This window comes from Paenibacillus sp. Y660 (assembly GCF_057221575.1).
Genome location: NZ_JBXBBJ010000003.1, coordinates 1 through 57,671, shown reverse-complemented (window position 1 = coordinate 57,671; position 57,671 = coordinate 1). Strand labels below are relative to the sequence as shown.

The 57,671-nt window shown below is 48.1% G+C and carries 55 protein-coding genes and 2 pseudogenes (1 of these 57 running past the window's edge); 49 read left to right on the top strand and 8 right to left on the bottom strand.

Going from position 1 to position 57,671, the window contains the following annotated elements:
- From AC2TDN_RS05180 to cysI, 16 genes are all read left to right on the top strand, one after another.
- On the top strand, window positions 1-559 hold the 3' end of the coding sequence (locus AC2TDN_RS05180; protein ID WP_484687222.1) for a methyl-accepting chemotaxis protein. 1,460 nt of this gene lie to the left of the window's left edge; 559 of the gene's 2,019 nt are visible here — the last part of the coding sequence; its start codon lies beyond the left edge, outside the window; the stop codon is at window positions 557-559.
- 195 nt (window positions 560-754) lie between these two features.
- The gene (gene corA / locus AC2TDN_RS05175; protein WP_484687221.1) at window positions 755-1,705 is read left to right on the top strand and encodes a magnesium/cobalt transporter CorA; all 951 of its coding nucleotides are present in this window, start codon (window positions 755-757) and stop codon (window positions 1,703-1,705) included.
- 25 nt (window positions 1,706-1,730) lie between these two features.
- A complete protein-coding gene (locus tag AC2TDN_RS05170; RefSeq protein ID WP_482065422.1) occupies window positions 1,731-2,555 on the top strand; it encodes a hypothetical protein in 825 nt (274 codons plus the stop codon).
- A 27-nt stretch (window positions 2,556-2,582) separates the two neighbouring features.
- Window positions 2,583-5,120, top strand: coding sequence for an ATP-dependent helicase HrpB (gene hrpB / locus AC2TDN_RS05165; protein WP_484687220.1), 2,538 nt, complete (start codon window positions 2,583-2,585; stop codon window positions 5,118-5,120).
- Window positions 5,121-5,184: 64 nt separating this feature from the next.
- The gene (locus tag AC2TDN_RS05160; protein ID WP_484687219.1) at window positions 5,185-5,475 is read left to right on the top strand and encodes a DUF1294 domain-containing protein; all 291 of its coding nucleotides are present in this window, start codon (window positions 5,185-5,187) and stop codon (window positions 5,473-5,475) included.
- An 82-nt stretch (window positions 5,476-5,557) separates the two neighbouring features.
- On the top strand, window positions 5,558-7,642 hold the full coding sequence (locus tag AC2TDN_RS05155; protein ID WP_484687218.1) for a HelD family protein: 2,085 nt from the start codon (window positions 5,558-5,560) through the stop codon (window positions 7,640-7,642).
- A 48-nt stretch (window positions 7,643-7,690) separates the two neighbouring features.
- Window positions 7,691-8,353, top strand: a complete 663-nt coding sequence (modB, locus tag AC2TDN_RS05150) for a molybdate ABC transporter permease subunit (RefSeq protein ID WP_484687217.1) — start codon at window positions 7,691-7,693, stop codon at window positions 8,351-8,353.
- 65 nt (window positions 8,354-8,418) lie between these two features.
- The gene (locus AC2TDN_RS05145; RefSeq protein WP_484687216.1) at window positions 8,419-9,312 is read left to right on the top strand and encodes an EcsC family protein; all 894 of its coding nucleotides are present in this window, start codon (window positions 8,419-8,421) and stop codon (window positions 9,310-9,312) included.
- A complete protein-coding gene (locus AC2TDN_RS05140) occupies window positions 9,263-10,372 on the top strand; it encodes a nitric oxide synthase oxygenase (RefSeq protein WP_484687378.1) in 1,110 nt (369 codons plus the stop codon). The genes AC2TDN_RS05145 and AC2TDN_RS05140 overlap by 50 nt, the downstream gene beginning before the upstream one ends.
- Window positions 10,320-10,472: a DUF3221 domain-containing protein gene (locus AC2TDN_RS05135; RefSeq protein WP_484687215.1), complete on the top strand. Its 153-nt coding sequence runs from the start codon at window positions 10,320-10,322 to the stop codon at window positions 10,470-10,472. Before AC2TDN_RS05140 ends, AC2TDN_RS05135 begins: the two co-directional genes overlap by 53 nt.
- Window positions 10,473-10,817: 345 nt before the next feature.
- Window positions 10,818-11,966 (top strand): DUF3900 domain-containing protein, encoded by a 1,149-nt coding sequence (locus AC2TDN_RS05130; RefSeq protein WP_482065416.1) that lies wholly within the window; start codon window positions 10,818-10,820, stop codon window positions 11,964-11,966.
- Window positions 11,967-12,013: 47 nt separating this feature from the next.
- Window positions 12,014-12,373, top strand: coding sequence for a Lin0512 family protein (locus AC2TDN_RS05125; protein ID WP_484687214.1), 360 nt, complete (start codon window positions 12,014-12,016; stop codon window positions 12,371-12,373).
- A 32-nt stretch (window positions 12,374-12,405) separates the two neighbouring features.
- Window positions 12,406-13,719, top strand: coding sequence for a hemolysin family protein (locus AC2TDN_RS05120; RefSeq protein ID WP_482065415.1), 1,314 nt, complete (start codon window positions 12,406-12,408; stop codon window positions 13,717-13,719).
- Between the two features lie 48 nt (window positions 13,720-13,767).
- Window positions 13,768-14,556, top strand: a complete 789-nt coding sequence (locus AC2TDN_RS05115) for an undecaprenyl-diphosphate phosphatase (protein WP_484687213.1) — start codon at window positions 13,768-13,770, stop codon at window positions 14,554-14,556.
- A 312-nt stretch (window positions 14,557-14,868) separates the two neighbouring features.
- On the top strand, window positions 14,869-16,728 hold the full coding sequence (locus AC2TDN_RS05110) for an assimilatory sulfite reductase (NADPH) flavoprotein subunit (protein WP_484687377.1): 1,860 nt from the start codon (window positions 14,869-14,871) through the stop codon (window positions 16,726-16,728).
- Window positions 16,729-16,786: 58 nt separating this feature from the next.
- Complete coding sequence (gene cysI / locus AC2TDN_RS05105; RefSeq protein WP_482065413.1) at window positions 16,787-18,508, top strand: assimilatory sulfite reductase (NADPH) hemoprotein subunit; 1,722 nt, start codon at window positions 16,787-16,789, stop codon at window positions 18,506-18,508.
- Between the two features lie 65 nt (window positions 18,509-18,573).
- Here the strand turns inward: cysI and AC2TDN_RS05100 are convergent, their stop codons facing one another.
- Complete coding sequence (locus AC2TDN_RS05100; RefSeq protein ID WP_482065412.1) at window positions 18,574-18,867, bottom strand: DUF3817 domain-containing protein; 294 nt, start codon at window positions 18,865-18,867, stop codon at window positions 18,574-18,576.
- A gap of 15 nt (window positions 18,868-18,882) precedes the next feature.
- Window positions 18,883-19,509 carry a TetR/AcrR family transcriptional regulator gene (locus AC2TDN_RS05095; RefSeq protein WP_484687212.1) on the bottom strand — a complete coding sequence of 209 codons (627 nt, stop codon included), beginning with the start codon at window positions 19,507-19,509 and terminating at the stop codon, window positions 18,883-18,885.
- 134 nt (window positions 19,510-19,643) lie between these two features.
- Between AC2TDN_RS05095 and AC2TDN_RS05090 the strand changes: the two genes are divergently transcribed.
- Together AC2TDN_RS05090 and AC2TDN_RS05085 are read left to right on the top strand one after the other, a co-directional pair.
- Window positions 19,644-21,866, top strand: coding sequence for an MMPL family transporter (locus AC2TDN_RS05090; RefSeq protein WP_484687211.1), 2,223 nt, complete (start codon window positions 19,644-19,646; stop codon window positions 21,864-21,866).
- 938 nt (window positions 21,867-22,804) lie between these two features.
- Window positions 22,805-23,398: a hypothetical protein gene (locus AC2TDN_RS05085; protein ID WP_484687210.1), complete on the top strand. Its 594-nt coding sequence runs from the start codon at window positions 22,805-22,807 to the stop codon at window positions 23,396-23,398.
- Here the strand turns inward: AC2TDN_RS05085 and AC2TDN_RS05080 are convergent.
- Window positions 23,373-24,785 carry a hypothetical protein gene (locus AC2TDN_RS05080; RefSeq protein WP_482065408.1) on the bottom strand — a complete coding sequence of 471 codons (1,413 nt, stop codon included), beginning with the start codon at window positions 24,783-24,785 and terminating at the stop codon, window positions 23,373-23,375. The genes AC2TDN_RS05085 and AC2TDN_RS05080 overlap by 26 nt on opposite strands.
- A 122-nt stretch (window positions 24,786-24,907) precedes the next feature.
- Between AC2TDN_RS05080 and AC2TDN_RS05075 the strand changes: the two genes are divergently transcribed.
- Together AC2TDN_RS05075 and AC2TDN_RS05070 are read left to right on the top strand one after the other, a co-directional pair.
- Window positions 24,908-25,348 (top strand): DUF6376 family protein, encoded by a 441-nt coding sequence (locus AC2TDN_RS05075; protein ID WP_482065407.1) that lies wholly within the window; start codon window positions 24,908-24,910, stop codon window positions 25,346-25,348.
- A 26-nt stretch (window positions 25,349-25,374) separates the two neighbouring features.
- Entirely contained in the window at window positions 25,375-25,650 is a 276-nt protein-coding gene (locus tag AC2TDN_RS05070; protein WP_482065406.1) for a hypothetical protein, read from the top strand.
- A gap of 66 nt (window positions 25,651-25,716) precedes the next feature.
- Here AC2TDN_RS05070 and AC2TDN_RS05065 read toward each other — a convergent pair whose 3' ends face one another.
- Both AC2TDN_RS05065 and AC2TDN_RS05060 read right to left on the bottom strand, forming a co-directional pair.
- Window positions 25,717-27,168, bottom strand: coding sequence for a SulP family inorganic anion transporter (locus AC2TDN_RS05065; protein WP_484687209.1), 1,452 nt, complete (start codon window positions 27,166-27,168; stop codon window positions 25,717-25,719).
- A 284-nt stretch (window positions 27,169-27,452) separates the two neighbouring features.
- Window positions 27,453-28,070, bottom strand: coding sequence for a DedA family protein (locus AC2TDN_RS05060; protein ID WP_484687208.1), 618 nt, complete (start codon window positions 28,068-28,070; stop codon window positions 27,453-27,455).
- A gap of 204 nt (window positions 28,071-28,274) precedes the next feature.
- Between AC2TDN_RS05060 and AC2TDN_RS05055 the strand changes: the two genes are divergently transcribed.
- The 25 genes and pseudogenes from AC2TDN_RS05055 to fabI all read left to right on the top strand — a co-directional run bounded on the left by AC2TDN_RS05055 (window position 28,275) and on the right by fabI (window position 51,696).
- On the top strand, window positions 28,275-28,520 hold the full coding sequence (locus tag AC2TDN_RS05055) for a hypothetical protein (protein WP_482065403.1): 246 nt from the start codon (window positions 28,275-28,277) through the stop codon (window positions 28,518-28,520).
- Window positions 28,521-28,623: 103 nt separating this feature from the next.
- Window positions 28,624-30,024, top strand: coding sequence for an MDR family MFS transporter (locus tag AC2TDN_RS05050; RefSeq protein WP_484687207.1), 1,401 nt, complete (start codon window positions 28,624-28,626; stop codon window positions 30,022-30,024).
- A 17-nt stretch (window positions 30,025-30,041) separates the two neighbouring features.
- A complete protein-coding gene (locus tag AC2TDN_RS05045; protein ID WP_484687206.1) occupies window positions 30,042-30,974 on the top strand; it encodes a serine hydrolase domain-containing protein in 933 nt (310 codons plus the stop codon).
- Between the two features lie 422 nt (window positions 30,975-31,396).
- Window positions 31,397-32,722 (top strand): 5'-deoxyadenosine deaminase, encoded by a 1,326-nt coding sequence (locus AC2TDN_RS05040; RefSeq protein ID WP_484687205.1) that lies wholly within the window; start codon window positions 31,397-31,399, stop codon window positions 32,720-32,722.
- Window positions 32,723-32,791: 69 nt separating this feature from the next.
- Window positions 32,792-33,895 carry an XdhC family protein gene (locus AC2TDN_RS05035; RefSeq protein WP_484687204.1) on the top strand — a complete coding sequence of 368 codons (1,104 nt, stop codon included), beginning with the start codon at window positions 32,792-32,794 and terminating at the stop codon, window positions 33,893-33,895.
- Window positions 33,813-34,433, top strand: a complete 621-nt coding sequence (locus AC2TDN_RS05030; RefSeq protein ID WP_484687203.1) for a nucleotidyltransferase family protein — start codon at window positions 33,813-33,815, stop codon at window positions 34,431-34,433. The genes AC2TDN_RS05035 and AC2TDN_RS05030 overlap by 83 nt, the downstream gene beginning before the upstream one ends.
- A 294-nt stretch (window positions 34,434-34,727) precedes the next feature.
- Complete coding sequence (locus AC2TDN_RS05025) at window positions 34,728-35,885, top strand: BMP family ABC transporter substrate-binding protein (RefSeq protein ID WP_484687202.1); 1,158 nt, start codon at window positions 34,728-34,730, stop codon at window positions 35,883-35,885.
- Between the two features lie 274 nt (window positions 35,886-36,159).
- The gene (locus AC2TDN_RS05020; protein ID WP_484687201.1) at window positions 36,160-37,704 is read left to right on the top strand and encodes an ABC transporter ATP-binding protein; all 1,545 of its coding nucleotides are present in this window, start codon (window positions 36,160-36,162) and stop codon (window positions 37,702-37,704) included.
- Window positions 37,701-38,828, top strand: a complete 1,128-nt coding sequence (locus AC2TDN_RS05015; RefSeq protein WP_484687200.1) for an ABC transporter permease — start codon at window positions 37,701-37,703, stop codon at window positions 38,826-38,828. Before AC2TDN_RS05020 ends, AC2TDN_RS05015 begins: the two co-directional genes overlap by 4 nt.
- A gap of 17 nt (window positions 38,829-38,845) precedes the next feature.
- Complete coding sequence (locus AC2TDN_RS05010) at window positions 38,846-39,775, top strand: ABC transporter permease (protein WP_484687199.1); 930 nt, start codon at window positions 38,846-38,848, stop codon at window positions 39,773-39,775.
- A gap of 32 nt (window positions 39,776-39,807) precedes the next feature.
- Window positions 39,808-40,740, top strand: a complete 933-nt coding sequence (locus tag AC2TDN_RS05005; protein WP_484687198.1) for an FAD binding domain-containing protein — start codon at window positions 39,808-39,810, stop codon at window positions 40,738-40,740.
- 25 nt (window positions 40,741-40,765) lie between these two features.
- On the top strand, window positions 40,766-43,042 hold the full coding sequence (gene pucD, locus AC2TDN_RS05000) for a xanthine dehydrogenase subunit D (RefSeq protein WP_484687376.1): 2,277 nt from the start codon (window positions 40,766-40,768) through the stop codon (window positions 43,040-43,042).
- Between the two features lie 6 nt (window positions 43,043-43,048).
- A complete protein-coding gene (locus AC2TDN_RS04995) occupies window positions 43,049-43,549 on the top strand; it encodes a (2Fe-2S)-binding protein (protein WP_484687197.1) in 501 nt (166 codons plus the stop codon).
- Entirely contained in the window at window positions 43,546-44,031 is a 486-nt protein-coding gene (locus AC2TDN_RS04990) for a nucleoside deaminase (protein WP_484687196.1), read from the top strand. Before AC2TDN_RS04995 ends, AC2TDN_RS04990 begins: the two co-directional genes overlap by 4 nt.
- Window positions 44,028-44,528, top strand: a complete 501-nt coding sequence (gene uraD, locus AC2TDN_RS04985; protein ID WP_484687195.1) for a 2-oxo-4-hydroxy-4-carboxy-5-ureidoimidazoline decarboxylase — start codon at window positions 44,028-44,030, stop codon at window positions 44,526-44,528. Before AC2TDN_RS04990 ends, uraD begins: the two co-directional genes overlap by 4 nt.
- Before the next feature lie 16 nt (window positions 44,529-44,544).
- Window positions 44,545-45,504: a factor-independent urate hydroxylase gene (gene pucL, locus AC2TDN_RS04980; protein ID WP_484687194.1), complete on the top strand. Its 960-nt coding sequence runs from the start codon at window positions 44,545-44,547 to the stop codon at window positions 45,502-45,504.
- Window positions 45,501-45,896: a hydroxyisourate hydrolase gene (uraH, locus tag AC2TDN_RS04975; RefSeq protein WP_482065386.1), complete on the top strand. Its 396-nt coding sequence runs from the start codon at window positions 45,501-45,503 to the stop codon at window positions 45,894-45,896. Before pucL ends, uraH begins: the two co-directional genes overlap by 4 nt.
- A gap of 79 nt (window positions 45,897-45,975) precedes the next feature.
- Window positions 45,976-47,037 (top strand): adenosine deaminase, encoded by a 1,062-nt coding sequence (gene add, locus AC2TDN_RS04970; protein WP_482065385.1) that lies wholly within the window; start codon window positions 45,976-45,978, stop codon window positions 47,035-47,037.
- A gap of 383 nt (window positions 47,038-47,420) precedes the next feature.
- Complete coding sequence (locus AC2TDN_RS04965; RefSeq protein ID WP_482065384.1) at window positions 47,421-47,960, top strand: hypothetical protein; 540 nt, start codon at window positions 47,421-47,423, stop codon at window positions 47,958-47,960.
- A gap of 57 nt (window positions 47,961-48,017) precedes the next feature.
- The gene (locus AC2TDN_RS04960; protein WP_482065383.1) at window positions 48,018-48,293 is read left to right on the top strand and encodes a hypothetical protein; all 276 of its coding nucleotides are present in this window, start codon (window positions 48,018-48,020) and stop codon (window positions 48,291-48,293) included.
- A gap of 534 nt (window positions 48,294-48,827) precedes the next feature.
- Entirely contained in the window at window positions 48,828-49,292 is a 465-nt protein-coding gene (locus AC2TDN_RS04955; protein WP_482065382.1) for a GNAT family N-acetyltransferase, read from the top strand.
- Window positions 49,293-49,333: 41 nt separating this feature from the next.
- Window positions 49,334-49,771 (top strand): hypothetical protein, encoded by a 438-nt coding sequence (locus AC2TDN_RS04950; RefSeq protein ID WP_482065381.1) that lies wholly within the window; start codon window positions 49,334-49,336, stop codon window positions 49,769-49,771.
- A gap of 22 nt (window positions 49,772-49,793) precedes the next feature.
- Entirely contained in the window at window positions 49,794-50,648 is an 855-nt protein-coding gene (locus AC2TDN_RS04945; RefSeq protein WP_484687193.1) for a DinB family protein, read from the top strand.
- Between the two features lie 108 nt (window positions 50,649-50,756).
- Window positions 50,757-50,825: pseudogene (locus AC2TDN_RS04940) on the top strand (tunicamycin resistance protein); the annotation flags it as partial.
- A 94-nt stretch (window positions 50,826-50,919) separates the two neighbouring features.
- Complete coding sequence (fabI, locus tag AC2TDN_RS04935; RefSeq protein ID WP_484687192.1) at window positions 50,920-51,696, top strand: enoyl-ACP reductase FabI; 777 nt, start codon at window positions 50,920-50,922, stop codon at window positions 51,694-51,696.
- 205 nt (window positions 51,697-51,901) lie between these two features.
- Here fabI and AC2TDN_RS04930 read toward each other — a convergent pair whose 3' ends face one another.
- The gene (locus AC2TDN_RS04930; protein WP_482065378.1) at window positions 51,902-52,201 is read right to left on the bottom strand and encodes a hypothetical protein; all 300 of its coding nucleotides are present in this window, start codon (window positions 52,199-52,201) and stop codon (window positions 51,902-51,904) included.
- Window positions 52,202-52,447: 246 nt separating this feature from the next.
- On the opposite strand from AC2TDN_RS04930, the gene AC2TDN_RS04925 reads away from it, so the two are divergent.
- Window positions 52,448-52,981, top strand: coding sequence for a P-loop nucleotide/nucleoside kinase family protein (locus AC2TDN_RS04925; protein ID WP_484687191.1), 534 nt, complete (start codon window positions 52,448-52,450; stop codon window positions 52,979-52,981).
- 68 nt (window positions 52,982-53,049) lie between these two features.
- Here AC2TDN_RS04925 and nagZ read toward each other — a convergent pair whose 3' ends face one another.
- Complete coding sequence (gene nagZ, locus AC2TDN_RS04920; protein WP_484687190.1) at window positions 53,050-54,327, bottom strand: beta-N-acetylhexosaminidase; 1,278 nt, start codon at window positions 54,325-54,327, stop codon at window positions 53,050-53,052.
- A gap of 220 nt (window positions 54,328-54,547) precedes the next feature.
- Here nagZ and AC2TDN_RS04915 point away from each other — a divergent pair.
- The 3 genes and pseudogenes from AC2TDN_RS04915 to AC2TDN_RS04905 all read left to right on the top strand — a co-directional run.
- Window positions 54,548-55,446: pseudogene (locus AC2TDN_RS04915) on the top strand (cupin domain-containing protein); the annotation flags it as partial.
- Between the two features lie 6 nt (window positions 55,447-55,452).
- The gene (locus AC2TDN_RS04910) at window positions 55,453-55,935 is read left to right on the top strand and encodes a helicase C-terminal domain-containing protein (RefSeq protein WP_482065651.1); all 483 of its coding nucleotides are present in this window, start codon (window positions 55,453-55,455) and stop codon (window positions 55,933-55,935) included.
- A gap of 15 nt (window positions 55,936-55,950) precedes the next feature.
- The gene (locus AC2TDN_RS04905) at window positions 55,951-56,649 is read left to right on the top strand and encodes a metal-dependent hydrolase (RefSeq protein WP_482065375.1); all 699 of its coding nucleotides are present in this window, start codon (window positions 55,951-55,953) and stop codon (window positions 56,647-56,649) included.
- A gap of 389 nt (window positions 56,650-57,038) precedes the next feature.
- Here AC2TDN_RS04905 and AC2TDN_RS04900 read toward each other — a convergent pair whose 3' ends face one another.
- Window positions 57,039-57,533, bottom strand: a complete 495-nt coding sequence (locus tag AC2TDN_RS04900; protein ID WP_482065374.1) for a hypothetical protein — start codon at window positions 57,531-57,533, stop codon at window positions 57,039-57,041.
- Window positions 57,534-57,671 lie beyond the last annotated feature (138 nt).

The following is a 57,671-nucleotide window of genomic DNA, read 5'->3' as shown; positions in this document are numbered from 1 at the left end:
GTTTATTACGGATATTTCGAATCAAACGAACATCTTATCGTTGAATGCTTCGATTGAAGCTAGTCGCGCAGGCGAGCACGGGAAAGGCTTTCAGGTTATTGCTTCTGAAATTCGAAATCTGGCCATACAGTCCAAGGCATCATCAGATCGGATTTTAACGATGATTCAAGAAATACAATCTTATGTGGATATAGCGGTTTCTTCTATGACGGCAAACTCAAGCGATGTACAAGAAAGCGTAGAAGTCGTCAATCAAGTAGGTGAATCGCTTGGTAAAATTGTATTTGCCACTCAATCTGTCACGAGCCAAGCTGAAGATGTCTCTGCGACCGCTGAAGAGCTTTCCGCAAGCGTAGAGGAAGTAACTGCAACAGTTGATGATATGGCCTCCATTTCTGAGGAATCCGCCACACATATTCAATCTGCAGCATCAACCTATAAAGAGCAATTGCACGTAATGGAAGGAATCATGCAATCCGCAGACGATTTAAATGGTCTGGCTGAACGGCTTGAGGAAGAAATTCGAATGTTTAAGATTGACGAAAACGAAACGAAATAATTGCATTTTTTTAAAAAAATGATGAAATGCTGTCTCTCTTTATGGGGCAGCATTCTTTTTTTTAGGGAAATGAACAGCCCTAGATTCAAAAAAATAGTTGAATAACTATTAAACCAACGCTCATTTCATGTAAAATGGATAAGTTGAACAACCTATGATTAATTACTTAGTATGATGAATGGGAGGACGTATCCCGTGATACGGATTATTGGCTATACGAAACAAAAGGAATGGTTGACGGATTTGACGATGGAAGAGTTGAAGTCCGCTGATCTTGAATGGTATTGGGTAGATTTCAGCGATCCAAAGGAAGAGGAATGCAGGCTGCTCGATTCCTTTTTTCACTTCCATCCGCTGGCGATTGAGGATTGCTACCATTTGCTGCAGCGTCCCAAAATCGATCATTACGATGATGTGCATTTTTTCGTGCTGCATGAGGTTGAGCGGAAGACATTGACCGTAAACGAAATCAATATGTTCCTTGGTCCGCAATTTATTGTAACCTTTCATTATGAGCCATCCCCTGAAATTGACGAAGCAAGAACGAAGCTGATGTGCAGCTCAAAGATAGGTGATCACGGCCAGCTATATGCGGCATATTTAGTTATGGACAAGCTGGTGGATCAATATTTCCCTGCTGTTCATGAGCTGGAGGACCAACTGCTCGATATGGAAATAGGAGGCGACGAAATGCAAAGCAAGACGGCGATGAGCGATATTTTCAACATTCGTTCCCGCCTGCTCAGGCTTCGCAAAACAATCGTGCCGATGCGTGATTTGCTGTACCGAGTGACAAATTCGGAGCGTATTGAAGGGCTGGGCCAATACCTCGCCTTTTATCATGATATTTATGACCATCTGCTGAAGCTGTCCGAAATGATGGATTCAAGCAGAGAGATGACGGCTGATCTGCGGGACAGCTACATCTCGTTTAATTCGAACCGGATGAATGCGATTATGAAGACTCTTACCGTTATTACGACGATATTTATGCCGCTTACGTTTTTGGCAGGCATTTATGGCATGAATTTTCATAATATGCCTGAGCTCGAATGGGAATGGGGGTATTTTGCCGTCATTACGGTCATGCTCGTCATTGGCGTAGGCATGTATGCATGGTTCCGCAAAAAGGGTTGGTTTAAATGATAATAGGCAAGGAGAATTACGAGAAATGGAAATGAAAGAGCCTGCTCGGATGAGCAAAAAACAGCTGCTTGCGGTTATCGGCATATTGGTCGGGATCGTAGCTTTACTTGGAATTATGCTTTATTTCATGATAATGGCTCTTGGCAACAAAACGGCTGCTGATCCGTTAGCTGCGGAGAAAAACCTGCATTATACCTATCTTTCAGAGACGTCCGCTAATGGGATAAAGCTTCATGTGTTGAAGACGAAACCTGCGTTCGTAACGCTGGAGACGATCAATAATAACGTTACGCTTGCGGGTAAGGTAGGCATTAACGGCGGATTTTTTTATGGCAATCAGCTGCTTAGCATAGGCATGGTAGACAGTCTGCCGGTTAACAAGGAGATTGGCAATTTCGGAACAGGGAATGAAAATGTGAAATATGCGCGCGGAACGCTGGTGTGGGACGGCGCTTCGGATGCCTTGAGCGTACAGGTTGCCAGCAATGCTTCCGAGCTGAAGGTGAAGGATCATACGCGATTCTGGGCGCAGGGCGGCATTAGCATGAGCCTCGGCAATGACGATCAGTGGGTTCAGCAAACGTTAAATGAAAATGCGCCGTTTCCTGATGATGATCGGCTGCGCTCGGCGGCAGTGTACGACAGTGCGGGCGCCATATATCTCATCGTGAGTGAAACGAAGGGCTCGTTAGCCGTTTTTCGGGAAGCGATTGTGTCCAGTATTGGCGACGGCAAGCTGGTTGACGGGATCTTTCTAGATGGAGACGGCTCCTCGCAGCTATTCAGCAGAGAGGCAGCCTTGCCTGGCGACAATAGGCCTGTCGTGCAAATGCTGCGAATTGTGAAATAGATGGAGATAGGTAAAGGAGTTATCAGCATGAAGCAACTGCAATTGCCGATTGATGCGGTATTGCCTGAGCTGCTGGAATCGCTTCGCAGCGGCGTCAATGCCGTGCTTGTGGCGGAGCCGGGAGCAGGGAAGACGACGCGCGTTCCGCTTGCGCTGCTTGATCAGCCGTGGCTCTCCGGCAAAAAGATCATCATGCTGGAGCCGCGCAGACTGGCTGCGCGCTCCGCTGCGCAGTTTATGGCGAAGTCGCTAGGCGAGCAGGCAGGCGAGACAGTCGGCTACCGCGTTAGGCTCGACTCGCGGGTTGGCCCTCGAACGCGCATCGAAGTCGTAACCGAAGGTGTCCTCACACGCATGCTGCAAGAGGACCCGGCGCTCGAACAAGTCGGAGCTATAGTGTTCGACGAGTTCCATGAACGTCATTTGCATGGCGATCTTGGTCTTGCATTATGCATGCAGTCTCAGCAACTGCTGCGAGAGGAGCTGCGCTTAGTCGTCATGTCAGCCACGCTCGCAGCGGAGCCGATTGCCGAGCTGCTTGGCGGAGCCCCAATCATTCGCAGCGAAGGGCGCGTATTCCCTGTTGCGACGTATTACGCGCCAGCTAGGACTCCAGGACCGATTGAGACTCCTATGGCGAGGACGATTATGGAAGCACTTCGCGCACATGACGGGGATGTGCTCGCTTTCTTGCCTGGCGTCGGAGAAATACGCCGCACAGCAAGGAGGCTGATCGAATTAGGCCTTCCATCCGATGTTCGGATTGAGGAGCTTCATGGCAGCTTGCCGCTGGAGAAACAGGATGCAGCCGTTGCGCCATGCGCTTCTGGAGAACGAAAGATCGTGCTTGCGACCTCGATCGCGGAATCCAGCTTGACGGTCGAAGGCGTTAAGATCGTCGTGGACAGCGGCCTTATGCGCGTGCCGCGTTTTTCTCCGAGAACGGGCATGACGCGGCTGGAAACGGTGCCTGTCTCTGCGGCGTCGGCTGACCAGCGCCGAGGCCGAGCGGGTCGACTAGCGCCTGGCAGTTGCTACCGGCTGTGGACGGAGCTTGAGCATCCTTATTTGCCTGAGCAAAGCAAGCCAGAGCTTCTGGAGGCGGATCTAGCAGCGCTTGCGCTAGAGCTGGCGATTTGGGGCATAGAAGATCCGCAAGAGCTCGAATGGCTAACGCCGCCACCCGCGGCTGCCTATGAGCAAGCCAAAGCGCTGCTTCGGCAGTTGAACGCGACTGATGACAGCGGGAAACCGACAGCAGCTGGCAAGGCGATGGCGCAATTTGGTTTGCATCCGCGGCTTGGAGCCATGATTTTGCAGGCATCGGAACTTGGAGCAGCCAGAGTGGCATGCGAGGTTGCAGCCTTGTTAAGCGAGCGTGATCTCCTTCCTCAGGAGCGCAATGTGGATGTCCAGCTGCGCTTAGAGCTGCTGTGCCGCTTGACTGGTCGGGCTGCGGGTGCGGGCAACGCCTCGCATGGCGGCAGCGCGCAGCATCCTAGCAGCGGAGCCGCTTACCGCATAGCGGCGCAAGCCGATCAATGGGAGCGGCTCGTCTCGAAGCAGCCATCAGCTCAAAACTCAGAGGAGAACAGGAATCAAGTACCGCTTGGCGTTCTACTCGGCCTTGCATACCCCGACCGTATCGCACAGCGGCGCAGCGACGGCCGTTATTTATTGGCGAACGGCAGAGGCGCGGTGCTGCCTGAGCTGCAGCCGTTATCGCGGTCGCCGTACCTTGCCGCTTGCGAGCTGGACGATGCCGGAACAGAAAGCCGGATGCGGCTTGCTGCCGAGCTGAGTCTGCCGATGATCGAGCAGTATATGGGAAGCTATATCTCGAACGAGGATGTCGTGGAGTGGGATGCTGAGGCTCAAGCGGTAAGAGCGAGGAAGCGTGCTCGGCTAGGCTCCATCGTGCTGAAAGAATCGATCTTGCAGAAGCCAAATGAAGATCAGGTAGCGGACGCTTTAATAGCGGCTATCAAACATGCAGGCTTTGTTATGCTGCCGATGAGCAAGCAGGCGCAGCAGCTTAAGGCTCGGATGAAGCTTATGGCTCTCGCAGGCGAGGATTGGCCGGACGCTTCCGACGAAGCGTTGCTGGAATCGGTTGAGCAATGGTTGAAGCCTCATATCTACGGGATGAAGAGCCGTTCGGATTTGCAGAGACTGCCGATGCTGCAGCTGCTGGAGGGCAAGCTCAGCTGGATGCAGAAGCAAGAGCTGGATGAGCAGGTGCCGACCCACATCACGGTGCCAAGCGGTTCGCGCATCCCGATTGACTACAGCAATCCGGAGTTGCCGGTGCTTGCGGTTCGATTGCAGGAGCTGTTCGGTCTTAAGGACACTCCGCTGCTCGCGAGAGGGAGGCTGCCGGTCACGCTTCATTTATTGTCGCCGTCGCAGCGGCCAGTCCAAGTAACGCAAGATTTAAGAAGCTTTTGGGAGAATGCTTATTTCGAAGTGAAAAAGGATTTGAAGGGGCGTTATCCGAAGCATTATTGGCCGGATGATCCCTATTCAGCCGTACCGACGAATCGGGCGAAGCCGAGGAATACGTAACGTTTCTCGGCCGAAGCCCTTTGAATGAGGCAGCTTCTTTTCAGAGAGGATGTGGTTTGAGGTTATGGCCTTTTATATACTGATTGTTTATTTGCTATTGATTAACAGCTATACCTTTGCCTTGATGGGCGTTGATAAAAAGAGTGCCAAGAAGCAGCGCAGGCGCGTGCCGGAAAAACGGCTGTTTCTGCTAAGCGCGATCGGCGGCGCGGGAGGCACTTGGCTTGCGATGAAAGCTTGGCGTCACAAAACGAATCATCGCACCTTTACTATAGGCATTCCTTTTCTGTTTGGACTTCATTTATTGCTCATCATTGGAGCTGTATGGCTCATTGGAATGACCGTAAACTCTTGATTGCTTTGAGAAGCCGTCCTATGGTATATTGGGGCTTCTCTTTTTTATTTTCCAGCCATCCAAAACTTAGGAGGTAACTGACATGACGACCGTTCAAAGTGCCTATCAAGATGAGCAAGAACGATTAACCGAATCATTGCGTGACATCATAGCTCAGCTTCAAGCCATCGGCCCGCGCTACAAAGGGGACGATTTTACGGAGCAAATGCTCGATTTGCAGCAAGAGGAACGGAGACTGCGGCTTGAAATTTCGAAGCGTGAGCCTTATTTTGGCCGCATCGATTTTCAGGAGCTGCCTGCCAGCGAGCAGAAGCCATTATATATTGGAAAAGCAGGCGTCGCCAAGCAAGGCAGCAACGAGCTGCTCGTTATCGACTGGCGCGCTCCGGCAGCCAGCGTGTTTTATTCCTTCACAGGCGGCGAGGCGCCTGCATCCTATGAATCGCCTGATGGAGAGATTGAAGGCTATGTTCATTTAAAGCGGAATTTCATGATTCGTCAGGGCGAGATTGTCCGTTTGGTCGACAGCTACGTGCGAGGCCAGGAGGAAGGCTCGGTCACTGACGAATTTCTATTATATCGGCTTGGCGAGAACAAGGATAATAAACTGCGGGATATCGTCTCGACGATACAGGGCGAGCAGGACAGAATCATCCGTGCCGATCGCAACAAGGCCTTGTTTATTCAAGGGGTAGCGGGAAGCGGTAAAACGACCGTAGCGCTGCACCGCCTTGCCTTCCTTCTCTACCAATATGCCGATCGGATGCGGGCGGAACGGATGATTATTTTCGCGCCAAACCGCATGTTTCTCGACTACATATCCGGCGTGCTGCCAGAGCTTGGCGTCGGAGACATTCAGCAGACGACCTTTAGCGATTGGTCGCTGGAGCTGCTGGAGAAGACGATAACGGTCAGCGATCCTTCTGAAGCGATGGCTTACTGGTTCGAAGAGCGTCGGACCGCTGATGAGATCGAGCATGCTTCCGGTCGCTTTAAAGGCAATTTGGCTTTTAAAGCTATCGTCGACGAGAGGATAGCCGATTTCGAGCAGCGAATCGTACCGATTGCGTCATTTGTGCCGATTGACGGCCTTGAGCTGTCTCCGGTGCTCATGCGCGAATGGTACGAAACCGATTATGGCGATGAGACGCTTATGAAGAAGCGCGATCGGCTCGTTAGCCGGATCAGACGCTGGTTCGAGTCGGAGCTGAAGATGAAGGGAATCGTCGATAAGAAGATACGGGCGAAGGCGCTCGCCAAGTTTAACAGCTTTACAAAAAAAATTCCGGCCTATACATCCGTCCAGCTCTATGCATCTCTCTTCAGCGGCAAACAGCTCGCAGGCGGCATTCCGAAGCCCATTGCAGCTGCTACGGCGGATCGGCTCAAAAAGGGCATCGCTGCCGCCGAGGATTTGGCGCCGCTAGCGTATATCCAGCTCCAGCTGTTCGGATTGCCGAAGCAGGCATTCGATCATATCGTCATTGACGAAGCGCAGGATTATTCTCCCTTTCAGCTTGAAGTGCTGCGTCTCTGCCAAAGAACGGCATCGATGACCGTGCTAGGCGATCTGCAGCAAGGCATTCATGCTTATACCGGCGTGCAAAGCTGGTCTGAGCTGACCGCGCTGTTCGAAGAGGAGCAGATCGGCTTCTATGAGCTGAATCGAAGCTATCGCTCGACGATGGAAATTATCGAATTCGCTAACAAAATATTAGGCAGCATGACCGGCGGCGTGAAGCCTGCCGTACCTGTATTCCGCAGCGGCGATGCCGTGACAGCAGAGCCGATTGCGAGCGAGAAATGGCTTGCTTCGCTTGAAGCAACCGTTCGGGATTGGCAAGCAAAGGGCGAATACGAAACGATCTCTGTCATCGGCCGTACGGCGCTAGAATGCGAGGACATTTATCGGCATTTGACTGATCGCGGCTTGGACGCATCGCTTGTGCAAAGCAAGCAGCCCGCTTATGGCGGCGGCTTGTCGGTCGTTCCGGTCTATTTATCGAAAGGACTGGAATTCGATGCGGTGCTGATTGCCGATGCAAGCGATACTGCTTATACGCCGCTTGATGCGAAGCTGCTCTATGTCGGCTGTACGCGTGCTTTGCATATGTTAAAGCTGTTTTACCGCGGAAATCTCACATCTTTGCTGGGCGAATACGCCTAACTTCGATATAATAGGGAGCATTATAACGTCTAACCGGAGGCTTGCGACATGAATTGGGACGTATGGCTGCCGCCAGTAGTGCTTTCTTTAAAAGTATCACTATTTGCAAGCATCATAGTTGCTATAATTGGAATGCTGGCCGCTCGCTTCATGACGCAGCATTCCTTTAAGGGAAAAAGCATCATAGAAACGATATTTATGCTGCCGCTCGTTTTGCCTCCAACCGTTGTTGGCTTCATTCTGCTTCTTTTGCTTGGACGTGGAAGCTGGATCGGACAGGCCTATGAATGGTTATTTGCTCAGCCCATCGTTTTCTCATGGATCGCCGCGATTATCGCGGCGGTCATTGTTGCGTTTCCGCTCGTTTACCAGTCGATGAAGGTCGGCTTTCTTTCCGTAGACCGGCATTTGGAGGATTCGGCACGCTCCGCTGGCGGAAGCGAGCTGCAGGTGCTGCGCTTTATTACGCTGCCGCTAGCCAAGCATTCACTGAAAACTGCGTACTTGCTTGGATTTGCGAGAAGCATCGGCGAGTTTGGCGCAACCTTAATGATTGCTGGCAATATTCCCGGGCGTACGCAAACGGTTCCGACCGCTATTTACATTGCAGTGGAGACAGGCGATACCGGGATGGCATGGGCTTGGACGATTGCGATCATCGCTTTTTCCTTTGTCATGCTTCTGTTTACGGGGCGGAAATTGGAACAATAATGTGAACGAACGAATCCGATTGCGGAATGTCAGCGTATTACATGCGGAGAAGGAGAGTGATTTAGATGCGGTCTTCTAACGAGACGGAAGAGGAATTGCAATCAGCATTGCGCGAGATTGCGGTGTGGGAGAGCAGCCAGAAGGATATATGGTTTTGGGAGAAGCTGGGACGATTGCCGTTTATGCTGCTCGATAAAGTAACGCCAAAGTTTATTCAAGAGAAGATTGGACAAGCGGTTGACGAGATTGGGAGCTACATTCAAACCGGGGGGAAATATCTCATTTCTGAACGCTCGGTCATCGGACGCATGCAGCGCAACGCGGACCAGGCTGCCGCCATTTCCAATGGGGAAGAGGAACAGCTTGCGATTGAAGACGTTGCAGCGATGCCGCTATCGGTCATGAATAAAAGCGCTGAGCAATTAGCCTCAAGCCGCTCGACGATTGCAACGCTCCAGGGCGCGACGACAGGCATTGGCGGTATTTTTACGCTGGCGGTTGATATTCCGGCTGTTCTAGGTCTATCTTTAAAGATTATACAAGAGATTGCGATCTGCTATGGCTTCGATCCCAAGCTCAAGGAGGAGCGAATCTTCACCGTTAAGGTTATGCAATTCGCTTCTTCTGATATTGTCGGCAAAAAAGCGATTTTGGAAGAGCTGAGCGCTTATGACAAAGCGAGCCGCAGCAATCAAATGATGTCGCAGTTGCAGGGCTGGCGGGAGGTCGTCACGGTTTACCGCGATAATTTTGGCTGGAAGAAGCTGTTTCAAATGATCCCGATAGCAGGAATGCTGTTTGGAGCTTTTATTAATCGAGGCATGCTGAAAGATGTGTCGGAAGCGGCAACGATGCTATATAGAAAGCGCAGAATAATGTTAAAGCTAGCGGAGAACGAGGCGAGTGATGATGTCAACGACAACGACAACGACAACGACAACGGCAAAGAAGATAGCTGAGCAAGCAACTGCTTTTTTGGGCGAAGCTTACTATGAGCTAGGAAAAAGCGAAGAGGAAGCGAAGCGCCGAATCGAGCAGGTTTTGGAGCAGATTGAGCAGATAGGTGTCTACTCCCATACCTATGAGGAGCTGAAGCATGGCGCGAAAATGGCTTGGCGGAACAATAACCGCTGTATCGGCCGTTTATTTTGGCAAACGCTTGAAGTATTCGATGCTCGCGATGTGGTGGATGAGATCGATGCGTCAAATCGCATTTTCAAGCATATGAGCTATGCAACCAATAATGGACGAATTCGTCCGGCGATTACGATTTTTCCCGCGAACCATTCGCTTAACCGCTTGCGAATATGGAATCATCAGCTTGTTCGCTATGCGGGTTACCGTAAGGAAGACGAAATCGTAGGCGACTCGGCATCGCTTGCCTTTACCGAAGCTTGCCAGAAGCTTGGCTGGAATGGCGAAGGCACAAGATTTGACGTGCTGCCGCTCGTCATTCAGATGGAAGGGAAAGCGCCACAGTGGTATCCATTGCCTAATGAAACGGTGCTGGAGGTGCCCTTAACGCATCCTGAGATTATCGAATTTCAGCAATTGAAGCTGCAATGGTACGCCGTACCTTTTATTTCGGATATGGAGCTTGAGATCGGCGGCATTACTTATGCCGCAGCTCCGTTTAACGGCTGGTATATGGGAACGGAAATCGGCGCAAGAAACCTATCGGATACCGACCGCTATAATCAGCTGCCTAATGTCGCCAAGCTGTTCCAGCTCGACACAACGACGAATACTTCGCTCTGGAAGGATCGTGCGTTAGTGGAGCTGAATGCTGCCGTCCTTCATTCGTTCAAAAAGCATAGCATCAGCATCGTTGATCATCATACGGCTGCCGAGCAGTTCCTTCGCTTCGAGAAGCAGGAGCAGGATCAAGGCAGAGCAGTGACCGGACGCTGGTCATGGCTCATCCCGCCAATGTCGCCCGCAACGACAGACATCTGGCATCGCAGCTTTGACGATACGGAGCGGACGCCAGTTTACCGTTATCAGGCTGCACCGTATTAAGCCTTTTTTTACAAAAGTACGATATGGGGTCGAAGGCGGGATTGATGAATCATTTCCTGCACAAGCTGCTGCAAAGAAGATCGAGATCATGAAAGAATAGTGCAATAAAACGACGGTAGTCCAGCGACTTTTCAACAAGTCCTTGACTGCCGATTTTTTTTATAAATGTTCATTTTGTCATTGATTGAAAGCATTATCTTAATCATGGCTATTCTTGCTTCTGATTTAAAATCGGAAGAATGGTTGAAATTAGTTGTATCTCTTATTGCATTTCATGCTAGCTAAAGCCTCATTCATAGGCCCAATGAATTATGCTGCCATTGCCCTCTAACCGTACTTTGGAATGATGGAAGATGCTTGCGAGGTTCTCCCGTCTGATGTCATGAAGAGGAGAGATATGCTATTCTAAGGAGATGACATTAGCCCGCTTGGAGGAATTATCAACGTGGATTTTAACATGCAATATTTATCCTTTTTCGTGATTCATACCGATGGAGAGGAGAGCGCAGCCTCATCTGGCAAGCGATTCAAGCACTATCAGACACTAGATGAGGATACGTACGAGGATAGCGAGATTCAGAAGTTTTTGGATGATGAGTTTAAGCGTATCGTCAAAAGAAAGGTGGAGCGCAACCCGAACTCCGCAGGCGCCCCTACCAAAATCGGACGTTTTATGGTGGAGCCGGGCTATGAGCTTGGCAGCAACCAGAACTACAACCTGTTCCAGAGGCTCCGCGACGCTGACTCGAAGGAGCGTTTTATCGGCATCGCGGACGAGCTTGTTCGGATTTATATGGATACAAGCGCGGTGAGGGGCGGAGCCTTTATCATTGCCTTGTCCAAGCTGAATACGTATTTTGACGAGCCGTTCCTGTTTTTGCTCAAATGTGATTTCGAGCCGAAAATCGCTAGAATTTCCGATGAGAAAAACTTGATCTCGCAGGTGGAAATGGCGATAAGCGCGCGCAGCATCAAGTCCATCCAGTATCCGCATATGCCGGAGGAAGGAATGCTCGAGCATTGGGAGCTGAAGATTCATCAGGCGTCGCATGCGCGGTATTTTGAGGACTTCTTGAAATATGTGTCCTATGAGAAGCCTTTGCCAGAGGTCATGGGTGAGCAGGTTGTCGAAATGGTCCATCAATACATTGCCGACAAATGGCAGGAGGATGAGAGCTCCGAGCGCCGTGAGGAAGAAAATGCGGTTGAGGTGTGGGCGGCAAGCGAGAAGCGCGACCTGCAGGAGTGGTGGACGCCGGAGCAAGTAGAGGTTGCTGCTGCGGCTCTAGTCGAGCAAAAGCCGGATCTGCCGTTCTCGTTCAAGCTCGATAGCGTAACGGTGAAGGGGCTGCTTGCCGATTTTGGCGATGCCATTCATTTTGCGAAGCATAATGGCCGTTATGTGGTCGTGATCGAAGGCGACGCCTTCCAATTCGAGAAAGGAATGTCGCCAGTCGAGCTCGTACAGCCGCTTGATTTGGTCGATGTCATGCCGCGGATTGGAAGCAGGAAGCCTCCGGAGGACGCTGATTCCGGCTATAGCTACACACCCGCAGGCGAAGGCGCTGGACCAAACGATGAGGTGCCATGGTAATAGATCCAGCATGTATCAAATGCATAAATAAGGGAGAGGATATTTAAGTGGACAACTTATTTTTTATAGAAATAGGCATGGGATGCGATCTTCACGGTCAAAATATTACGAAGGCATCGGTGCGTGCGGTTCAAAACGCGATTCACCACAATTCGATGCCCGGACTGCGGTCTGTTCTGCCTGGCGGCTCGCTCGATAACATGAAGGTGCGGGTCAGGCTAGCGCTTCCATGCGATCATGAGCTTCTTGATATCGAACAGGTAAAAGCCGTGCTGCCTTATGGTCATGTGACTGTTGAGCTGATGGACGGCGGCATGCTGACAACCAGCGGTGTAGTCATTCCTGACAAAGATGATAAGAACGATTTGATCTATATCGTTAATGCATCGGTTGAGGTCGGCTACTAATCGCATCTCCATTCGAAAAGAGGGAGAAAACTATGATTTTAAAACTTGTAATATTCGCGTTATTGCTTGTACTTACTGCTTTCTTCGTTGCGACGGAGTTCGCCATTATTCGAATGCGATCAAGCCGTGTCAATCAGATGGTAACCGAAGGTATGAAGAATGCTAGAGCGGTAGAGCAGGTAACAAACAAACTCGACGGTTATTTATCCGCTTGCCAGCTTGGCATTACGATAACAGCGCTGGGCCTCGGATGGTTGGGCGAACCGACGATCGAGCAAATTTTGCATCCGTTGTTTGATCGACTTCAAATTGAAGGAGAGTTAAGCTCCGTACTGTCGTTTGTCATCTCGTTCATTATTGTGACGTACTTGCATGTTGTGCTTGGCGAGCTTGCTCCGAAGACGCTGGCAATCATTAAATCTGAGGAGGTCAGTCAATGGACAGCTCCGATCATCATTGTCTTCTACAAGGTGATGTTTCCGTTCATATGGCTGCTTAACGGCTCAGCGAACGGCTTGGTGCGGCTCCTTGGATTAAAGCCCGCGAGCGAGCATGAGGCCCATTCTGAGGAAGAGATTCGCATCATTTTGTCGGAAAGCTACGAAAGCGGGAAAATCAACAAAAGTGAATTCGGGTACGTGAACCGGATATTTGCCTTCGATGATAGGCTTTCCCGCGAGATCATGGTGCCGCGGACGGATATGATATGCTTATATGTAGATCAATCTGCCGAAGACAATTTGGCTACGATCAAGAAGGAGCAATATACAAGGTTTCCTGTTGCCAAGGGCAGCAAGGATAACATCATTGGCGTGCTTAACACAAAGCAGTTTTTTCTGCGCTATGATACGGACAGGACCGTCGACGTAGCAAGTCTGCTGCAAACCGTTATGTCCGTTCCCGAGGTCATGCCGATCAACAACTTGCTTCGCAAAATGCAGCAGGAACGCGTTCATATTGCTATTTTGCTGGATGAGTACGGCGGTACGGCCGGTTTAATTACGATCGAGGACATCATTGAAGAGATTGTTGGGGAAATTCGTGATGAATTCGATGAGGATGAAGTGAAGGAGATTGAAATCATTGAGCAGCAGCGTTATATGGTTAACGGAAAAGCGTTGATTAGCGACTTGAACGAGGCTGCAGGAACGGATCTTGAGAGCGAAGAGGTGGATTCGATCGGGGGCTGGCTGTTTAATAAGAAGCCGGAGCTGCCGGTTGGAGAGCCGTGGACGTACGGCAATATGACATTCATCATCCGCGAGAGAGACGATAACCGAATCCGCAAAATAGAAATTCAAACCGATTTGATTGAAAATGAGATGGACGCATACGGACATGCATAAGCTTGTATAAAGCGAGTATGAATCATTCTTTTGAGGGGGAATCGGGCGTTGGGCGATTTAATTAATGCCATTATTATGGGCATCGTGGAAGGGTTGACGGAGTTTTTGCCCGTATCGTCAACCGGCCACTTGATTTTGACGGCGGAGCTGCTGAATTTTACGGGTGATCGCGCGAAAACGTTCGAGGTGGTCATTCAATTCGGGGCGGTGCTGGCTGTGCTTGTCCTATATCGAAAGCGATTTGCAAGCCTGCTCAATTTCAATATCGGCAAAAAATCAGGGCTAAATGCTTTGCACGTTATTATTGCGATGGCACCTGCAGGAATCTGTGCTGTTCTGCTGCATTCCTTTATTAAAGGAGAACTGTTTGTAGCGCAAAAGGTTCTGATCGGACTCGTCGCCGGCGGAATACTGATGATTATCGCCGATCGGGTGAGGAGGAAGCCTAGCGCCGAGGAGCTCGACGATATTACATATAAGCAAGCCTTCGCCATCGGATGCTTCCAGGTGCTAGCCCTTTGGCCGGGCTTCTCGCGATCAGGCTCTACGATATCAGGCGGCATGCTGTTCGGTACCAGCCAGAAGGCTGCTGCGGAATTTACGTTTATCGTCTCTGTGCCGATCATGGCGGGAGCAAGCGGTATCGACCTTCTTAAGAGCCGCGAGTTTCTAACGATGGCGGATTTGCCGCTGTTCTTGATCGGTCTCATTGCCGCTTTCATTGTGGGGATGATAGCTGTCGTCACTTTCATAAATATGATGAAAAAAATCAGGCTTTCTTGGTTCGCTTATTATCGCTTTGCGCTAGCAGCACTTTTTTATTTTATTATTTTATAAATAAAGCGAAATAACGAGAACGATTTTCAATTAGCACTCATTTTTACGGAGCAATTAATTATTCAACTATCACTTTTTTATATCCAAACGATCATTTTTTCTAATAAACGAACGAAAATCAGGGCAATTAGCCCTGATTTCTTTATTTTAGCCGGAAATAAGGTCAAATTGCCTAAATATGGGCATTCAAGCGCCTGAAAACATCGTTGAAGGTTTTGTCTGATTATGTTAGGTTAAGTAATATTGTAATACTTTTTTTATCTGACTTTAAAAAATAGAAGATGATTTTATGTTTATGAGAGGTGGATATTGTTGCAACTTCAGGTAACGAACAGTCCTTTTAGTCAAGATCAAGTCGAGCTTCTTAATCGCCTTCTGCCATCCTTAACCGAATCACAGCAAATATGGCTTACAGGCTATTTGTTCGCTCGCCAGACAGCAGTCGGAGCGACAGCAGCCACTGAGCTTCAAGCAGTTGCGGCAGCAACAAGCGCAGCGGAGGTCATCTCTATAGCGAGTCAAGCACCCGTTTCTCGCGAGGTAACGGTGCTATTTGGCTCACAGACCGGCAATTGCCAAAGAATCGCAACCAGCTTGTCACGCAAGCTCGAAGAGCAAGGGTTTCAAGTGACGCTAGCTGCGATGAACAAATTTAAAACAAATGGTTTGAAAAAAGTTGAAAACCTGTTTTTGGTCGTCAGTACGCATGGCGAAGGCGAGCCGCCGGATAATGCGCGGGCTTTCCATGAATTCGTTTATAGCAAGAGAGCGCCTCAGCTTGAGAATCTGCGCTTCTCCGTGCTGTCACTTGGAGATACTTCCTACGAGTTTTTCTGTCAAACTGGCAAGGATTTCGATCAGCGACTGGAGGAGCTTGGCGGCAAGCGACTAGTTCCGCGTGTCGATTGTGATCTGGATTACGATGAGCCGGTTGCAGGCTGGATCGGGCAAGTTATTAGCTCTTTAAATGAAGGCTTGAACGCAGCATCGGGCCCCGGCGACACAGTTAAAGAAACAAACAGCAGCACAGCATCGGAGCCATCGGCATATTCGCGGACGAATCCGTTTAAAGCCGAAGTACTTGCAAACATTAACTTGAACGGACGCGGCTCGGATCGGGAAACCCGTCATTTGGAGCTATCCCTTGAAGGCTCCGGCTTGCAGTATGAGCCAGGCGATAGCCTAGGCATATACCCGGAGAATCATCCTGCTCTAGTAGATGCGATCATTCATGAATTGGGCTTTGCACCGACTGAATCCGTTCCCATTAATAAGAATGGCGAGCAAGCATCGCTGCGCGAGGCACTTCTAAAGCATTATGAAATTACGGCATTAACGAAACCGTTGCTAACGCAAGCAGCGCAGCTTACGTCGAATACAGCTCTTCAAGAGCTGCTGGCGCCAGGACAAGAGCAAGCGCTTAAGAGCTATATCAATGGACGCGATCTGCTTGATCTGGTTCAGGACTTTAAGCCTTGGCAGTTATCGCCAAGTAGCTTTGTCGCTATTTTGCGGAAGCTGCCAGCACGCCTGTATTCCATCGCAAGCAGCTTCAAAGCGAACGAGGATGAAGTGCATCTTACGGTTCGTGCGGTTCGCTATGAAGCGCATGGCCGCGATCGTTACGGTGTATGCTCGGTGCATTGTGCGGAGAGAGTTGAAGCAGGCGACACTTTGCCGATCTATATTCAGCAAAATCCAAACTTCAAGCTGCCAACTGATCCGGAAACACCGATCATTATGGTTGGTCCGGGTACGGGAGTTGCGCCATTCCGCGCATTTCTTGAAGAGCGCGAGGAGCTGGGAGCAGAAGGGAAATCATGGCTGTTCTACGGCGATCGCCATTTTGTTACGGATTTCTTGTACCAGACCGATTGGCAGAGAATGCTTAAGGATGGCGTGCTGACGAAGCTGGATGTTGCGTTCTCCCGCGATACGGAAGAGAAGGTATATGTACAGCATCGTATTCTGGAGAAGAGCCGTGAGCTGTTCCAGTGGCTGCAGGAAGGCGCATATGTTTATATTTGCGGCGACGAGAAGCATATGGCACATGATGTCCATGCTGCGCTAATTTCAGTTATTCAACAAGAAGGCGGCAAGAGCGCAGAGGAAGCAGCGGCTTATTTGGACGATTTGCAGCAGCAGCAGCGCTACCAGCGCGACGTGTATTAATAGATCGTTTTTAAATCATCAAGAGTATGTGAATGATTGCGAGAGGAGATTAGCAGCAATGGCGAAAGAGCAGTTGGTTAAGCCTATCGGCGGGCCGCCAAGCGAGGTTGAGCATATTAAGATCGAAAGTAATTACCTGCGCGGAGCGCTTGTCGACACGTTAAGAAATCCGATTACAGGCGGTTTGCCTGAGGACGACAATCGGTTGTTGAAATTTCACGGGAGCTACATGCAGGATGACAGGGATCTTCGCAACGAACGTGAAAAACAGAAGCTGGAGCCCGCTTTTCAATTCATGATTCGCGTGGTGCTGCCAAGCGGTGTAGCCACTTCCGAGCAATGGTTGGCGATGGACAGTCTGGCGCATAAATACGGCAATGAGACACTGCGTCTGACAACTCGTCAAACCTTTCAAATGCACGGTATTTTAAAATGGAACCTGAAGCCAACGCTTCAAAAAATCAACAGCGAGCTGATGACTACATTAGCAGCCTGCGGTGACGTCAACCGTAACGTCATGTGCAGCCCGAATCCATTCCAATCCGATCTTCATGGCGAAGTGAGCCACTGGGCGCGGCAGGTGAATGATCACCTCGCACCGCGTACACGCGCTTATCATGAAATATGGCTGGATGGCGAGAAGGTGGTTGACGGTCAACAAGAAGGCGAAGTAGAGCCTATTTATGGACCGGTATATTTGCCGCGTAAATTCAAAATCGGATTTGCGATTCCGCCGCATAACGATGTGGACGTGTTCTCGCAGGATATCGGATACATTGCTGTCGTAGAAGACGGCAAGCTGAAGGGCTTCAATATCTCCGTTGGCGGAGGTATGGGGATGTCTCATGGCGATTCGACTACGTATCCGCAGCTAGGCAAAGTTATCGGCTTCTGCCCGCCGGAGCGCATCGTTGATCTGGCTGAGAAGACGGTTACGATTCAACGGGATTACGGAAATCGTTCCATTCGCAAAAACGCACGGTTTAAGTATACGATCGACCGTCATGGCATTGATTGGTTCAAAACCGAGCTTCAAAACAGACTCGGCTGGCAGCTTGAGACTGTGCGTCCGTATCAATTCGATAACAACGGCGACCGCTATGGTTGGCTGAAGGGCAGCAATGGCAAATGGAATTTGACATTGTACATCCAAAGCGGACGGATTGAGGATAAGGATGGCTTCCTACTGATGACAGCTCTTCGCGAAATCGCTAAAGTTCATAGCGGCGACTTCCGAATTACGCCGAATCAGAATTTAATAATCGGAAATGTCAGCAGCCAGAAGAAGCGCAAAATTACAGAATTGGTCGAGCAATATGGTCTTACCGATGGCGCTCAGCATTCGGCTCTTCGCAGAAGCTCATTGTCTTGTGTCTCCTTGCCGACCTGCGGACTTGCAATGGCTGAGGCTGAACGTTATCTGCCGACTTTGATTGACAAGCTGGAGCCGATTATTAATGAGGCTGGCCTACGCGACAAGGAGATTAACATCCGGATGACGGGATGCCCGAACGGCTGCGCAAGACCGGCATTAGGTGAAATCTCTTTTATCGGTAAAGCAGTCGGCAAATATAATATGTATATGGGAGCCGGCTTTGCCGGAGAAAGACTGAATAAGCTGTACAAGGAAAATATCGACGAAACGGAAATTCTCGATACGCTTAAGCCGATTATTCATCAGTATGCGAAAGAACGCGAGACGGGTGAGCATTTCGGAGATTTTGTAATCCGGGCTGGATATGTCAAAGCTGTTCATGATGGACAGGAGTTTCATAACTAATTTCGTTGAACGAAATGAAGAAGACCAGAGCGTTTATGCTCTGGTCTTCTTGTGTGTATGAGGCATTAAGCTTGATCGCGAAGCAGCTTCTTGTCGAGTACAAACGTGCCCAAGGGGAGGAATGCAGCGATAAAGGCTGCCGCAACCTTAAAGATAGACCAGCGGCACGCAATCCAGACATGAAGAAGAGCAAGCATATAAAGAACAAATAATAGCCCGTGCAGACTTCCTGCGACAGCGACAGCCTCCGGGATATCAGCCCAATATTTGAGCGGCATCGCGATAAGCAGCAGCACAAGAAAGGATATCCCTTCAAACAAACCGACGACACGGAGTCGGCCAATTACAGTTTTAAGCATTACATGACCTCCAGGTTAAATTGATTTCGAACGCGGTATCAAGCCAGTCCACAATAGTTCTACGATTTCGGTCGACGCTTGTTCCACTGTTTTTTCCTCATTTATAATTTCCTTGCGATTTCGGACGGTGAGCATTGCCGTAAAGACATGTGCCAGCAATAAAGAATCGCCGCGCATAATTTCGCCCTCGTCCATCGCTTTCTGGAATACGCTTGCGACAAGCTCATGAATAGCATTCTCGCTCGCGCGAATACTCGTCACTTGCTCCTCGCTCAAGCCGCTTGATGCCTCGCGCATCATCGTTTCGAACTCAACATGAGCATTGTTCATATGCTTTTGTGCAACGTTTAGCAATCTTTCCTTAAGGGAGCCAGGCCCATGGACGAGCTTTGCGGTTTGATCATATGCCATTTTCAGCACAAATTGAAGGCATTCGGTGAATAGAATGCTTTTGTTGTCAAAATAATAATAGACGCTGGCCTTTGTAACGCCGCAGGCTTGAGCAACGCCATCCAGCGACACCTTTTCAAATCCATGTTCCATAAAAAGATAGGCTGCTGTTCGTAAAATTTGCTGCATCGTCTGAATTGAGCCTGTCCCTTTGGGCCGGCCTGGTTTGCGTTTTATTTGTTCGTCGCCCAAACGCCTTGCCCTCCATTCATCAAATTGTAAAAAATAGAGATTGATTAATTAACCTTCGGGTATATATAATTAATTCGTAGTATGCTTTCATTTTAAACGATATGAGTGAATAAGTGAAATGGAGGATTTGACAAATGATCGAAAAATTAGCTGGGATCATCGCAGGACCGCGTACAAGGTGGATTACGTTAGTAACATGGATTGTCATTGCTGTGCTGCTCAGCCTATTTCTTCCTGCAGTCGGGGAAAAAGAAGAAAGCAATGCACCTAACCTGGAGTCAGACAGTCCGTCGGTTGTGGCTGATCAGCTTATTAAAGACAAATTTCCTAGCTCCTCCGGCATTCCGGCTCTCGTCGTCTGGCACCGTGAAGGCGGCTTGTCTGATGAGGATTTTGTACTTATTCAGCAAACGACGCAGGCTCTTATTGAAAATCCGTTGAAGGAGCAGGGAGAGGTCGTGCCGCTCCATCAAATGCCGATGCCTGCCTTGCAAAAATTTGCTTCGGAGGACGGAACGACACTCGTTCAGCCGATTGCATTCGGAGAACAGACCGAAACCGAGGTATTGAAGGAGAATATCGAAGCGATAAAAGGGATCATTAATGATGCTTCAGGGAAAGATCCTTTTGCCATTGCGGTTGACGATAAGGAAGAACTTAGTGTTCGTGTCAGCGGACCGGCAGGCATATCGGTAGATGCGACCGATCTGTTCAAAGGAGCGGACGTATCGCTGCTTATCGCAACGGTGCTGATCGTGTTAGTTCTTCTACTGCTCATTTACCGTTCTCCCATACTTGCTGTTATCCCGCTCATCGGCGTAGGCTTCGCGTATGCAGTAACGAGCCCATTGCTTGGCTGGATGGCAGGCGAAGGGTGGATTACAGTTGATGCACAGGCAATTTCGATTATGACCGTCCTTTTGTTTGGGGCAGGCACGGACTATTGCTTGTTCTTTATCTCGCATTTCCGCCATGAACTAACGCGCGAGAGCGACAAGATGGCCGCATTAAAACGCTCTTTCAGAGACGCATCGGGCGCAATTGCCATGAGCGGTTTTACCGTTGTCCTTTCCTTGCTGGCTTTGCTTGCTGCTAAATATGGCGCATACGATCGCTTTGCCGTTCCATTTAGCTTATCCATCCTTATTATGGGCATTGCCAGTCTTACACTAGTTCCGGCATTACTCTCGATTATAGGCAGAGCTTCCTTCTTCCCGTTTATTCCACGCACTGAATTTATGGAGCAAGCACGTGCAGTGAAAAAAGGAAAGCCATATCGCAAGCCAAATCCAGAGAAGAAGCTTGGCTCGAAAATTGGAAATCTCGTTATCGCAAAACCATGGATGGTCGTTATCTCATCGGTTGTTGTATTAGGCATCTTGGCCAGCTTCTCCAGTCAAATTAAATTTACTTATGATTTGCTTTCTTCTTTCCCGAAAGATATGCCTTCCAGAGAAGGATTTGAATTGATCTCAGAATCATTCACGCCTGGAGATTTGGCGCCGATCACGGTTGTCGTACAAACGGAAGGAACAGATGCTGACTTGGCAGGCAAGCTGGCAGCCGTTCCGCTCGTTGATCATGTACAGGAACCGCAGCCAAGCGTCGATGATCCAAACTTACTTTCCTATAAGGTTATTCTGAACACGAACCCTTACTCGTCTGCAGCGATGGACACGATCCCGCTAATTCATCAGGCAGCAGAAGCGGCTCTTGCCGGGGCGAATTTGGCGGATGCTGATCAGAAGGTATGGGTCGGCGGACAAACAGCTACACAATATGATTCCAAGGTGCTCACAGATCGTGATAACCGCGTAGTCATTCCGCTCGTTACCTTGTTAATTATGATATTGCTGCTTGTTTATTTGAGATCCATTACTGCCACTCTATACTTAATTGGTACAGTATTGCTTTCCTTTGGAGCAGCGCTAGGCATAGGCTGGATTATTCTGCATTACTTCATGGGTATTGACGCGATTCAAGGGGCGATTCCTCTATACGCATTTGTGTTCCTAATCGCGCTCGGTGAAGACTACAATATCTTCATGATCTCAAGCATTTGGAAGAAGCGCAAAAAAATGCCCTTAAACCAGGCGATCAAAGAGGGCGTCAGCGAAACGGGAGGCGTCATTACGTCGGCTGGTCTTATTCTAGCAGCTACGTTCGCGGTGCTTGCCTCGCTGCCGATTCAAGTGCTTGTCCAATTCGGTTTAATTACAGCAATTGGTGTATTGATGGATACGTTTATCGTTCGACCGTTCCTAGTCCCGGCGATCACAGCCTTGCTGGGCAAGAAAGCATTCTGGCCGGCAAAAGTCGAGCTTGTCGAAGAGACGAAGCAAAGCTTAAAAGGGTAACAAATGGAAGGGACTGTCCCAAAAATGTTCGCACGGAATGGGAGCATCCCAATTATGAAGCGAAAGGACCTCTTAACCCACTGCTAGGTGGGGACGAGGTCCTTTTTTATTCATTCAATATGAAGTGGAGCATAAAAATCATGAATTGGCTTTTGGGACAGCCCCTCACAAAAACACGCTACTCAACTGCTGTAAGAACACATACGTGCTTAAAGCCACCGTTCGACCAGCCGCATACGCCGAAATCACTCTTTAAGCACACATAGGTGCTTAAAGCTGACAAAAACACGCTACTCAACTGCTGTAAGGAAACATATGTTCTTAAAGCCATCGTTCGTCCAGCCGCTCACGCCGTATTATTTCTTTAAGCACACATAGGTGCTTAAAGCTGACAAAAACACGCTACTCAACTGCTGTAAGAACACATACGTGCTTAAAGCCACCGTCCGACCAGCCGCTCACGCCGTATTAGCTCTTTAAGCACACATAGGTGCTTAAAGCTGACAAAAACACGCTACTCAAATGCTGTAAGAACACATACGTGCTTAAAGCCACCGTCTGACCAGCCGCATACGCCGAAATCACTCTTTAAGAACACATATGTTCTTAAAGCTGACAAAAACACGCTACTCAACTGCTGTAAGAACACATATGTTCTTAAAGCCATCGTTCGTCCAGCCGCTCACGCCGAATTAGCTCTTTAAGCACACATAGGTGCTTAAAGCTGACAAAAACACGCTACTCAACTGCTGTAAGAACACATACGTTCTTAAAGCCACCGTTCGTCCAGCCGCTCACGACGAACTAACGGGGAGGCCCCATAGCTTTTGGGAAATCCTTTTTTTCAACTTCCCATCAATGCAACATTTTCCCAATTATCCACGTCTAGGCTAATAGGCTATTTATGCCTATTATTAATAAAGGTCAGGGGACTATTTATGGAAAGAAAAAAACGTTGGATTGGATTATGGCTGGCTGCAGCTTTGTTTGCTTCTAGCTTGCTCGTCTTTCCAAGGGAGGCATCGGCATGCACTTGTGTAAAATCAAAATCGATTCAAGAGATTACAAGCAGGAGCGATGCTGTATTTGAAGGCACGGCAACCTCTGTAAAATCATCGTCATTAGCTTTGTTTCGCTCGCCAGCGAAGGTCGTGAAAGCAACCTTTCAAGTAAACGAGGTATGGAAGGGACATGTTACACCGTCTATTGAGGTGCTAACTGCGGAAAGCAGCGACAGCTGCGGGTTTGAATTTCAGGTGGGTGAGCGATATTTGGTTTACGCCGCCGCAACAGGCAAATCGATGGAGGTAAGTCTTTGCAGCGGCACGATGCTGCACAGCAAAGCGAATGAGCATATCGCATGGCTAGGCAGCGGTTCACTGCCGCCGCAGCCTAGCTTAGACATTCAGCAGACGGATGATTCATTTCCGCGGACTATTTATTTAGCGATTGGAGCGTTAGTTGCTGTTATGACGGGAATGATTGTTTATCGAAAGCAAAAACAGTCTAAATCAAGAACATCGCGACGATAGTCGTCACCGTAAGTCCAATAAGGACAGGCTTCAAATTGCGACGCGCGAGCTCGAAGGGATCTACTCCGCAAATAGCCGCTGCCGGAATAAGTGCCCAAGGAATAATGGTACCTCCGCCAACCCATATTGCGGCAACCTGACCAAGCGCCGTTAAAGTGGCTAGACCCGATCCGATCGCATGCCCGAAGAGCTGAGCGATTGAGCCTGCCAGCGAAATACCGGAGAAGCCGGAGCCGTCAAGGCCGGTGACAGCGCCAACGACCGTTAAGGTGATGGAGCCGACGAAACCGTTTACGGGAACGACATGAGCAAGAGCGACGCCTAGATCATTGACGATGCCATGTGACGCTTCCGGCAGCTTCTCTCCGAACAAAGCCAGAAATCCGGAGTCGCCCAAATAGAAAAATGCCGCAATCGGAATGACGGGACCAAACACTTTAAAGCCGAATAAGAAGCCCTCGATTAAATAACTGGTTGTCTTCTCGAAGCCTTTGCCCCGATGCGTCATCATCGTAATGAGCAGCATAATGAGGATTGCGGTTCCGCCGATCAGAGCGGTGGCATCCCCGCCTTGCAGATTAAGCATGAACATGGCAACCACATCAAGCGCGAACAGAACAGGTATAACGGCTGCAAGCACGCGTTTGGTTCCCAAAGACAATGCATTGCGGTCGGCTTCATCGCTATAGTCATTGGCAAGCGGTTTGTCACTTGTCGTTGCAATGAGACCATCACGCCATGTTCCTAATTTCTGATCCCTCCGCATCATCCAGAAAGCAGCTATCGTCGTAACGGCACCCATGACAATAACGAGAGGAATGCTGGCCTGCATGACGGCGCTGACAGGAATTCCTGCGGCATCCGCTGTAAGCTTTGGCGCCCCTTGGATAATATAATCGCCTGATAGCGCTATGCCGTGCCCGAACAGGTTCATCGCTACCGCTGCTCCGAGTGCCGGCAAGCCGACTCTTAGTGCAACAGGCAGCAGCACAGCCCCAATGAGGGCAACCGCTGGAGAAGGCCAGAAAAAGAACGATGTCACCATCATGATGAGCCCAATTCCCCAGAAAGCAAGCGTTGGTGTCCTAAGGAAACGGGTAAAGGGTGAGATCATAATTTCGTTTATGCCGGTTCGAATGAGCACGCGGCTCATGGCGACGATGATGGATATGATTAAGATCGTTCCGAGCAATTCTTTTATGGCAAAAATAAAGCTGTTAAAAATACCGCTTACAGAGCCGCTTGCCGAAGTGGTTGCAAGTATGCCGATTCCTAAAATTCCCGCAATACAAATAAGCGTAGTATCGCGCCGCATCAGCATAAATCCAATAATGGCGATTATAAATCCTAAATAAACCCAGTGAAGCGCCGATAATTGAATTTCCATCCCGATCATCTCCTTGTGACATACACGAAACCAGCAGGAGCTGATTTCGTACTGTAATGTATGCATGAGAAGGAATAGGCGTTCGCCCTCGGCGGCGCCGCAATATATGGAGGAGGGTTCGGATGATTAAACGCAGCGTAACCATATTGATGCTCTCAATAATGCTTCTTACAGCCGGCTGTGGTATTATGGAGGAAGTAGGTCAAACGGTAAATTTTGCAACAGAGACGACGGATTACTTGCAATCGTTAACGGACTTCGGACAAGATATGAATACACTTGCGGAGCAAGCAGTGACAGACCTGGATGCAAGAACCGATTTGAAGGAGCGACTGCTCGCTCTCAAGGAGCAGGTCGTCAACTATGGCGGGCTCCAGGTACCGGACTACGCAAAGGATCTTCACCAGTCGATTGCCGAATACAATACGACGCTTCAGCAGGGACTTGATCAGGCTCTCACGAATATAGAGCAAGGACGAGCCGTGTTTGAATCAACGGGTATTCCGGATACGATTAACAAAATTAACGAGCTGTTAAGCCAAATCAATCAGCTCGCGCCGTAACGAACATATAGGAAGGAAGAATAGCAGTGATCAACATCAATGTATTAGAGGCATCCATGACGTATTCGAAGGAAGACGGCTATGTGGGCAAGGTTCATTTTGGAGTAGAAGGCCATGTGAACGAATATGAAATCGCTTTGCACAGCAAGAGAGGCAAAGAATGGGGCTACGGATTGTTTTTCTTGCATGAATCAGGCAAGGAAGAACAGTTGCTTGCACTAGAGGATCTGCTTGAAGAGGATGACGAGCTGTTTGATTTCCTTGTCGACACAGCGAAAGAGAAGCTAGACAAAGCTGAATAACATGCATACACAAACAAAGCTCATGCTGGATCACCCGCGAGGTGAACTGGCATGAGCTTTATTGTATTAATGACCGCTTGAAGAGGTCAAGCCTAGATTGCGGATAATGAGCTTGCTTTCTTCATTAAGGCCGATGAACGTTACTTGCTTATTCAACTGCTCGTATTTGCTTTTTACTTTCGCGATAGCTGTCACAGCGGACTGATCCCAAACATGCGAGCCGCTAAAGTCAAGAGTAACCTTGCTAGGATCCTGTTGATAGTCGAACAAAGAAACGAAACGGCTCGTCGTCCCGAAAAACAACTGCCCGGATATGCGATACGTTCGCGTATTCGATTTGTCTGCTGCGGAAGAGACGCGAATTTTGGCCATTTTCCCGACGAATACGAAGGCACTGAGAACGACGCCGGCAAAAACACCTTTGGATAAATCATGCGTGATTAGAACGATCACGACAGTTGCGATCATAATCAGCGCATCCGAGCGCGGCACCTTATGAATTTGAAACACCGATTTCCAATCGAAGGTGCTGATGGAGACCATAATCATGACGCCTACCAAAGCTGCCATCGGTATTTTATTGACGACGTCGCTTAACGCCATAATTAGAAAGAGCAGGAAGGAGCCCGCGACTAATGTAGATAGCCTTGAACGGCCGCCGGATTTGACGTTGATAACGGATTGTCCAATCAGAGCACAGCCAGCCATGCCGCCGAAGAAGCCTGTTGCAATGTTTGCGATGCCTTGACCTCGGACTTCTTTATTCTTATTGCTGGTTGTGTCCGTCATTTCATCGAGAACGGAAGCCGTTAACAGCGACTCCAATATGCCGACAATCGAAAGGGAGAAGGAGTATGGCAAAATGATCCACAACGTTTTAAACGAGAATAACACTTCCGGAATGTGAAACAAAGGCAGTGTGCTTTCGATTAAGCCTCTATCGCCAACGGTTTTAAGATCGGCTCCAATCGCTACTGCAATAATCGATACGATAATGATCGCAGCAAGCGGTGATGGAATGATCTTAGTAAACTTAGGGAGCGTGTATATAATAACTAATGTCAATGCGACGAGCGCATACATGATCCAGCTTGCACCTACGAAATGAACGAGCTGAGTAGTGAAGATGAGAATGCCAAGCGCATTAACAAAGCCGAGCATGACGGATTGCGGCACGAACGATATGAGCTGTCCCAGCTTCAGAGCACCCATTATATATTGCAGTACGCCAGCCAAAATCGTAGCAGCGAATAAATATTCGATGCCATGGTCTTTGACGAGAGAAACCATCAGCAACGCCATCGCGCCTGTTGCGGCCGAGATCATGCCGGGCCTGCCGCCGACAATCGAGATAATGACAGCGATACAGAAGGAAGCGTAAAGCCCGACCATAGGTCCCACTCCGACCATCAGCGAGAACGAAATCGATTCCGGAATGAGGGCGAGAGCAACCGTAATCCCCGCTAATACATCGCCGCGCACATTGGAAAACCATGATTTTTTAAGTTGTTCGAGCAAAGCAAATAAGCCTCCTTCAAGATATGTTTTGTGAAAATTGCAGCAATTAAAAGCGAATGATATTTCTATCGTTGACTTTCCACTCTCAGGAAGGTCGGGGCCGATGCACACTGAGCGTTATTATACAACAAATGAATGCTAGACATTTAAATCATTAAGCTCAATTAAGCGCTTACATCGCAGCATTCCGACATTTATCAGCCAATAGCTTCATTATGGATAAAAGGTTGCTGCAAATGAAAAGAACCACCGCATTTCGCGATGGTTCTTGGTTTGGTGCAGCGTTACATCGGCCTTTCAATCTGCTTCTTCTCGTTTCTGCTTTTTATATATTTATAAGCTGCAAAGCCGAGCACAGCTGCGGCGAGTCCGTAAATGATCCACATCCCATATTTATAAATATGATCGGAAAGATCTTGTACCTGATCGCCAACGAATGAACCGATTATAAAGTAGATAAGCGTCCAGATAAATGCAGATGGATAAGCGAATAGGGCAAAACGTTTGTAAGGCATAAGGTTCATGCCCATCACATAAGGCGTGACATGTCTCAAGAAAGGAAGGCAAAGGCTAAGGCTGATTGCATAACCGCCGTATCGTTCACTCAGCTGCTCGGATTTGGCGACGAACCTTCCTATGTTTTTCTTCCTTTTAAACCAATCGGACAACTTGCTTCCCGCAAATCTTCCGATGCTGTATCCAAATGTCATCGCGGAGCAGATGCCAAGGAAGGTCATAATAAATGCAGGTACAGGCAATAACATGCCGGATGCAGCTAATGCGCCGCCAGTCATTACGACTGCTTCATTTGGAATAGGCAGACCTATCAAGCCTAGGCATAAAACGAGAAAGAGGGCGAAATAGCCAACCTGATCGATTATATTTAACAACACATCATACATTCAGCAACATCCTTACTTTCCAACAAATAGGATTATAGATTAAATCACATCATATATGTTATCACAAACAAATCCGAAAGGATATCTTTCTTACGTATGACAAGCGAGAAGGGTTCAAGTTTTACCATTCTGTAACTACTTGTTTACAACTAGCGGATACAATAGGGGAAGAGGTTTAATGCGTATGAAGGGGCGACTAGTATTATGCTTGATTTCCACAAAAAGGTTGAAATATTAAGAGGTTATGAATCATTATGTTATACGGTATGCGTCACGCTGATCTTAGATGAACAAGCAGCATGCAAAATGGCTGAGCAGATGCTGTGCCAGCTATTTGGCGATAACGAATTTTGGCTGCTGCAAGAAACAGAAAGGCCATCCTATATTTTGCGGCTGTGCAAACGAGGATGCTTGCAATTTACACGAGTAAAGCTTCAGCAAACGTCATAACTTTGAATATAATCGTTGATATTTCAAGCTTACAGCGATCATAATAGAAAGGATCATCTTCATTTTTTATTTTTCGTACAAAGATTGATGGAAAGGATGAACAATGAACGCTAATCAGACTCGCAAAAAAGTAACGATTGCCCTCTTTGTAGCCACTTTCCTTGCTGCAATCGAGGGAACGATCGTAAGTACGGCTATGCCGAGCATAACCGGAGAGCTACAGGGCATTCAGCAGTACAGCTGGATTATTTCCATCTATTTGTTAGCGACGGTCATTACGACCCCCATTTACGGCAAGCTATCCGATCTATACGGGCGCAAGAAAATGTTCATTATCGGTGCTTTGATTTTCTTGGCTGGCTCGATGCTTTCCGGCGTGGCGCAAACGATGAATCAGCTCATTTGGTTCCGAGCGCTGCAGGGTCTCGGAGCAGGAGCGCTCACAACGATTCCTTATACGATTATCGGAGATTTGTATCCATTCGAGAAACGCGCTAAAGTGCAAGGCTGGATGTCTAGCATTTGGGGAATCGCGGGCATCTCAGGGCCGTTGTTAGGCGGACTTTTGGTCGATTACATATCCTGGCGCGCCATATTTTACATGAATCTTCCGTTTGGTATCGTAGCCATTTATCTGTTGTCAACTTCGCTGCAAGAGACATTGGAGAAAAAGAAAAAGCATATAGACTATCCCGGCATTATTACGTTTGCTATTGCAATGTTCAGCTTGCTCTATGCGATGACGCTTCTTCGCGATGGCGGTAAGGGAAGCTCTATTTGGACAATTGGCCTGCTCCTGATGCTCGCCATCCTATTTTTCATCGTGTTTGCTCGGATTGAAATCCGTTCGCCTGAACCGATCATTCCTTTCCAGCTCTTTCGGAACCGGATGATCAGCATGGCGAATTTGGATAGTTTTCTGCTATGTGTCATCAATGTGGTTGTTATTTTTTATTTGCCATTATGGATACAAGGCGTTTACGGCAAACCGGCTACTTATTCGGGGCTTGCCATGATTCCGCTCTCGATAGCTTGGCCGCTAGGTTCTATACTGGCTGGCAATTGGATTTCGAGAAAAGGATTGCGTTACATCGGCGTTGCAGGCGCTTGCATCCTGCTGGCCAGCAGCATTGGCTTCGCATTCATGACAGCTTCAACATCCATTGCCTTATTTATCGTTTATACGTTTATGGCAGGGTTATCCTTTGGTTTATCCTTGACCTCCTTGACGGTTGCCGTATCTTCGTCCGTTGGATGGGAGCTTCGCGGCTCGGCTGTTGCCAGCAATAACTTTATTCGAACACTCGGCCAAACGATCGGCATTACGGTTTTTGGTTTGCTGCTGCATACCGGACAAGCCGATTCAATCGAGTCAGCGGTACTCGCAGGAAGCTTGCATATGATTTTTATTTGGGTAGCCGTATTGTCGGTATTTGTTGTCGTTGTCTCATTGGGCTTGCCTAAACTCAAACAGGTTGATCAGCAGCAAAGAAATGCTTCTTAGAAAGGTCGATTGCGCCTATGAACCCGAACGATTTGGAAGCATACCGCAAGCTGCTTTCAGAATGGAAAATGAAAACAGTTATCGTGTTAAAAGGGCAGCAGCTCCTTGGCGATTGGTATGAGAGCGGCAAGGATTCGATCGGACCTCTCTATTCATGCACCAAAAGTATTTTATCTGCGTTAATCGGCATTGCAATCGATAAGGGCTTCTTAACAAACGTGGACGAGCCGATCACGGATTATTTGAAGCATCCTCCCGAAATAAGCGAGGCGCTTAGCCAAATAACGATTAAGCATCTTCTAACGATGACGCCAGGCTTTGATTGGCCTGATTTTGACAAGCCTTACAAAGTATTTAAGGCGTCACAGGACCCGATCCAATTCGTTTTTGAGCAGCCGTTGATTTCCGAGCCTGGAACGGCATTTGCCTACAACTCCGGAGGCTCGCATTTATTGTCGGCCATATTGACGAATGCGGTCGGCATGCCGGCGCTATCTTTCGCTAAGGACTATTTATTTGCTCCGCTTGGCTTCCACAGCGCTCGCTGGATGGAGCGCGCAGGAATCAACGAAGGCGGGACAGGACTCTATTTATATGGCAAGGATTTAGCCAGGATTGGAAGCCTGTTTGCCCAAAACGGTCGATTCGACAACAAGCAGATGTTATCCTCCGCTTGGGTGGAGGACTCGACGAAGATGCATCATCGGGGCTTGCTGCAATATGAGCCGCCGATTTATGGGGGCTATGGCTTTCATTGGTGGCATTCGCCCGTAAGCAACAATGGTCTTTGCGACTGTTACTTTGCTTTTGGCCATGGCGGTCAATATTTGCTAATCGTTCCGGGGCATGAGCTCGTTATTGTCATTCGGAAGCAAGTGACCAAGCGCAATGATGCCATTTGGTCGAGGAAGCTGCTGTTCGAGCATCTTATTCCAGCGTGTATCGTTTGAAAAAGTCATCGCAAGCTTGAATGGCATTAAAGCTTTATCTATGAAGGCATCGACTTAAGATCGATGCCTTTTTTTTGTTATTTTCAACGTAATATACGTGTTAGATGTGGATCGAAAATCAATATCAAGCATATAAATATTTCACTAAACGTATTGCTTAACGTTAAACTCTGCATTATGATGTTAGATAAACTTACATAATGAAAGCGAAAGGGCTTATTTTCTTTCTGTTTGGCAGGATGGGCTGTCTATGGAAGATAAGATGCATGAAACGATTGGAGTGGGGAGAAGGTGCATAAAGATAGTAATGCAATGAAGCCCAAGCTGTGGTAAACAGGAGAATGGATCGGCTTTAAAGTCAGAATATTTAGCTAATTAAATAATACATTAATTGGGTTTTTATGCATAAGGGGGAGATCGCGATGACAACCATACTTATTCAAAACGCTGTAGTGATGACAATGAACGCGCAGGATCACATTTTTAAAGGCGATGTATTAATAGAAGGCAATCGGATTGTGCAAATTGGAGAACGGCTCGAAACGAATGCGGCGGATCGGATTATCGACGCTGACGGCAAGGTGCTGCTTCCCGGTTTTGTGCAAACGCATATCCATCTTTGTCAAACGCTCTTCCGGGGAAGAGCCGATGATTTATCGCTTATCGAGTGGCTCAAAGAAAAGATTTGGCCGCTCGAGGCTGCGCATAGCGAGGATTCCGTTTATTACTCTGCCATGCTTGGAATTGGGGAATTAATCCGAAGCGGTACGACAACGATTTTGGATATGGAGACGGTTCATTATACGGAGTCTGCCTTTCAAGCGATAAAGGAAAGCGGCATTCGCGCACTCTCTGGAAAGGTCATGATGGACCATGGTACTGAAGTGCCGATAGCTTTGCAGGAAAATACGCAAAAGTCGCTTCAGGATAGCGTAGATTTATTGGAAAAATGGCATGGTACGGAAAATGGACGGATTCAATATGCTTTTTGCCCGCGGTTCGTAGTTTCCTGTACGGAGGAGCTGCTTGTAGGCGTGCGAGATCTATCCTCGAAGTATGGCGTCATGGTGCACACGCATGCATCGGAAAATTTAGGCGAGATCGCCATGGTCGAAGCGGAACGCGGGATGAGAAACGTTGTTTATTTGGATCATATTGGTCTTGCGAAGCCGAATCTGATTTTGGCCCATAGTATTTGGCTTGATGGTGAGGAGATGCGGATCATACGTGAGCGAGGCGTTAAAGTGACACATTGCCCGGGCTCCAATATGAAGCTTGCGTCGGGTGTTGCAGAAATTCCGCTCTTGCTTGAGCAAGGCATAGACGTCGGGATTGGCGCAGACGGTGCGCCGTGCAATAACAATTTGGATATGTTCCAAGAAATGCGGTTGACCGCCTATATGCAAAAGGTAAAGCATGGCCCGACGATCATGAATGCAAAGACGGTGCTCCGAATGGCGACAATGGGCGGCGCTAAGGTGCTTGGTTTAGAGAAGGAGATCGGCAGCATCGAGGTCGGCAAGCTTGCGGATTTGCAGCTTCTTGATCTGGAAGACTTTCACGTCTATCCATCCTTCGACGCCGATTGGTATTCGAGAGTCGTCTATGCGGCGACAAGAGGCGATGTGGATACGGTGCTTATCGACGGTCAAATCGTCATGGATAGCAAGCTGGTCAGAACGGTCGACAAGAAGGTTGTATTAAAGGAAGCGGACCGCTCTCTGCGCAAATTAATTGCAAGACTGTAGACGAGGCCATTTGTTCAAAACGCAATAGATGCAGTCCTTGCGACGGCTTATGTTTTGGGAGGGATAGGGATGGATATGCATGATATATTGACGGCGGCGATGGCAGACCATGAGCAGAGTGTGCTGGCGACGATCGTTTGCGTGGAAGGCCATTCTTACCGAAAAGCGGGAGCGGCCATGCTGTTCAAGCAAAGCGGGGAACATATCGGAACCGTGAGTCCAGGCTGCCTAGAGCATGATCTGTTCGAGCGGACTGCTGCCATCGTTCAATCAGGTCAATTTGAAGTAATCGATTATAATTTGAATTCGGATGAGGATATCATTTGGGGAGATGCCATTGGCTGCGGCGGGAAAGTACGCTTGCTGCTTGAGCCGGTCAATGGACGATTGCGATCGCTTCTAATGGAAGCGAAGGAAAAAAACGATGCGGGTAAGTCTGTAAAACTCGTTAGAAGCTGGAATGAGCAGCAAATAAGCTATTCCCTTATTGACGAAGCGGCAGTGGAAATGGAGAAGAGCGATTCAGATGCCGGGGAAGGAAACGCTGATTATTTGTCTATTTGGATTAGACCTAGGCCGAGGTTGGTTTTATTCGGAGCAGGCAAGGACACGGAGGCGATTTATTCGCTCGTCAAAAATATAGGCTTCCAGATCGTGGCTGCGGATTGGCGTCCGTCATTGTGCACGAAGGAGCGGTTTCCTGATGCGGTATGCATCGTTGGTTCGCCTGAACAAATCGTTGAGCAGATCGGGTTCCGCTCGGATGATTATTTGATCGTATGCAGCCATCATTTGCAGCAGGACAAGGAAATGATTCGCTTATCGCTGCCGCTCCAGCTTGTGTACATCGGCATTCTAGGCTCGAAGAAACGGATTCGGATGTTATTTGAAACCTTTCTTATGCCGTCGAATGTAAGGGCGCCTATCGGTTTATCCATTGGCGCTGATGGACCTCTTGAAATAGCGGTCAGCGTTGCGGCAGAGCTGATTGCTGTTCGTGCGGGAAATAAAGCGGGTTCAAGAAGGGAGAAGGCGAGCAATGGTTATTTCAGCTCTTTATTTAGCGGCAGGACAGAGCAAGCGGATGGGAATGAGAAAACAGTCGCTCAAGCTGGCCGCAAGCAAGCCGCTCGCAAGTATGGCGCTGCATGCTCTTATGGGAAGCTCTCTTAAGCGTGTGATGGTCGTTGTGCATCCGGAGGATCCGTTAGAGTGGGTGCCGGCAGAAGGAGGGGAAATAAGTGGAGCTGCCCCGCCTAAAGTTAAGTCTATCCATATCGATGCCTGCATAGATGCTTCGCAAGGCATGGGGCATTCGATTCGCCATGGCCTTCGAACCCTTATGGGCATTGATGCGGAATTAGATGCTGTTGTGGTGGCTCTAGCGGACCAGCCCTTTATTACGTCTGGCATGATTAATGAGCTTATTCATTATTGGCTTGAACAGCCCGAGCTGGATTACGTAGCTACAGCTGTGCATGACGCAAGTGATGGTGCGGTTGTTCTAATGCCTCCTGCTATATTATCGTCTTCGATGTTCGAAGCTTTGCTGCAGCTTGTGGGGGAAGCTGGAGCGAGGAGGTGGTTTGGCTCTCCGCGTTTTCAAGGGTATGGATTATTGGCTGTGAATCGGACAGCTTTATTCGATGTGGATACGCCAGAGGGTTTTGAATTGGCGAAAAACCATTATATAGACTCATTAACGGAGTAGCAATTAAGTCTATGTCAGAATAAATAACACAAAACCGGATATTTTCATTAATTATCTGAATATGACATAACTTAAACCCACTTTTTAACTATTTTGTGTTATATATATTGACGTATTGTTAACATCGATATATATTGATAATACGTTATTGGTCGATGCCAAAACGAGCGAAAGGTAAAACAACTTCCATGGAAGGTTGTTGGAGCCATTCGATTCGAGTGACCGACAGCGTACAATTGCTAGTCTTGTACCTTGTCAGCTGTCCAAAAAAATAGAGAGTCGGGGAGGAACGGTATGAAACAGCACAAAAAAGCAATTTCCGCAGGCTTTGCACTTCTTTTATCGCTTGTATTAGTTATTAGCGGCTGCTCCAGCAGCAAGACGAACAATTCGAATGAGGGCACGGCTAGCCCAGCCGCAGAAACCCCAGCAGGTGATTCCGCAAAGGATGAACCGGCTAAGCTGCCTCGCGTCGCATTCGTCTATATTGGGCCTCCGGGAGACGGCGGTTGGACTTTCGAGCATGACAAGGGCAGATTGTATATGGAAGAGAAGCTGGGCATCAAAGCGGATACGGTCGAAAATGTACCGGAGAGCGCAGATGCGGAACGGATCATTACGGAGCTCGCGCAAAACCACGACATCGTATTCACGACAAGCTTCGGTTACATGGATTACACCCTCAACGTAGCCAAGAAATTTCCAGATGTGAAATTTCTCCATACCGCAGGCTACAAAACAAATGACAACATGGGCACATTTTTCGGTAAAAACTTCGATGCCAGCTATTTAAGCGGAATAGCAGCAGGGAAGATGACGAAGAAAAACATCATCGGCTATGTTGGCGCATTCCCAATACCTGAAGTTATTTATAACATAAACGCCTTCACGCTTGGCGTGCAGAGCGTAAATCCGGATGCAAAGGTCAGCGTCGTTTGGACGAATACCTGGTATGATCCGACAACGGAGCGTCAGGCAGCAGTAAGTCTGCTGGATAAAGGAGCGGATGTGCTGCTGGCTTATCAGGATTCACCGGCAACGCTTCAAGCAGCGGCTGAACGAGGCGCAATGGCTGGCGGCAATGATTCCGATATGACTCGGTTCGCGCCAGAAGCATACTTAACGAACCCGATTTGGAACTGGGGACCTTATTATACGAAGACGGTTCAATCCATTATCGATGGCACTTGGAAGAGCGAGCAGTATTCTGGTTCATTGGCAGACGGCATGGTTGATATTGCCCCGCTTGGACCTAGCGTGCCTGAGGATGTGAAAACGCTCGTGAACGATACGAAAACGAAGCTCATTAGCGGCGAGATCAACGTATTTACCGGCCCGATTACGGATGCGTCCGGTGCAGTCAAGGTTGAGGAAGGCAAAACACTTGCCCTTCATGACATTTTGATCATGGATTGGTTCGTTAAAGGGGTAGAAGGCACGATTCCGAAATAATCGGCTTTCGCCATATGGATAAATCAACAAATCCCTGAATGAGGGGATTTGTTGATTTATACACAGCTATTTCGGTATAAGCTGCTTACGAAGTAGGTTGCTTCGCAACCTTTGCTTATGCTTTCGAAGTAGGTTTGCTTCGCAAACCTTAGCTTATGCTTTCGAAGTAGGTTTGCTTCGCAAACCTTAGCTTATGCTTTCGAAGTAGGTTGCTATGCAACCTTGGCTTATGCTTACGAAGTAGGTTACTTCGTAACCTTTTAGGAGGGTCAAAATGAATGAAAAGTATTCGGTAGAAATGCGCCAAATCGTGAAGCATTTTGGCTCGGTCGTGGCGAATGACTTTGTTGATTTTCAAGCGAAGCGGGGAGAAATTCATGCGCTGCTCGGGGAGAACGGAGCAGGCAAAAGCACGATGATGTGCATGCTCTCCGGCGTATACCGGCCGACCAGCGGCGATATCTTCATTCATGGCGAGCCGGCAAAGATTCGATCGCCGAAGGATGCCATGAAGCTTGGGGTAGGCATGGTGTTTCAAAACTTCCGCCTCGTTCAAACGTTGACCGCAGCCGAAAACATGGTGCTGGGGGAGAAGTCATCGTTTTGGCGAGGGGCCAGATGGATGAACAATAAGCAGCAGGAAATCGAAGCGATCGCGGATCATTTTGGCTTAACGTTTCCAGTCAATCGTCCGATCTGGCAGCTCTCGGTTGGAGAGCAGCAGCGAGTGGAGATCGTCAAGACGCTCTATCGCGGAGCGGAGCTTATTATTTTGGATGAGCCGACTTCGGTGCTGACGCCTGGCGAAGCCGAGCAGCTGTTCGCGACGCTGCAGCGCATGAAATCTGAAGGGAAGACCGTCATTCTGACTACCCACAAGCTGAAGGAGGTTATGGCCGCTTCGGATCATATCTCGGTCATGCGCAAGGGCAAGCTGATTCATTCAATGGCGAAAACAGATACCAATGAACGCGAGCTTGCGAGGCTGATGGTTGGCAAAGAGCTAGCTGAAAGCCGGCCAATCCTTCCTCGTCCGAAAGGGAAGCGGCTGCTCTCCGTACAGCATGTTGATGTCTATGCCGATCATGGCAGGAAATCGCTAGATCATTTCTCGCTAGAGGTTAGCGAAGGCGAAATAGTAGGTGTAGCGGGTGTTGCGGGAAATGGGCAGAAGGAGCTAGCCGAGGTGCTGACAGGCCTCAGGCCGTGGAAGCGCGGAACGATCCATTTTGACGGCAAAGAACTGAAGAATGGTTCCGTTAGGGCGGCAATCGAATCGGGAATTGCCCATGTGCCTGAGAATCGCATGAAGAGCGGGCTTGCGGGAAATCTGGGCATCTTTGACAATTTATTGTTGAAATCGTATCGGACGAGGGAACGCTCTCGATACGGCTTTTTGCGGATAGGGGCAAATCGCCTATGGTCGCATGAATTAGTAAAACAATTTGATGTTAGAACGCCCGGCCTCGACACGCCAGTCCAGCAATTGTCTGGCGGGAATCAGCAAAAGCTGCTTTTTGCAAGAGAAGTGAATCAGAATCCCCTGCTTATGGTAGCCGTGCATCCGACACAAGGGCTCGATGTTGGAGCGACGGAAGACGTGCACCGACTTATGGCAGAGATGCGTGACGCCGGCAAAAGCGTTTTGCTCATTTCAGAAGATTTGGATGAGGTCATACAGCTCTCTGATCGCATTCTCGTCATTTATAACGGTCAGATCGTAGGCGAGATGGCAAGGGAGGCAGCAGATCGGGAGAGGATCGGCATGTATATGGCAGGTCTTCAAGCTCCGGAGGCGCCGGAGGAGGAAGCAGGATGAGCGACAAAAAGCCTGTTTTAACGAAAGGAGCGCTTGCTTTCGAAGCAGCCCAACAATCTAGCAAATGGAAGTGGCGATCCTATCGCATTGAAATCGATAGCGCCAAGAAGGGCAGCTCCTGGTGGATTCCTTTCGCATCGGTGCTGCTGGCGCTAATCGTTTGCGGCATATTTATAGCAGCGAACGGCATGAATCCATTTCCCGTATATAAGAAAATGTTCACAGGCGCGTTCGGCACTACTTACGGCTTGACTGAAACGCTTGTCAAGACGATTCCGCTGCTGCTATGTGGGCTTGGCGTCGCGATTGCCTATCGCATATCCATATGGAACATCGGCGCGGAGGGGCAATTTGCAGCTGGCGCGATGGCCGCGACAGCGGTAACGATTTATTTTCCGAATATGCCCGGCATTCTCATTATTCCTACGATGATCGTGTTCAGCATCGTTGCAGGCGGCATGTGGGGTCTGTTAACGGCAATTCCGCGCACCTACTTTCAAGTCAATGAGCTGGTCACCTCTCTGATGCTCAATTACGTTGCTTTGCTTGCGATGGATTCTTTTGTGTTTGGTCCTTGGAAGGATCCGAAGGGGATGAATTTTCCAGGGACGCCGATGTTTACGGAGGCGCAATCGCTTCCGGTGCTTGGCGACACAAGGCTGCATCTTGGGCTGTTGTTCGGCATCATCGCGATTGTTCTATATGGCTTCTTCATTAAATACACGCGTTGGGGCTATGAGCTGAAACTGATCGGCGCCAATCCCGAAGCCGCCAAAAATGCGGGCATTCGCATTAGCAGACATATATTGCTGGTCATGCTCATAAGCGGCGGGCTGGCCGGTCTTGCAGGAATGGCTGAGGTATCCGGCGTGACGCATCGCTTAATGTACGGCATTTCGCCAGGGTATGGCTACACCGCCATTATCGTGGCATGGCTCGCCAAGCTGCATCCCATCGGGCTAGTCGTAGCCTCGTTTCTGTTCGGCGGCCTTATTGTCGGAGGGTACAGCGTACAAACGATTGGCTTGCCATCCTCGATCTCCGAAATGCTTCAGGGCGCGATCTTATTTTTCCTTATTGCAGGCGGCACCTTCAGTAAATTCCGTCTTCGTAGAATTCGTTGAAAAGGGGCGTTTAAACGATGGAAATCGTGTATCAAATGCTGCTTGCCGCCATATCCTCTGGTACACCGCTATTGTTCGCAACGCTAGGCGGCATATTGATCGAACGCTCAGGCATCATCCAGCTTGGCGCGGAAGGTCTTATGCTGATGGGTGCCGTTACGGCATGTCTGACTTTTCTGCAATCCGGAAGCTTGACGGTTACGCTGCTGGCCGTTTGCGGCATTAGCATTCTGCTAGGCGGCATTCACGCTTTTCTCAGTGTGTCGCTGCGGGCGAATCAGATCGTTTGCGGACTTGCGATGACTTTATTCGGGGCGGGACTAAGCGCTTATTTAGGCAAGCCGATTAGCGGGCTCCCCGTTCCAAGAGCGGTACCGAAGCTTGATATGCCTTGGCTTGAGGGCGTTCCGTTCTTTGGCCGCATTTTCGCCCACCTTGATCTATTGACATGGTTCAGCTTCTTGCTTGTTATCGGTCTTCATCTCTTCATCCACCGCACCTCGCTCGGGCTCCATCTGCGGGCAATGGGCGATAATCCGGCTACAGCGGATGTAATGGGGATACGCGTTCAAGCGTTTCGCTACGGCTACATCATAGTCGGTTCCATTCTCATTGGGCTCGCCGGAGCGGATTTGCTGCTCGTCTACTCGCCGACTTGGACGGAGGGCATGACGACGGGACGAGGCTGGATCGCGGTTGCTTTAGTTATTTTTGCCAGATGGAATCCGATTCGTGCGCTCTTCTGCGCTTATTTCTTCGGGGCGCTCGACATGCTGGGCTTCCGCATTCAATTGATTGGCAGTGAAATACCGTCCTATTTCTTAAAAATGATTCCGTACGTCGTTACGATTCTAGTGCTCATGTTCCTCGGCTGGCGCAATCGCAACAAGCCATCCGGCTCGCCGGAATCGCTTGGCGTACCGTATATTCGGGAACAACGATTTTAACAACTTTTTAACAGTAAAAGGAGGGGAGCACGATGGGCATAAACGTTCCGGAGACCATGGCGTCTCCTCTTGTATGGCATCCGCAAACGGCTGCGGATGCGTGGCAGCTCAAACAAACCTATGCAGCAGGCAGCGTTTATATATCCGGCGGCACGCTGCTTCGCACGCACTGGGAATCTGGGATAGCGGCCTTGCCGAAGCATTTAATCAATTTGAGCACGGTTCGCGGTTTGAAGGAGATTAGAGTCGGCGAGACGGGGCTCTTAATTGGCGGTCAAATGAGCTTGCAAGCCTGCCGTACCCATGCTTTTCTGCAGCGGCATTTTCCGATGGTGACCGAGGCGATTCGTACGATAGCGGCGCCTTCCGTTCGGCATTTAGCGACGATTGGGGGCAATGTTGCCTCAAATATAGGTGATTCGATTGCTGCGCTGCTTGCGTATGATGCCGAAGTGATATGGTATGACGGCACTGCTGAGCAGCTGCAGCCTTTAACGGAATGGTTGAATAACGCAAGCGCTCCGAGCCGGGCCAATGAACGTCTGCTGTTAAGCGTGCTGCTTCCTTTCAAAGAGACGGAGGAACGGGAAGCGAGCGATGATGTTGACGGTAATGATTCGATTTCGAAAATGAAGCGTTTCGGCGCTTATCATAAAATCGGACGCCGAGAAGCGTTCACCCCATCAGTCGTTACCGCAGCTATCAAGGGATCGCTTGCGGATGATGGTGTTCTACAGGGGATACGGATTGCGCTTGGCGGCGGTCAGACCGTACCGCAGCGGCTCGAGCAATTAGAGAAGGAAATCGTCGGAGCACCATTGGATGGTCAACTGCTGCAGCATGTCTATGACCGAATTATTCAACTCTATGAGCCGCGAGAGGATCTGTTCGCATCGGCTGCTTATCGGAGAACTACGGCGGCAAATGTTATCGTGACAGAGCTTTGGAAGGCTGCGAGACATTAATGGCAAAAAAGGGAGGATGAAGCTTTTGCTCTTAAACCGCGCAAGCAGCGCTGGGCGATGGCGAATTCGTCCTGACGGGTTAGGCAAGGTAACAGGCAGCTTGGCTTATTTAACGGATATGACAAGGGAAGAAATGCTCTACGGTCTTGTGCTGCGAAGCGAGCATCCACATGCGAGAATCGTATCCATTCATACGGAATCGGCAAAGCAACTGCCTGGCGTTCATGCGGTGCTTACTTATCTGGATGTCCCTGGATTAAATGCTTTCGGAATCGCGCACCCGGATCAGCCCGTACTTTGCGAGGACCGTGTGCGATATGTGGGCGATGCGCTGGCGACTGTAGCGGCTGAAAGTATTGCGATTGCCCAGCATGCGATTGAGTTAATCCAAATCGAATACGAGATTTTACCAGTCGTCGATGATCCCGAGCGGGCGCTGCTGGCAGATTCGCCGCAGCTGCACCCTAAGGGGAATGCGATGCATCATACCACGTTTAGCAGAGGCAATGCGGAGGATGGCTTCAAGCAGTGCACTCATATTATTGAAGAAACGTATTATACGCCTCGTCAAATGCACACGTACATGGAAACGGAAGGCGGCTTGTTCGTACCTGAAGATGACGGTCGATTGACGGTCTACTCGGCGACGCAGCATGGGTTCATGGATCGGATGCAGCTATCCCGCATCTTAGCGAAGCCTCAGCAAGAAATTCGGATCGTCTCAAGCCCGATCGGAGGCTCGTTTGGCGGGAAGGATGAGCTGAACGTGCAGCCATACGGCGCACTGCTCGCTATGAGCACGGGGAAGCCCATTAAGATGCATAACGCTAGACAGGAATCGATTCGCGCAGGCTTAAAGCGGCATCCGATGAAAATTACGATGAAGACAGGTACGGATGCTTCCGGCAAATTGCTGGCGCATCAAGTCAGCATTATTTCGGACACAGGTCCATATTCCACCCTTGGCGCAGAAGTGCTCAACTTCGCCACCGAGCATGTCATTGGCCCATACCGCTATGAGCATCTGGATGTCAAAGGCGTCTCTGTGTTTACGAATAACGGCATGTCCGGTGAATTCCGAGGCTTCGGAGGCAATCAAGCGATCTTCGCGCTGGAAGGTCAAATGGATCGGCTTGCCGAACGGCTCGACATGGAGCCTTGGGCATTTCGCAAACTGAATATGCGTCAGGTCGAGGATCTTGGTCCATTCAATCAACCTATCGCAATGACAGAGGGTGCCGAGCAGGTGTGGGACGCCGTTGCAAAATGTCCGCTGTGGCAGGAGAGAAGCAGCTCGGAATCAGCTGGCATGCCTGAAGAAGAGCCTTGGATAAAGACGGGGATCGGCGCTGCTTTTACGATGCATGGCGCTGGACTTGGCGTCGGTATTCCAGATCCGGCTGGCGGACGATTGGCGCTCGCGGCGGACGGGAGAATCGAAGCGGTCTTCGGCTATGAAGAATTTGGCCAAGGCTTGCTTGCAACGCTTGAGCAAATGCTCATAGAGCAGTATGGTTTCGCCGCAGAAGATATTCGAATGATTATCGGAGATACCGATGTCGTGCCCGAGAGCGGATCAACGACCGCATCGCGAGCAACCGCCATGATGTGGAAATCGCTTCAGCGGCTGAAGAAGCCATTCACGGAGCAAATGCTGAAACGAGCAGGAGCTCTCCTTAATCTTTCGGATGAGAAGCTCCGACTAGGCGCAGGGGGCATATGGGGGGAAGCTGATGATAAGCTGCTGCTCTCCTATGAGGATTTAGCCAAAACAGAGGGTTCCCCCATCAGCTGCGAAACGTCATTCGCGTTTCCTACTTCACCAACGGATCGGGTTGGCGCTCATTTTATGTACACGTACTCGGCTGTTGCCGTTAAGGTCGAGCTCAATTCATTAACCGGGCGAGTCAAGGTGCTTCAGCAATATCATGCGGTGGCGGCTGGACCTGTCATCAATCCGCAGGGCTTCCTCGGTCAGATCGAAGGAGGCAGCAGCATGGCGCTGGGCTTTGCCCTTATGGAAGACGCTATTATGGATAAAGGCCATTATATTACACGAAATTTGGATACGTACCTTGTACCAACCATCGTCGATCAAAACGGCTTGGTGGAGGTCGAGGCCATTGAACAATTGCCGGAAAATGATGACTATGGCCCGCGCGGCATCGGCGAGGTCGGCTCCGTAACGCTGGCTCCTGCTATTGCGGCAGCCATTCGGCAGGCTAGCGGCAAGTGGGTAACGAAATTGCCGGTCGAGCCTAGCTTTTTGCAGGAAGCGCCATTTTTTCTGACGAAGGGGTGAGAGGGAATGATTGATAAGGCTGCGCAGGCTGGAACGAAATTTGAACTGCAATGCTCCATTAATGGAGGAGAGAAAACGATTGAAGCAGCGCCTTCAACCCGCTTGCTGACGATACTCAGAGATGATCTGGCTCTCACCGGAACGAAGCGCTCTTGTGATATCGGACGGTGCGGCGCATGTATGGTGCTAATCGATGGCAAGGCGTTCAATTCATGCTTGACGATGGCTTATCAATGCACAGGCTCCGAAATTACGACGATAGAGGGCGTTGCTCCTGACGGTATCGATCCGATTCAGCAGGCTTTTCTGGAGGAGGGCGGCTTTCAATGCGGCTATTGCACACCTGGGATGATTATATCCGTTAAAGCGCTGCTCGATGAGCAACCAGATCCTTCCGATGATGAAATAGCTGAGGCATTGTCCGGCAATATATGCAGGTGCACAGGGTATGGAGGCATTTGGCGAGCCGTTAAACGAGCGATTGAAGGGAGACGTCAAGCGACATGACAAACACGGATAAGCATTTATTCTATTTATTGCGCAGCATCGAAGTGTCGCGGAAGGCGAGGGAGTCTGGGAATACACCGTTCGGCGCTATTCTTGTGAACCCAGAAGGCGAAATCGTGCTCGAGCAAGGGAATATTGAGATTTCGGAATCCAACTGTACCGGCCATGCGGAAAGAACGCTAATGGAGGCAGCCTCCAAACAATACAGCAGAGATGAGCTATGGCATTTTAAGCTCTATACGACGGCAGAGCCTTGCGCGATGTGTGCTGGCGCTATTTATTGGGGCAACGTTGGCACGGTCGTCTATGGCATTTCGGAGAAGCGTCTAGCGCAGTTAACGGGTGACGATGAACAAAATCCGACGTTGGATTTGCCTTGCCGCATCGTATTTGCGCAGGGCTGCAAGCCCATTCAAGTAATCGGTCCTTTCCCAGAGGTTGAGGAAGCGGCGATTGCGGTCCATGAGGGGTATTGGAAATGAAGATAACGATTGAACAAATAAATGAAAGCAGCCGTGAGCAATTCGTTGAGTTATTGGGCGAGATTTTTGAGCATTCCCCTTGGATCGCCGCTTCGGCTTATGGAGCTCGTCCATTCGCTTCGGTTGAAGCTCTGCATGCAGCCATGATCAATGTGGTGCGGGAGTCCAGGGTAGAGACGATTGTTGACTTATTCCGTGCTCATCCCGATCTCGGAACGCGGCTTGCGGTTGCCGAATATTCCGCGCAGGAGCAGCAGGGAGCTGGATTGGATCAATTAACGACCGAGGAATATGACCGCTTCTACGGCTTGAATCAGACTTATCTGAAAACCTTTGGCTTTCCTTTTATTTTGGCGGTGAGAGGGAAGAAGAAGGAGGATATATGGGAAGCGATGGAAGCTCGAATAGGGAACTCGGCAAGCGATGAAGCAGAGCAGGCGCTGCTTGAAATTGAAAAGATATCCGGTTTTCGTTTAAAAGATCTCATCATAGAGTAGAGAAGGGACGATTGTCATGTTAAAATTACGCAGTGGTCGAACGCTTTATTATGGAAAAGGGGATGTGCTCAGCTATCGAACATACGCAGCCCCGCTCTCGGTTAAATCAATTCCTGAATCGCGCTTCACGGGAGATAGCAACGTAATTTTCGCGCATAACATAACCTTCTCGGTAAGCAGCGAGGTGCTGCTAACCTCCTTCACGGAAGGCGACAATACGCAGGTCGTAGCTACCGACTCTATGAAAAATTTCATTTTGCGCCAAACGGCAAATTATGAGGGAAGCACGACGGAAGGGCTGTTAGCCTTCATCAGCCAAAAGTTTCTTGAGCGTTATCCGCACATTGACGCCATTGAGATTCGCGCTGATCGGCTGCCGTTCAGCTCGGTAACCGTTGCGGAAGGAAGCGATTGGAGCGATAGCCAGCTCGTCTTTCGAAGATCGCATAATGAGCATGCCAGCGCTGCCCTGAAATGGATTCGTGCGACGGACGGCGCAGCGCTTGCAGAGCAGGAAAGCGCATTGTCGCATATTCAGCTTATTAAAGTTAGCGGCAGCTCCTTCTATGGCTTCGTTCACGATGAATATACGACGTTGCCTGAAAGCTATGATCGGCCTTTATTTATTTTCCTTGATATTTTTTGGACATATGAGCATGCAGAGGATGCTTTCGATAGCGAGCGCGGCGGGTATGTTCCTTCCGAGCAAATTCATGATATTGCCCATACGCAGTTTCATTCGGAGAAATCGCCGTCGATCCAATATTTGATTTACCGAATCGGGAAAAGCATTTTAACGAGGTATCCGCAGCTTGCAGAGGTTCGCTTCGAATCCAATAATCGCACATGGGAGACTGTTGTGGAGCCGGATCATGCTGCAGCAGCCGGCGTCTATACGGAGCCGCGTCCTCCTTATGGCTTCCAAGGCTTTACGCTCACGAGGGCTGATCTCGATGAAGGGACGGAGCCATCATGAGCGGACGGATCACGACGCATGTTCTTGATCTTGCGGGCGGGAAGCCGGTTATCGGGATAGCGATCGAGCTCTGGTATTTGGGGGAGGCAGCTGGATTGGCTGCTGGAAATTCGGAAGGACTGCAAGCACCTAAGCTGATCGGTGCGTATAAGACGAATGAGGACGGGCGAGTCGATCACCCCTTGCTTGACGGTGACGATATGGAGCCGGGCATCTATGAGCTTATATTCGCAGCTGGCGATTTTTTTCGGCGAACGGCCCATTTGTCAGCCATTGAGGGGAGCATCTTCGAATGGATACCGATTCGGTTCCAAGTTCGCGATGCGAAGGAACACTATCATGTCCCGCTCCTAGTGGCGCCTGGCGGGTATAGCACTTATCGCGGAAGCTAGCAATCGTGCCGTGCTGCGTGAGAGGTATACAAGCTTTTTGGGATGTGAATGATTAGGTACTATGAAGGGGGAGCCTGCGATGACGTTAACAAATGAACAATCGGCAGCAGGTAAGGCGTTATTATCGCAGCTGCCAAAGATCGATTTGCATGTGCATTTAGACGGAAGCGTAAAGCCTGAAACGTTGAAGGAGCTAGCACAGGAGCAAGGCTTGCCGCTGGAAGCAGGCTCGGATGCCGATCTGCTGAATCAAATGCGAGTGGGAGAGCAATGCGAGAGCTTAAAGGAATATTTAAGTAAATTCAGCTTCGTGCTTCCTTATTTGCAGACGGGTGAAGCTTTAGAGCGTGTTGCGTTCGAGTTGGTTGAACAAGCCGCGAAGGAGAAGGTGAGATATATTGAGGTTAGATTCGCGCCTCAGCTGCATCGACTGCAAGGGCTATCCAACCATGAGGTCATTCATCATGTTGTAGAGGGCTTGAAGCGCGGCGAGCAAGCCTTCGGTACGGTAGCGAGAGCCATCATAATTTGTTTGAGAAGCCATTCCTATGAATGGAATAAGGAAGTTATCGAAGAAGCGGCACGTTTTTATAAAAAAGGGGTCGTCGCCGTCGATCTGGCCGGTGATGAAGCATCGTTCCCGGCTAAGCTGTTCCGACAGCTGTTCGAAGGGGCTCAGCAGCTAGGCTTGCCGGTCACCATTCATGCGGGCGAGGCCGCAGGCGCGGAAAATGTTCGCGAGGCGATAACCTCTCTCGGCGCCGTCCGAATCGGCCATGGCGTACGAATGCTGGAGGACCCCGAGGTTGTGGCGCTTGTGAAGGAACGGCAAATTCCGCTAGAAATGTGTCCGCTCAGCAACATTCAGACGAAGGCAGTTTCAGGATGGGATGCTTATCCGCTGCGCCGTTATTTGGAGCAAGGCATTCTCGTTACGGTCAATACGGACAATATGACGGTCACAGGTACGACGATTCAGAAAGAATATGAGCTGCTGATGGACCATTGCGGCATTACGCTGAATGAGATCGTGACAATCGTGATGAACGGCGTACATGCAGCCTTTTTGGACGGAGCAGAGAAGCAATCGTTGATTGCGAGGTTTAAGAGCGAGTTCGCTGCTGTCGGCATTCAAATCTAATAAACGTTTTGTTTGAAGCAAGTGGAGGCTTTGCGCCTAGATATAGGCGCAAGGCCTTTTCTTGCAATCACGCCGCTGGCGGTAAGCGAACCTTAAGTTTCGCTAATTGGGGTTGGATGATGTTTCCAAATGATACTAGCGTTGTTATACTGGAAGGAGCGATAGGCGATTCTACGCTAAAATGGAGGTTATCAATACGATGACTAAAGTACGCGAGAGGGCTTTGTGACGGAGATGCGCTGGCTGGTCCCTATTATGGCACAGGCGCATTTCCAGAAGGATGGATGAATCAGCTGGCAAGATTGGATGAGATTCACCATCTGTGCAACAGATTCGAAGCAGCATTAACCACATAATATTTGCAGACCAAGGGCGGCGATAAGTTGGATCCACAAGAACAAAGAGCAAAAGAGCTGTTTAACGCTTATTTCGGGAGTTACTTCCAGATGCACCGTGATGGGAAGTATGAAGAATATAAAACGTATGAGGTGACAAAGGAAACCGAATCCGAATGGCTTGAGGAATCGATTGCAAAATATACTGCTGAGCTGTCCATAAGGAACTGGGATGCCGTTACTCTGCTATTATCAATCGCCAAAAACTTCCCCGACAGCCGTATACTGGACAATGTGATTGCTTTTACTTCTAGACATCTCATGTCGTCGGATAGCATCGTCAAGCTGATGTATGCCGAGCATATTGTAGCGATACTTAAGCTGGTTAAAGATAAATGCTCGACCGAGCAGCTGCACAATGCTTATAAAGTGACTGCGCTCCTATTAGAGGACATTATTTCTAAGCCGCTAATCATCGATCCTGGTCATGAGCTGTATGACTTCCAAATCAAAGATAAAAAATCTTTGAATAATCGAGCGGCGAAGAGCATTGAATTGATCAAGGAGATGCTGCATGATACGAAATAGGGAGTGATTGTTAGTATCGCGTATAGAGAAAAGGTATTTTGGAGGTTTTAGTTTTATATGAACAAACAGAAAAGAATACTACTAAGCGTGGTATTGATCATCCTGCTGCTAGTGTTATTTCGATGGAACCATTTTACGACTCAAACCATTGCTCAGGTGAAAATAATCGAAGTAAGTGCGGATGAAATCGTCGTTGAGAACATGAGTGGGATCCGTGAAACCGTACAAATACCAAAAGGCATTTTTAAGTTAATTGAAGTAAATAAACAATATTGGATCACGTATGAGCATCGTAAGTGGGAAAGACCGACACTAGTCTCCATTGAGCCTTAATTGGGATATCGTCAGCGTTAGGCATGCTGATTGTAGAGGTGTGGCGTAAGTTAAGTGGCAATGGAGGGTAGTGGAGTGTGCCTAACATGTGCCTTATGGATGCCTTATTGGTGCCATATTGTGCCAAATTGGTACCTAACGTGTACCATATCTGTGCCTTATGGGTGTCTAATGGGTGAATAATGGGTTCCATATGATTCTTACGGGTGCCTTGGGACTTTCCTGCCCCTTCAACTCTCCATTCGACTCATGCAAGCAGGAAGATTAGCATTAACAGGAAAAACTCCTGCTAATTTCGCCAAATGCTCGCTTTTACATGAATTAGCTGGAATTTCTCCCTTTAATTTATAGGAAATAGGTGAATTCACGGGATACTTACCGGATTAACAGGAGAAATTCCAGTTAAATGAAATTCTGTAACATTTATATTGAAAATAACGGGAGTTTTTCCTGTTAAGTGCTTCATTTCTCCATCGGACAGACCTCATGTATTCAAATTAATAATCGACTAACACAATAAGAGGAGTATTTGATATGCAAAATGTTACTTTAACCGTAGTTTCGCCTGAGAACGAGGATTTACAGATGCTGATTCGCCAGCTCGATGAAGATCTGCTGAAGCGTTACCCCGCTGAAGAGATTTTTGGACTGGATTTTACGGATGAAAAGGTTAAAGAGATTGTATTCATCGTTGCTTATTGCGATGGAATACCTGCTGGCTGCGGTGCGATTCGGCCGCTAGATGATGAAGCGACGGAGCTGAAGAGGTTCTTCGTTGCTGAAGGCTACCGCAATAGAGGTATTGCGCAGCAGATATTGTTCGAGCTTGAGGAGAAGGCGAAGTCCATGCATTTTCGCAGCATCAAGCTCGAAGCAGGGAGAGAGCAGCCGGAGGCGCTCAGCTTTTATAGAAAGCATGGTTATACACCAATCGATAGATTTGGCATTTATGTAGATAGCGAGAGCAGTGTTTGCTATGAGAAGCGGCTGCAAGAGTAATTGAATTCAAAATGCTAAACCAAGAAGTATGGGAGGGATAAATGTTGGATCAAACATACGACCAAGCTGCATTTTCGATAAAGCTGCCTTACTCGGCTGCCCATTATGTTGCCATCTTCACTTTGACTTATATTGGATCAGCTTTCGCGACTGAGGCTTTTGACTTTGGCGAGTGGAAAAATAAGTTTCAAATAGGCGTGATCGTATTTATGGTCATTATTGCAATATTGATGCTGAAAAGCATGCTAAAGCACCGCAAGCTCATTATTGAAGAAAGCCGCTTAATCATTGACGGTGTTTCCTTATCAGCCCAAGATGTGACGAAAGCTTCGATCAATACGTTCTACATAGAGCTTGCAACGTCTAAAAAGAAGTGGTTGGAACGATATATTCGGTTTGATTTTAAAGGGGAAGACAAAAAGCTGAACCGAAATCATTTACTCAACTGGCTAAAACTCCATGACATTAAAGTAGAATAGTGTGAGTTGAAAAGGGGTATTGATGATGAATCTGCAACCTTCAAAAACATTTGGCTTGATGATTATGTCGAGTTCGTTCTTCGTTATAAATGCCATTATCCAGTTTGTGAACATATATGAGAAAGATGGCTCCGAGTCTCTAGGTTTCTTATTCTTTCTTTCAGGGCTAATTCTGCTTACTCTTTTAATTATTTTGATTATAGATGTTGTTACTAAAAATCGGTTTAACATCCAAGCTAAGCTGGTCAGCAAGCATAAAAATATCATCTACTTCCTAAGGGAGGATGGAAAGGTCAAGCGAATTAGAATTGTTGTTCCGGACATTTTGGAGCAATTAGTACCAGATCAGCATGTTGAGATTACATTCTCCTCGCTCGCGCGTATCCCGCTCCATATCATCTCAATTGATCAACCTAATACGGCTTCGACGCTCAAAACCTTTAAACATGCAGCTTGGGCAAACCAACAAATTTTTGATGTTTTTCAGAAAGGTAACGGACCTGAGGAGAAGCAACTGCGCTTGTTTAGCCATGTTCTAGCTGCGGAGCAGGTGTGGCTTGCCCGGATCAACGGAGAGGATGCTTTGGTGTTTTCGATATGGCCTGAGTATTCCCTTGAGGAGTGCGAGCAGGTAATGAAGCAAAATATTGTTGGCTATCAAAATTTATTTGAAAAGCTAAAAGAAGCTGATTTTGCTAAAATAATCACTTATCCAAATAGCAAGGGGATTGTGTTTCATACATCGATATTCGATATTTTAACCCAAGTTTCCCTGCACGGCAGTTATCACCGCGGGCAAATCGCAACATTGCTCAGACAAGCTGGAGAAGAGCCTGTCATGACGGATTACATTGTTTATGCGAGACAATTGGAATAGAGGCGATATCAGTCCAGAATGACATAGAATAAGAAATAGAAGTTGAATATGTTAAAAGTTATCGTTAGTATAGAACAGTGATATGAGATTGGCATCGAGGTGACGATCATGATCATATGGATTAACGGCGCTTTTGGTGCAGGCAAGACGCAAACTGCGCATGAATTGCATAGAAGAGCGGAGGTAAATTGAAAAAAGCGTATGACCGCGTATTAACGCAGGTTAAACATATACGATTCTAATGACGGATGAACCAACTAGGAGGAGCAGCATGTCTAACTTAATGCAAAACAAAGTAATCGTCGTAATGGGAGTAGCAAATGAGCGCAGCATCGCATGGGGAGTGGCGAAGTCACTGCATAACCAAGGAGCTAAGCTTATTTTCACTTATCGCAAGGAAAGATCTTTGGAGAAGCTGAAGAAGCTATTGGAGCAGCATCAAATAGAAGCGCTGCAGGCGGTATCCTGTGATGTGCTGGATGATAGCAGTGTAATTGCAGCCTTTAACGAAATAGAGCAAAAAACAGGTGTCATTCACGGATTAGTCCATTCGGTTGCTTTTGCCGATAAGGATGAGCTGCAGGGCGAATATGTCGATACGACGAGAGAAGGGTATCTGCTTGCACAGAACTCAAGCTCCTATTCCTTGGTGGCGGTTGCGCGCGAAGCGAAGCGGCTGATGACGGAAGGCGGCAGTATCGTGACTCAAACGTATATTGGCGCAGAACGCGTTGTGAAAAACTATAATGTAATGGGCGTTGCGAAGGCTGCGCTGGAAACAAGCGTAATGTATTTGGCTGAGGATTTGGGGAAATACGGTATTCGCGTCAACGCGGTTTCAGCTGGACCGATTCGCACACTCGCTGCCAAAGGCGTATCGGGATTTAACGATATTATGTCCACGCTTGAGGAAAGAGCGCCGCTTCGCCGCAATATCGATCAGGATGAAGTAGGCGATGCGACGATGTTCCTTCTGAGCCAATTGTCTAGAGGCATTACGGGAGAAGTGCTGCATGTCGACGCCGGTTTTCATATTTTGGGCATGTAAGCAGCTGATTGGAATAATATCTAAGCAAAAGGACAGTGGATTACCGTTGTCCTTTTGCTCTATTTATGCAGAAATCGTAGGCGTGCGTGCGAGTGAAAAACAAACCCTCGGATGGAGCGAATTCAACTCGACGTTAACGTATAGTGAAAAAACCTCCTGCATATAGAAGCAAGAGGTGTGATTTCGTGATCTTTGACGTTTTGATTTATCTACGTCTGCCGAACTTTTTCCTGATGATCTTCTTATTGACTTTGATCGCGCTTTGACCGCCTTGCTCATCGTTCTTCTTCCCGGCGATTCCGCTTCTCCCGTTGCCGTTGGCAAACTGGGAAAATTTATTTTTCGTTCTTCCGCGAACGGCCGTCTGACCGCCTTGATTCGAATTCGCCCCCACATTGCGGTTGATCTGTCCTCCGCCCTCCGCTCTTTGTTCAATACGTACGTTTTTTCGGATAAAAATGAAATTAATAGTGAGACCACACTTCCGCTTCTTGAAATTTCTCATCTCCAACACTCCAATCTACCAGTTTATTAGTAATGTATGTGAAGAGAATGAAATGGCTTGTATACTTGTTCGGTTAAGAATAAACCGAAGATAAACGACCCGTGTTTACAAGTTAGTTTCTAAAATTAATCTAGATGATTCTAATGATGAGGTTTGATTTCAAAAAATTATTTTTCGAAAAAGTCTATACAAGTCGTGCAGGTACATAAGAAGAATAGCTGAGGTTTTTAGATTGGAGGGATAAATATGTTTAAAAAGTCGAGCATTGATTATTTGATTGATCGAGAAAGAGATATTGATTCTCCTTTAGTCGTATTAATGTGTGGAATAGCTGGATCGGGAAAAACAACCTTCTCTCAAAATATAGAAAGGGATGGTTTCGTACGTCTTTCTATCGATGAAGAAGTATGGTCTACAAATGGTCGATATGGAATTGACTATCCAATTAAAAAATACAGGGAGTATTTGGATGAAGCGCATATAAGATTACGTAATAAATTAGTAAAGTTAATACAAGATAAAAAACAGGTTGTGGTTGACTCTAGTTTCTGGCGACGGTCAGAAAGAGATGAATTTAAACAGCTTATTGAAAACTCTGGAGGTAAATGGAGACTTATTTATCTGAAAGTAAACCCTGATGAATTGCGAAAGCGTCTTAAGATAAGAAGCCAACGTTTTGATGCAAATGCAGCTTTTACTATAACGGAAGAAATTTTAACAACCTTTCTTAATGGATTTGAAGAACCAAGAAACGAGGGAGAGATTGTTATAACAAATTAGAGGAAAAAGTTCCATTTACGATTAATGGAACTTTTTTATTTATCGCAATTATGACAATGAACAAGAGCTTATTTCCCCGCTTCTAATGCGTCTTTAATTTGTTTGTTCACCGTTTTAACATCTATGCTTCGCACGGCGGTGTCGGTTATCTCATACTTTGCTTTTAGCTTTAAAATACGATAAACGCTCCGATCGAGCATCTCCCTCGTAATTTCGCCATCCCGCGCGCTTTGCTTCAAAGCCTTGAGTACGGATACTTGAATCCCATTATCATGTCCGACAAGAATAATGTCGCTGCCGGCTTGAATCGATCTGACAGCAGCTTCGCCGACATTGAAATGATCAGTAATGCCGCCCATGGTCATATCATCCGTGATAACGACGCCATCGTAGCCCAAATCCTCGCGCAGCAGCTCTTTAATCATCCTCTTGGAAATGGAGGCCGGATACTTCTTGTCGATTTTTGGAATCAATAAGTGAGCTACCATAATGGCATCGGCCTTCTGTTCAATGGCTTTAACGAAGGGAAGCAGCTCAAATGCCTCAAGCTCTTCCAAGGTTTTGTTAATGACAGGCAGATCGAGATGAGAATCAACCGATGTATCGCCATGGCCCGGAAAATGCTTGACGACTGCGGCAACTTGCTTGGACTGTATCGCTTTCATCGTTTCAAGTCCATGTTCTATGACAGTACCTGTGTCAGCGCCAAAGGATCGGTTGCCGATAACCGGATTTTTTGGATTGCTGTTGATGTCGAGGACAGGTGCAAAATCCATATTAAAGCCAAGAGCAGACACTTCTTCTCCAAGCGCTTCGCCTATTAGCTTCGTGTATGCAAGATCGTCTGCTCGTCCGATATTTGCTGCTGGAGGAAGCTTGGCAAACTCAGCAGGCATTCGACTGACTTTGCCGCCTTCCTGATCAATACTAAGCCAAAGAGGAGCGGAATTCGCTTGATTGGCTGCCTTCAATTGATTGAGAAACTTTAACGTTTGTGCTGCGCTCGTTATATTATCTTTATATAAAATAAATCCGCCTATTCGATATTGGTCGAACATTTTTTTGGCATTTTTTCGCATAGAAGTGCCATCTAAACCGACCAGCACCATTTGGCCAATTTTGTCATCCAGCGTCATTCTGGCAATTTGCTCTTTGATGGGATCAATAGTTTCTGTTGGTTCGGGAGTTGGTTCAGCCGTTGGATCAGCCGTTGGCACGGTAGATGGCTGTAGGCTTGGACTACTTATAGGCGCTTGTGATGGAGCTGGATTAATTGCAGCATTCGGCTTGCTGCAGCTGGCACACAGGATTAAAAGTGAGAGAATGGCAACTATTATCTTGATCATTACTTATTCCTCCCTCGTTGCAATATCCCCTTGAACGGGTGTTTGCATACCTTACAATGTTTTTTTATCCTGACGACTGGTTTCTCCCAATAGTTGCAGATGCGATTGTAGGCTTCATTCCAAAGAGGGGGAATAGCAGTATATTGCACATTTCTCAATCATAAACTGTATAGGTTATGAAAGCTATTGTTACCTTATCTGATCTAAGAGGAGGAGACTAATGGACCATTCGCATCGGAGCCCATACAGCTACAGTCATGTTCCGCAGCCTATTAGAAAAAGTGATGGTGCAGGCGGCGTTGACCTGGGACCTCGAGATATAATGCGCGATAAAGAGAATCCGAATATGTTTGTGCCGCCTGTAACGGACGCAGGCTTGCTGCCTAATATGAAGTTCTCCTTCTCAGATGCACATATGCAGTTAAATCAGGGAGGATGGTCGCGCGAGGTTACCGTCCGTGATTTGCCCATTGCAACTACGCTAGCTGGCGTTAACATGAAGTTGACGGCTGGGGGCGTTCGTGAGCTGCATTGGCATCAGCAGGCAGAATGGGCGTATATGCTGCTCGGCAAAGCGCGCATTACCTCCGTCGATTCGATTCAGGGCCTGGAGGGAGGCTGCGAGTTTTTGCTTGTCTTTGATGACGGCAGCTTTTCTGATTTGAATACCTTATCGATTTCGGATTGGTTTGCGCATACGCCAAAGGAAGTGCTTTCTGCCAATTTTGGCGTACCGAGGATGCTTTCAGCGATATTCCGCCCGGTCAGGTTTATATTTTCCAAGATGAGGTTCCCGGCTCATTGGAGAGCCAGCGGGTGCAATCCCCATACGGCACGGTCCCGTTAAGCTTTACGCATCAGTTGCTGGCGCAGCCTCCAATCAAAACGCCAGGCGGCAATGTAAGAATTGTGGACTCCACCAACTTTCCGATTTCCAAAACGGTCGCTGCTGCTTTAGTAGAGATCGAGCCGGTAGGAATGAGGAAGCTCCACTGGCATCCCAATAACGATGAGTGGCAGTATTATCTCGCTGGTCAAGGCCGAATGACCGTATTTGCCGGAAACGGGGTTGCGCGAACGTTTGATTATAGAGCTGGGGATGTGCTGTTCACGAGTTTCGATACCATGAACCAGGTCGCCAAGAAATTCCAACAGCATTGTATCGACTACGGTTATTGCTTGCTTACGCAGTATTCTGGTTGTGACCGGGAGAAGATCATTCACCAACTCAAATCGGATTCACGAACTATCGTATTTGGCTGCTCCAGCTTTTGGACAGGGGTAGATGTCGCCGGTGATGCACTTACAACGCTTGTCATTCCAAAGCTGCCGTTTCCGATGCCTAATGAACCACTTATTCAAGCACAGCTTGAATTGATTGAGAAGGCCAAACGGAGCAGTTTTTTTGACTTCATGTTTCCTAAAATGATGATCAAGTTGAAACAAGGATTCGGCCGTCTCAACCGTTCTATTCATTGTCAAGGAGCTGTCATTATTCTGGACAATCGAATCCGAACGAAGAGATATGGAAAAATGGTGATTAAAAGCCTGCCGAAGTGCAAGTATTCTGGTACCCTGCAAGACATGATCCATATATTGCCTGTTTAGAAAGGAATGGTCGACATGATGGGAAAATCCCACCTGATTATTAGCACTGGCATCACACTTTCCATTCTCGGTATGGCAGACTATAAGATTTCGCTTCCGGTTGCCGCCGTAACTGCTGTCAGCGCGCTTCTGCCGGATATTGACGAGCCTAATTCTCTGCTTGTATCCCGAGCGATCCCAAAGCGCTTCATCCAGTTATTTCAGATCACGCTTCTTGGCCTCGGCGCCGTGATCTTATTCCTGGGTCAAGCATTTGCTCCATGGAATATTCTGCTTGCCGTGCTGGTTGGGCTAGTTTCTTTCATGCCAACCCGATCCCTTCGTAACGTCGTTATGATTCTGATCGCGCTCGGTCATTCCCTTATACCGTGGAGCTATCTTATCGGTTGCTTGTTGATCGTATGCGCGCTGCTGCCACACCGTGGACTGACGCATACGCTTTATGGATTAGTCGGTTGGATTTTGATTTTATTTTTCTCGACTCATCAGTACGATTCTGCAATATGGATAGCAGGTGGTCTATCTTACCTGCTTCACTTGTTAGCAGATTCAGTGACTAATCGAGGCATTCAGCCGTTGCCCCCATTTGAGTGGCGCCTAAAGCTTAATCTCATGAGTACCGGAACATGGAAGGGGAAAATTGTTGAAAACGGCTTTATCGGTCTAACTGCCGTATTGGTGTGGTTCGTATTCTTTCGTGATTTACAGTTATAACTACCTTTTACAGGAGTATCGCCAACAAAACGCGAAAAACGTACGCTAAGGAAATAAGAAGAAAAAGCCGGAATTCCCGTATGCTAAGGAGTTCCGACTTCACGAATCCGATAAAAGTCATTCAGGAGATACTAGCCCAGGCTCAATATGAAACACAGATGTAATTTGAGCTGATGAATGCCAGGTAAGAAAGAATCGGTCAAACTGCATTTACTGCGTTAACGATGATCTGGAAAGTATCTGCTACCACGTGAGCCGGTGCCGAAGTGATCGTCGTAAAGAATTTTATAAGACATTCTAATCAGATAGTTTTTATAGAGTGGCAATTTACTCTCTTTTTGAGGTTTTTCTATTTTAATGAAACTCATACTGTCATATTCAATGTTGCACTAAGAAACTGTAATTTTTAGGTTGTCCTTAGAAATCATATAAGTTACTTTTTTGGATATATCTCCTTCATTTCGAGAGTAAAATTCTTTTGTTGTAACAACCCATTCATCTGGTTTTTCCTCTATTTTCAAAATGGCCGGGTAATAATTATTCCCATTTTTCTCAAACATATCTTCAAATAAAAGTTTCAAAATTGTCTTTTCTGGTTTAGGGACATCGATTTCTGAAAGTGTAGCGGGAGCATTAGAGGGAAACGTACTTTCTACCGCATCTTCTTTGTAACGCACTTCCACTTTACTACCAATTTCCAATTTACTCTTTCCGTCTTTGATAAGAACTAGAGGAGGTTCTTGATCTTTCGTTCCCACTATAACAGTTCTATTATCATCTTTTGTAAATATATACCCTATAAAATCCAGTTCTTTCTTGGCACATCCGTTAGTAAAAACTATAGTAACAATCATCAAAATTAAAAATCCGAATTGTTTATACATTATAACACTCCCACTATAAAGTAATGTTTTCTCCCGTTTTCTCGCTTATTCTCAGTATTACAACATTGACACCTTGTGTGGTAGTGGTGGAGAATGTAGACTCTACATCATTTTCTGTAAGGACGTAGGCGGGAACAG

Bases quoted from the DNA above. Each gene is read 5' to 3' on its own strand.
- AC2TDN_RS05170 (WP_482065422.1), top strand. From the start codon at position 1,731: ATGGAAATGAAAGAGCCTGCTCGGATGAGCAAAAAACAGCTGCTTGCG.
- hrpB (WP_484687220.1), top strand. From the start codon at position 2,583: ATGAAGCAACTGCAATTGCCGATTGATGCGGTATTGCCTGAGCTGCTG.
- AC2TDN_RS05160 (WP_484687219.1), top strand. From the start codon at position 5,185: ATGGCCTTTTATATACTGATTGTTTATTTGCTATTGATTAACAGCTAT.
- AC2TDN_RS05155 (WP_484687218.1), top strand. From the start codon at position 5,558: ATGACGACCGTTCAAAGTGCCTATCAAGATGAGCAAGAACGATTAACC.
- modB (WP_484687217.1), top strand. From the start codon at position 7,691: ATGAATTGGGACGTATGGCTGCCGCCAGTAGTGCTTTCTTTAAAAGTA.
- AC2TDN_RS05145 (WP_484687216.1), top strand. From the start codon at position 8,419: ATGCGGTCTTCTAACGAGACGGAAGAGGAATTGCAATCAGCATTGCGC.
- AC2TDN_RS05140 (WP_484687378.1), top strand. From the start codon at position 9,263: ATGTCAACGACAACGACAACGACAACGACAACGGCAAAGAAGATAGCT.
- AC2TDN_RS05120 (WP_482065415.1), top strand. From the start codon at position 12,406: ATGATTTTAAAACTTGTAATATTCGCGTTATTGCTTGTACTTACTGCT.
- cysI (WP_482065413.1), top strand. From the start codon at position 16,787: ATGGCGAAAGAGCAGTTGGTTAAGCCTATCGGCGGGCCGCCAAGCGAG.
- AC2TDN_RS05100 (WP_482065412.1), bottom strand. From the start codon at position 18,867: ATGCTTAAAACTGTAATTGGCCGACTCCGTGTCGTCGGTTTGTTTGAA.
- AC2TDN_RS05090 (WP_484687211.1), top strand. From the start codon at position 19,644: ATGATCGAAAAATTAGCTGGGATCATCGCAGGACCGCGTACAAGGTGG.
- AC2TDN_RS05085 (WP_484687210.1), top strand. From the start codon at position 22,805: ATGGAAAGAAAAAAACGTTGGATTGGATTATGGCTGGCTGCAGCTTTG.
- AC2TDN_RS05080 (WP_482065408.1), bottom strand. From the start codon at position 24,785: ATGGAAATTCAATTATCGGCGCTTCACTGGGTTTATTTAGGATTTATA.
- AC2TDN_RS05075 (WP_482065407.1), top strand. From the start codon at position 24,908: ATGATTAAACGCAGCGTAACCATATTGATGCTCTCAATAATGCTTCTT.
- AC2TDN_RS05060 (WP_484687208.1), bottom strand. From the start codon at position 28,070: ATGTATGATGTGTTGTTAAATATAATCGATCAGGTTGGCTATTTCGCC.
- AC2TDN_RS05055 (WP_482065403.1), top strand. From the start codon at position 28,275: ATGCTTGATTTCCACAAAAAGGTTGAAATATTAAGAGGTTATGAATCA.
- AC2TDN_RS05050 (WP_484687207.1), top strand. From the start codon at position 28,624: ATGAACGCTAATCAGACTCGCAAAAAAGTAACGATTGCCCTCTTTGTA.
- AC2TDN_RS05045 (WP_484687206.1), top strand. From the start codon at position 30,042: ATGAACCCGAACGATTTGGAAGCATACCGCAAGCTGCTTTCAGAATGG.
- AC2TDN_RS05040 (WP_484687205.1), top strand. From the start codon at position 31,397: ATGACAACCATACTTATTCAAAACGCTGTAGTGATGACAATGAACGCG.
- AC2TDN_RS05035 (WP_484687204.1), top strand. From the start codon at position 32,792: ATGGATATGCATGATATATTGACGGCGGCGATGGCAGACCATGAGCAG.
- AC2TDN_RS05030 (WP_484687203.1), top strand. From the start codon at position 33,813: ATGAGAAAACAGTCGCTCAAGCTGGCCGCAAGCAAGCCGCTCGCAAGT.
- AC2TDN_RS05025 (WP_484687202.1), top strand. From the start codon at position 34,728: ATGAAACAGCACAAAAAAGCAATTTCCGCAGGCTTTGCACTTCTTTTA.
- AC2TDN_RS05020 (WP_484687201.1), top strand. From the start codon at position 36,160: ATGAATGAAAAGTATTCGGTAGAAATGCGCCAAATCGTGAAGCATTTT.
- AC2TDN_RS05015 (WP_484687200.1), top strand. From the start codon at position 37,701: ATGAGCGACAAAAAGCCTGTTTTAACGAAAGGAGCGCTTGCTTTCGAA.
- AC2TDN_RS05010 (WP_484687199.1), top strand. From the start codon at position 38,846: ATGGAAATCGTGTATCAAATGCTGCTTGCCGCCATATCCTCTGGTACA.
- AC2TDN_RS05005 (WP_484687198.1), top strand. From the start codon at position 39,808: ATGGGCATAAACGTTCCGGAGACCATGGCGTCTCCTCTTGTATGGCAT.
- AC2TDN_RS04995 (WP_484687197.1), top strand. From the start codon at position 43,049: ATGATTGATAAGGCTGCGCAGGCTGGAACGAAATTTGAACTGCAATGC.
- AC2TDN_RS04990 (WP_484687196.1), top strand. From the start codon at position 43,546: ATGACAAACACGGATAAGCATTTATTCTATTTATTGCGCAGCATCGAA.
- uraD (WP_484687195.1), top strand. From the start codon at position 44,028: ATGAAGATAACGATTGAACAAATAAATGAAAGCAGCCGTGAGCAATTC.
- pucL (WP_484687194.1), top strand. From the start codon at position 44,545: ATGTTAAAATTACGCAGTGGTCGAACGCTTTATTATGGAAAAGGGGAT.
- uraH (WP_482065386.1), top strand. From the start codon at position 45,501: ATGAGCGGACGGATCACGACGCATGTTCTTGATCTTGCGGGCGGGAAG.
- add (WP_482065385.1), top strand. From the start codon at position 45,976: ATGACGTTAACAAATGAACAATCGGCAGCAGGTAAGGCGTTATTATCG.
- AC2TDN_RS04960 (WP_482065383.1), top strand. From the start codon at position 48,018: ATGAACAAACAGAAAAGAATACTACTAAGCGTGGTATTGATCATCCTG.
- AC2TDN_RS04955 (WP_482065382.1), top strand. From the start codon at position 48,828: ATGCAAAATGTTACTTTAACCGTAGTTTCGCCTGAGAACGAGGATTTA.
- AC2TDN_RS04950 (WP_482065381.1), top strand. From the start codon at position 49,334: ATGTTGGATCAAACATACGACCAAGCTGCATTTTCGATAAAGCTGCCT.
- AC2TDN_RS04945 (WP_484687193.1), top strand. From the start codon at position 49,794: ATGATGAATCTGCAACCTTCAAAAACATTTGGCTTGATGATTATGTCG.
- fabI (WP_484687192.1), top strand. From the start codon at position 50,920: ATGTCTAACTTAATGCAAAACAAAGTAATCGTCGTAATGGGAGTAGCA.
- AC2TDN_RS04930 (WP_482065378.1), bottom strand. From the start codon at position 52,201: ATGAGAAATTTCAAGAAGCGGAAGTGTGGTCTCACTATTAATTTCATT.
- AC2TDN_RS04925 (WP_484687191.1), top strand. From the start codon at position 52,448: ATGTTTAAAAAGTCGAGCATTGATTATTTGATTGATCGAGAAAGAGAT.
- nagZ (WP_484687190.1), bottom strand. From the start codon at position 54,327: ATGATCAAGATAATAGTTGCCATTCTCTCACTTTTAATCCTGTGTGCC.
- AC2TDN_RS04910 (WP_482065651.1), top strand. From the start codon at position 55,453: ATGAACCAGGTCGCCAAGAAATTCCAACAGCATTGTATCGACTACGGT.
- AC2TDN_RS04905 (WP_482065375.1), top strand. From the start codon at position 55,951: ATGATGGGAAAATCCCACCTGATTATTAGCACTGGCATCACACTTTCC.
- AC2TDN_RS04900 (WP_482065374.1), bottom strand. From the start codon at position 57,533: ATGTATAAACAATTCGGATTTTTAATTTTGATGATTGTTACTATAGTT.